This window comes from Amycolatopsis sp. NPDC004079, from assembly GCF_040610415.1.
Classification (GTDB): domain Bacteria; phylum Actinomycetota; class Actinomycetes; order Mycobacteriales; family Pseudonocardiaceae; genus Amycolatopsis; species Amycolatopsis halotolerans.
Genome location: NZ_JBEXMH010000033.1, coordinates 56,580 through 100,000 on the forward strand (window position 1 = coordinate 56,580; position 43,421 = coordinate 100,000).

Below are 43,421 nucleotides of genomic sequence, written 5' to 3' on the forward strand. Positions count from 1 at the left end.
GATGCCGATGGGCAGGTTGATGTAGAAGGTCCAATGCCAATCGAGGCCCTGAGTGAGCGCGCCGCCAGCCACCATGCCGATCGACGCACCCGCGGCTTGGGTGAAGCTGTACACGCCGATCGCGCGTACGCGGGCGCGTGGCTCGGGATAGAGCGTCACGATCATGCCCAAGACGACGGCTGACGTCAGAGCACCGCCGACGCCTTGGACAAACCGCGCGACCACCAGCGTGGTGGCGTTCGGCGAAAGGCCGGCGGCCAGCGACGCGGCGGTGAAAACGACGAGGCCGACGAGGAACACCCGCCGCCGTCCGACCAGGTCGCCCAGGCGTCCCGACAGCAGGAGCAGGCCGCCGAACGCGACGAGGTAGGCGTTGACCACCCAGGCGAGCCCGGGCGCGCTGAACCCGAGGTCGGTCTGGATCACCGGCAGGGCGACCGCGACGATCGAGCTGTCGAGCACCACCATCAGCGAGGCGGCCGACAGCACGGCGAGCGCCGCGCCGCGATGCCGAGCGGTTTCGGGCATGACAAAGTCCTCCATAACCGGCACAGGGGAGAGTTTCCGCTGGTCACAGCCAGGGCATCTCTTGTTACAGTGCCCATCATGTGTGACCATGGGGAAGTGCGGAAGGAGGCACTTTCATGTCCCAGGGGAACATCGCTGTGACCGACGAGGCCACGGACTTCGACCCGGCGAAATTCGCGGTGTGCACGGTGATGGAGGTCGTGAACCGGATCAGCGGGAAGTGGGTGATCGGCATCCTGCTGGAGGCGACGCGCGGCCCGGTGCGGTTCACCGAACTCGAACGCTCGGTGCAGGGGATCAGCCGCCGCATGCTCACGCTCACCCTGCGAAACCTGGAACGCGACGGCCTGCTGACGCGCACGGTCTACCCGATGGTGCCGCCGCGCGTCGAGTACGAGGCGACCGAGATGGCCCGCGAACTGTACGACTCGCTGTCCGGCCTGGTCGATTGGGCGGAGCGGCACCGCGAGGCGATCGCGGTTTCACGGCAGGGCTACGACGGCCGCACTGCTTGCTGACATGGAAAGGCGCCGCAGCCGCGCGCACGGGGGACGCGCACGGCTGCGGCGCCGAAACAGTCCGCGCCCGGAGGGAAGGGGCCCGGGCCCGGACTGGGTCTCAGACGTTCGCCGGGACCGGTTCGGCCGGCTCGGCAGGCTTGTCGTCGAGCAGGGTGGCTTCGTCGAACGGCGCCTGGCCGGTGAACACCTGCTGCGAGCGTTCCCGGTCGAACTCCTTCATCCACGATCCGATGAGGACGGTCGCGACCGCGTTGCCGGCGAAGTTCGTCAGCGCGCGGGCCTCGGACATGAACCGGTCGATGCCGAGGATGAAGCCGACGCCGTCGACGAGTTCCGGCCGGTGCGACTGCAGGCCGCTGGCCAGGGTCGCGATGCCGGCGCCGCTGACGCCCGCCGCGCCCTTCGAGGCGATGATCATGAACAGCAGCAACGTGATCTGCTCGCCGAGCGCGAGCGGCTGGTCCTGCGCGGTGGCGATGAACAGCGTCGCCATCGTCAGGTAGATCGCGGTGCCGTCGAGGTTGAACGAGTACCCGGTGGGCACCGTGATGCCGACGACCGGCTTGCTGACCCCGAGGTGCTCCATCTTCGCGATCAGCCGCGGCAGCGCGGATTCCGAAGAGGACGTCGAGAGGATCAGCAGGAATTCGCGGCCGAGATAGCGCAGCAGGCTGAAGATGTTGACCCGCGCGCCGAGCCACAGCACCGCGCCGAGGACGCCGAACACGAACACCAGGCACGTCAGGTAGAAGCCGAGCATGATCACCAGCAGGCTGCGCAGCGCGCCCCAGCCGGTCGCGCCGACCACCGCGGCGATCGCGCCGAACGCGCCCACCGGGGCGGCCCACATGATCATCGACAGGATGCGGAACACGAGCCGCTGGATGTGCTCGATGCCGCGCAGGATCGGCTCGCCGCGCTTGCCGAGCTTCTGCAGCGCGAACCCGGCCAGCAGCGCCACGAGCAGCGTCTGCAGCACCTGGCCCTCGGTGAACGCGGACACGAAGGTCTTCGGGATGATCCCGAGCAGGAAGTCGACCCCGCCCTCGCCCTTGGCCTGCTGGTGCACCTTCGACACGTCGGCCGGGTTGAGGTGCAGGCCGCTGCCCGGGTGCAGCAGGTTGCCGACGACGAGCCCGATCGCGAGCGCGAACGTCGACATCACGATGAAGTAGACCAGCGCCGTGATGCCGACCTTGCCGACCTTCGCCGCCTTGGCGACCGAGCCGATGCCCAGCACGATGGTGCAGAAGATGATCGGCGAGATCATCATCTTGATCAGGTTGACGAAGCCGGTGCCCAGCGGGGCGAGGCTCTTGCCGACGGACGGCCAGAGCAGGCCGACCGCGACGCCGAGCACTACGGCGGCGATCACGGCCAGGTACAGATAACGGGTGCGGTCGCGCTTGGGCGCGACTGCCTCGGGGGTCGGTGTAGGCACCGTTGCCTCCAGCTCGGTGGGGGGAACGCGGGTCACTATGCGGGGCGGATATGACCGGCGTCACCGTTGTGTTCATTGAGTTCGCGGCGGAAGTGTCCGGTGTGGACTTCCCGGCAGCGGCGCCGGAGTGCTGCCGGACCCGTGCGTGTGCTGGTATGAGCGGGTGCCCCCGACACCTCGGATCCGGACGAGCCGCTGGAGCCTGGCCCGTCAGCTGCTGGTGCTGCAGCTGGCGATCCTGCTCGTGCTCGTCTCCGGCGGCATCACTATCGCCTATCTCGACGCCCGGCGCACGACGACCGACCGGGCCGGGGAGCAGTCGCTCGCGGTGGCCCGTTCGATCGCCGACGCGCCGGACGTCGCGCGGGCAACGGCCACCGCCGACCCGACCGCGGAGCTGCAGCCGTACGCGCAGCGGGTGCTCGCGGACACGCGCGTGGACTTCGTGACGATCATGTCGCCGCAGGGAATCCGTTACACGCACCCGAATCCGGCGTTGATCGGCCAGCGGTTCCTCGGGCACATCGAAGCGGCGCAACAGGGCGGTGTGGTGTCCGAGACGTACACCGGTTCGCTCGGCCCGTCGGTGCGCGTGGTGGTGCCGGTGTTCGACGCGAACCATCGCGTGGTCGCGCTCGTCGCGGTGGGCATCACGATCGCGGCGATCTCGGCGGAGGTGCAGGAGCGCGTCTGGCCGCTGCTCGGCGTCGCGGCGGCTGTCTTGCTAGTGGGCGCCTGCGGGGGCTGGCTGGTGAGCGCGCGGCTGAAGCGGCAGACGCGCGGCATCGCGCCGGCTGAGCTGAGCAATCTCTTCGAATACCACGAAGCGGTGCTGCATTCGGTCCGCGAGGGCGTGCTGCTGGTCGACCGCGACGGCCGGGTCGGGCTGTGCAACGACGGCGCCCGCACGCTCCTCGGGCTGAGCGGCGACCCGGTTGGGCAGCCGCTCGCGGACCTGGGGTTGTCGCCCGAGCTGACGGCCGCGTTCACCGCGCCGGAGAACCGCACCGAGGAACTGCATCTGACCGACTCGCGGGTGCTGGTCGTGAGCACCACGCTCGTCAGTTCCGGCGGTCGCGCGCAGGGCACCGTCGTGATCCTGCGCGACCACACCGAACTTCAGACGCTCACCGGCGAGCTCACCACCGCGCGCAGCCTCGCCGAAGCGTTGCGGTCGCAGGCGCACGAGGCCGCGAACCGGCTGCACACGGTGGTGTCGCTGGTGGAACTCGGCCGTCCCGAGGACGCCGTCGAATTCGCGACCGCCGAACTCGCGCTCGCGCAGGAACTCACCGACCGCGTGATGACCGCGGTCGCCGAACCGGTGCTGGCCGCGTTGCTGCTCGGCAAGGCCGCGGAGGCGAGCGAACGCGGCGTGGAGTTCACTATCACGCCGGACACGATGATCGACGACCTCGGCCCCGGCGTCGCCGGACGGGACCTGGTGACGATCCTCGGCAACCTGATCGACAACGGAATCGACGCGGTGGTGCGGGAATCCGGCGCGCGCCCGGCGGTGGTGGTCACCGCACGGTCCGAAGAGGACGGTCTGCTGCTGCGCGTCGCGGACAACGGCCCGGGCGTGCCGGAGGACGCGGTGGGGGAGATGTTCCGCCGGGGCTGGTCGACGAAGGCGGGCGACGAGCACGGTCTCGGGCTGGCGCTGGTGGTGCAGGCGGTCCGGCGCTACGGCGGCGCCATCGACGTCGGACGGGACGGCGGCGCGGTGTTCACCGTACGGTTGCCGAGGCAGGAGGTGTCCTCGTGATCCGGGTGCTGGTGGTGGAAGACGAGCCGGTGGCGGCCGAGGCGCACCGGCTGTACGTCGAGCGGCTGTCCGGGTTCGCGGTCGCCGGGGTGGTGCATTCCGGCGGCGAGGCGCTGCGGTTCTGCGAACGCGAGCCCGTCGACCTGGTCCTGCTGGACTTCTACCTGCCGGACACGCACGGCCTCGCGGTCTGCCGTTCGCTGCGCGCGGCGGGGCTGCCGATCGACGTCATCGCGGTGACGTCCGCGCGCGACCTCGCGCTGGTCAAGGCGGCGGTTTCGGTCGGGGTCGTGCAGTACCTGCTGAAGCCGTTCACCTTCGCCTCGCTGCGGGACAAGCTGGAGCGCTACGCGTCGTTCCGCGAGGCGTCCGGCGAGGTCACCGGGCAGGCGGAGATCGACCGCGCGCTCGGCACGCTGCGCACCACCGAGTCCGCGCCGCTGCCGAAGGGCATGAGCGCGGAGACGCTGGACGCGATCACCGACGCACTGGCCGGGGCTGGCGAAGGGCTTTCCGCCGGTGGCGCGGCGAGCGCGATCGGGGCGTCGCGGGTGACTGCGCGGCGGTATCTGGAGTACTTGGCGGACAACGGGCTGGCGCAGCGCGAACCGCGATACGGGCAGGTCGGGCGGCCGGAAGTCTGGTACCGGTTGAAGCCTGGCTGAGCGCTGACCGGCCCCGTCAGCGCTTCGTGCGCAGCCGGTAAGCGGACTCCCCGAAAGTGTGGACATCGAAGTTCACCACTCAAGGGGAGCAAGAAATGACGAAGAAGATCGCACTGGTCACCGGCGGCAGCAAGGGCATCGGCCGGGCCATCGCGACCAGGCTGGCGAACGACGGTGCGCTGGTCGCCGTGCACTACGGCAGCGACGAAGCGGCGGCCAAGGAGACTGTCGCGGCGATTGAAGCAAACGGCGGGCAGGCGTTCGCGGTGCAGGCGACGCTGGGCGTCGAAGGGGACGCGGGGACGCTGTTCGACCGGCTCGCGGCGGAACTGCGCGAACGCACCGGCGAGGTCGCGCTCGACATCCTGGTCAACAACGCGGCGACCGGCGCCGGTTCGATCACCACGGCGACGCCGGAAGACTTCGACCGGGTGTTCGCGGTGAACGTCAAGGCACCGTTTTTCTTGGTGCAGCGCCTGTTGCCGGTGCTGCGGGACGGCGGCCGGATCGTCAACATCTCGTCGGCGGACACGCGCATCGCGCTGCCGTTCGAGCTGGCTTACAGCATGACGAAGGGCGCGCTCGACATCTTCACCCGCAGCCTGGCGCAGGAAATCGGCGAGCGGGGGATCACGGTGAACGGTGTCGCTCCCGGCCCGACGCCGACCGACCGCACCGCGCACATGTTCGCCGATGAGCGGATGCGCGCGGGCATGGCAGGGGCGTCCGCGCTGCGGCGGGTCGCCGACCCGGCCGACATCGCCGACATCGTGGCGTTCCTGGCCTCGGCGGACGCGCGGTGGGTCACCGGGCAGGTCGTCGACGCGACCGGCGGGACGTTCCTCGGCCCGGTCGTCGGCTAGTTGAGGGCTTGCGCGACATAGGTCATACTTGGCTGATGCGCGTAACGCACGCCCTGGTGCAGCTCGCCGCCGCACTCATGGCCGCCCCCGACGACCGGCACTGGGGCTACCGGCTGTCGCGGGCGTCCGGGGTCCGTTCCGGCGCGATGTACCCCCGGCTGACCCAGATGCTGGCCGAGGGCTGGCTGGAAGACGGGTGGGAGCCGGCCGGGGAGACCGGCGGCCGCCCGCCGCGCCGGTACTACACGGTGACCGGCAAGGGAAAGGCCGAGCTGGGCGCGCTGCTCGAGCGGGCCGCCGCCGACGAAAGGTTCCGCGGCGCCCGGCTCGGGTGGGCCTGATGGACGAGCTGGCGGGTCACCTCGCGACCTGGGGAGCCGGCACGCTGTTCCTGACCGCCCTGGTGTTCGGGTTCTTCCCGGTGTTCGCGGTGAACCTGCTGGCCAGGGTCTATCCGAAGGGACATCCGCGGCGGGCCGAGCTGGTCGCGGAACTGCACGACGTGCCGCGCCGGGAGCGGTTGATCTGGGTTGCCGAGCAGCTCGCCACGGTGTTGTTCGACGGCGTGCCGGAGCGGGTGCGGGCCCGGCGGCGCGACGCTTCCGTCGAACGGGAGCGCCGTGAGTTCCAGGAACTGACGCCGGTCGAGCAGATGGAACGGCTGCGGACCCTGATCGCGAGGCTCCGCAGTTTCGGCAGCGACGACCTGATGTCGGAGGAGATCCTCTGCCGCGACTCCCGGGCCCTCGCGGGGGAGAGCGTCCAGGTCCACGTGCGAGCCCACCGTCGGCCGGGCTTCGAACCGCCGCCGGACTGGCCGAAGATCGGCACGGTCGCCGCGAGATCGTGGTACCGGCCCGCCTACAGTCCCCGGCTGCTGCACCGCGCCCCGCGCCCGGCCGGTCTGCTGAAACCGGGCGGCTCGACCTGAAACCGGCCGAGCCGCCCGGGGTTCAGCGCGGCCGGCCCGGCGCGTCCGGCCGGGTCTGCCACGGGTGCGGTCCGTCGAGGGGGCGGTACTCCACGCCGAGCGCGTCCAGCCGCGGCAGGTGGTGCTCCCGCAGCCGGGACAGGAATTCCGCGTAGTCGCGCGGGCCGCTGCTCCACGCGACCTCGGCGAACGCCGACAGCCGCGGGAACGCCGCGTAATCCGTCCGCCGCACGGTGTCCAGGTGCTCGGACCACAGCTGCGCCTGGACCCCGCGCACGCGCGGCCCGGATTCGGGCTCGAAACCGTAGAAATGCTCGAGATCCTGCAGGTAGCCGACCGGGATCGGTTCGTCCGGGTGGTCGCTTTGCCGGTGGTCGAGGTACACGCCGTCCTCGGGGCAGAGCACTGCTTCGTGCCCGCCCTTCAACGCCAGCGAAGCCCGTTCGCGGTCCTGCCACACGCCGATCACCATCGTCGGCAGGTCGCCGCCTTCGAGGACCTCGTCCCAGCCCATCGGGGTACGGCCGCGGGCGACGAGATGGTCCGCGATCGCCCGGACGAACCGGTGGTGCGCCTCGGTCACGCCGGGCACCTCGTCGCCGCCGAGCGCGATCACTGGGGACGGGAAGATGTCCAGCACGTGGTCGAAGACCGCGCGGAAGAAGTCCAGAGTGGACTCCGAAGGATCCAGCAGCGAGGTGCTGATGCCCCAGGAAGTCCAGACCTCCCAAGGGGCATCGGCGGCCGGGCCGAGTTCCGGGTACGCCGTGATGGCGGCTCGGGCGTGTCCGGGAATGTCCACTTCGGGCACTATGGTGACGGCCCGGGCGGCGGCGTACGCGACGATCTCGCGCAGATCGTCCACTGTGTAGTAACCGCCGTGCGGGCGGCCGTCGCGTTCGGGGCCGTCATGCCTGCCGACCATCGACGATTTCCGCCAGCCGCCGACGGACGTGAGCCGGGGGAATTCCGGCGTCTCGATCCGCCAGCCCTGGTCGTCGGTGAGGTGCAGGTTCAGCACGTTCATCTTGTGCGCGGCCAGCAGGTCGACGAACCGCAGCACCTCGGCCTTCGTCCGGAAGTGCCGCGAGACGTCGTAAAGACAGCCGCGCCAGGCGAATCGCGGATGGTCGGTGATTGTCCCGCACGGCAGCTCAACCGGTCCATTGTGGATCGAAGCGGCACGGAACGCATCCGGACCGGCCAGCTGGCGCAGGGTCTGACGGCCGTAGAACTCGCCCGCGGCGTCGGCCGCGTCGAGCGTGACGCCGTCCGGCGTGATCGTGAGCTGGTAGCCCTCGGCGGGCAGATCCGTCGCGGTCCGCACGTTCAACGGCGCGGGCCACGGGCAGGTGCCGGACGCCGCTGCCGCGGACACCGGGCGGGGGAGGAGAGTGTCGAAACCGGACATGGTCATCCCTTCACGGCCCCGGCCGTCCCGCCGACGAGCCTCCGTTGCACCAGCACGAAAAACACCAGCACAGGGATCGTCATCAGGGTGGACGAGGCCATCACGGCGCCCCAGTCGGTGTCCTCCGGTTTGAAGAACACCAGGATCGCCTGCGGCAGAGTCTGGTTTTCGGTCTTGGAGATGATGAACGTCTTGGCGAACAGGAAGTCGTTCCACGCGTGGATGAACGCGAGCACGCTCACCGCTACGAGCCCGGGGGCGACGAGCGGGAACAGGATCTGCCAGGTGAACCGCATCCGCGACGCACCGTCCAAAGTGGCCGCTTCCTCGAGTTCGGCGGGCACCGCGGCGACGAACCCGCGCAGCATCCAGATCGCGAACGGCAGGCTGAACGCCAGGTGCACCAGCACGAGCGAGCCCAGTTCGTTGAGCCCGAACGCCGGCACGGCGCCGCCGACCGAGCGCATCAGGAAGAACAGCGGGATGGTCAGCGCTTCCACCGGGACCATTTGCGCGACCAGGATCATCACCAGCAGCATTCCGCGGCCGCGGAACCGGAATCGCGTCAGTGCCACTGCCGAAAGGAACGACAGCACCAGCGACAGCAGCACCACGACCACCGCGACGGCGAGGCTGTTGAGGAAGAACCGGCCGAATCCGGAAACCGTGAGCACGCGCCGGAAACTGTCCAGCGAAGGCGCGAACGTCCACGGTTTCGGATGCGCCGACTGAATTTCGCCCGCCGGTTTGAAGGCCGACAGCACCATCCAGTAGAGCGGGAACGCGACGATCCCGGCGATCACCACGGTCACGATTTCGGCGACGAGCCGCGCGGGGCGGCGCACTTTCACAGCCATGCGGCACTCCGGCGCTGGGACCGGACGTAGAGCCCGGTGATCGACAGCAGCAGCAAGGTCATCACGACCCCGATCGCGGAGCCGAGCCCGTACTCCTGCCCGGCGAACGCCTGCTGGTAGGCGTAGACGTTCAGGATCAGGTTCCGCCCGGCGATGCCGCCGCCGTTGGTCATCACGTAGATCTGGGTGAACACCTTGAAGTCCCAGATGATCGACTGCACGGTCGCGATGGTGAGCAGCGGCCGGACCGCGGGCAGGATCACCGACCGCGTGGTGCGCCAGACCGACGCGCCGTCGAGCGCCGCCGCCTCCAGCGTCTCCTTCGGCACCCCGCTGATCCCGGCGTACATGGTGACCATGACGAACGGGAACGAGCACCAGATCACCTCGGCGGCGACCAGCCCGAACGTCCCGAAGGTGCCGAACGTCCAGGAATGGTGCTCCATCCCGGTGAACCCGATGCCCGAGAGCACCTCGTTGACCAGACCGAAATCGGTGTCGAAGAGGAACAGCCAGACGTACGAGCCGGCGATCGCCGGGGTCGCCCACGCGCCGAGCGCCGCCAGGAACAGCAGCGTGCGCGGGAACGCGCGGACCCGGCTCGCCAGCACGGCCAAAGCCGTGCCGACGACCAGGCTGCCGATCACGCACGCCGCGGCGAACCCGACCGTCTTGCCGAGCACCGTCCAGAACTGGACGTCGGCGAGCAGGGTGGCGTAGTTGTCGAGGCCGAGGAACACCAGCGGGGCCGCGCCCGCCGCCTGCGGCTGGCCGTAGTCGTAGAGCGAGATCACGACCAGCTGGTAAATCGGGTACACCAGCAGCGCGCCGAGGAGAATCCCGGCGGGCAGCAAGTACAGGAGGGCCGCGCGGCCGTCGCGGCGGACGGTCGCGGAACGGACTGCGGCCACGGGTCAGCCGAAGTTCTTGTTCATCGCCGCGGCGGCGTCGGCCAGCGCGGCGTTCGCGTCCTTGCCGCCGGTCGCGATCTGCTGCACGGCGGTGGGCAGCACGTTCTGGCTGTCGATCTTGGACCACGCAGGCGTGCTCGGCACGAACTTCGTGCCCGCGGTCAGGGTGTCCACAAAGGCCTTCAGCGTCGGGTCGCTGGCGGCGAGCTTCTTCTGGACCGACGCGAGGGTGGGCAGGTTGCCCATCGCCGCGTACATCTTCTCCTGGTACTTGATGCCTGCCAGCAGCTCGGCGAATTGCACCGCGAGACCGTGGCGCTGGCTCGCGCCGAACACGCCGAGCAGGTTGCCGCCGGCGAACGCGGGCGCGACCGAACCCGGGGTGGTGCCGGGCAGCGGCATGATCGCGTACTTTCCCTTCACCGAGCCCTTTTCGACGGCCTTGCGGTTGAAGTCGCCGCCGATCACCATGCCCGCCTTGCCGCCGGCGAACGCGGTGACGCTTTGCGTGCCGGTGAGGTTGGCGCAGGCCGACGGCGGGCAGATGTCGTCCTTGATCAGGTTCGCGTACGCGGTGACTCCGGCCTTGGCCTGCGCGGAGTCCACAGCGGACGTCCACTTGCCATTGTCCTGTTTGGCCAGCTCGCCGCCGTTGGCCCAGATGAACGGCAGCATGGCGTAGGTGTACTTGCCGCCGGTGGCGATGCCGTACAGATCCGGCTTCTTCTCGCGGATCTTGCGCGCGTCGTCGGTCAGCTCGGCCAGCGTCGTGGGCGGCTTGAGGCCGAGTTCGGCGAACACGTCGGTGCGGTAGTACAACGCGCGGATGCCGGTGTACCAAGGGATGCCGTAGATCTTGCCGTTCGCCTTCGCGGTGTCCACAACGGACGGAAGCAGATCTTTGCCGTCCGACCAGTTCGAGATGTCCTTGGTGAGGTCGGACAACGCGCCGGTCTGCGCGTAGCTGGAGACGTCGGTGTTGCCGAATTCGGCGACGTCTGGGGCGTTGGACGGGTCGTTGAACGCGCCGGAGAACTTGTCCGCGCGGCCTTCGACCGGAACCCACTGCACGTCGACCTTCACACCGGCGTGGTTGGCCTCGAACTCGGTGATCGCTTCCTTGACCGCGGCCTCCTTCGGCGCGCGGTTCGCTTCGTCGAACAGCCAGACCCGGAGCGTGCCGTCGGTTTGGTTTCCGCCGGAGGCGGCCGGGCCGGATTGGGTGGGCGCACACGCGGCGAGCAACGCCAGCGTGGCGACAGCGGGCAGGACAGAGCGCAGCTTCATCGGTGACTCCTGTCGCGGGGACCGGTCGGAGACCGGGAAAGACGGGGCTGTGCGGCGTGACAGCCCCGGTTTTTCTCAGACGAAGAAGACAGAGTTGACGTTCGGCACCGCGAGCGAGCCCGCCGACTTGCCGGGAAGGCCGGTAGCCGGGTCGCGCGGCAGCCAGGTGACCGTGCCGGAACGCTGGTTCGAGACGTAGAACCACTTCTCGTCCGGGTCCAGCGCGAGGTGCCGCGGCCAGTTGCCGCCGGAGGCCGCCGAGGAGACCAGGGTGAGCCCGGCTCCGCCGTCGGCGACGGTGAACGTGGCGACAGTGTTGGGGCCGCGCACGGTGGCGTAGACGAACTTCCCGTCGCGCGACACAGTGATCTCGCCGGGGAACAGTTCGCCGGTGCTGCCCGGCGGAACCGCGGGCACCACGACGATCGGCTTGAACGTGCCGGTGGCGGAATCCCAGCTGGCGACGGTGATTTCCGGCCGCAGTTCCTGGGCGACGTAAGCGAATTTGCCGTTCGGGTGGAACGCGAGGTGTCGCGGTCCGGCACCGGCGGGAAGCGTGATCTGCTTGTGCAGCTTCAGCTTTCCCTTGCCGGTGTCGAACGAGTAGACGTACACCGAGTCGGTGCCGAGATCGACCGCCAGCACCCACTTGCCGGACGGGTCAGTGACCACCTGGTGCGCGTGCGGCTCTTTGCCCTGGTGCTGCTGCAGGTCGGTGGCCGCGCCGAGCTTGCCGTCGGACTTGATCGGCAGCACGACGACGCTGCCGGAGTCGTAATTGGCGGCCAGCACGTACTTCTGGCTCGGGTGCACCGAAAGGTGCGTGGGCGAGCCACCCTTCGAGGACGTCGACCCGAGCAGCTTCGGCCGGGTCGGGTCGGAGATGTCCAGCGCGGACACTGTGCCGGTCTCCGCGCCCTCGTTTTCGTTGGTGACGTACAGGATCCGGCCGTCGCGAGTGCGGTCGAACCAGGAGACGTCGGTCAGCTTCGGAACGGTGCGCACCTGCGTGAGCGCGGGGCTTCCCGCCGCTCGCTGGGTGACGTCGAGCCCGTGGCCCGCCGGTGCGCTGTTGGTGTAGCTGCCGACGTACACCGTCGTGGCCGCGCGCGGCCGGGCCGCTGCCGTGGCGAGCTGTGCGCCCACCACGGCGGCGGCCCCGGCCGCGCCGACCGCTCCGACGAACGTGCGACGGGAAATCTCGGTCATCGAATACCCCCGGAACATGTGCCGATGTGGTTCAGACCAATGCCATCACCAATGCTGCCACACCGAAACCGCTCAAGGAAAGGACTGTTTCCAAAGCCGTCCAGGTTTTCAGGGTTTGCGTCACGGTCAGCCCGAAGTAGCGGGACACGATCCAGAATCCGCCGTCGTTCACGTGCGAGGCGATGATCGACCCGGCCGAGATCGCGACCACCACGAGCGCCAATTGTGCTTGCGAATAATGCAGATCCATCACCGTCGGCGCGACAATGCCGCTCGTCGTCACGATCGCGACCGTCGCGGACCCCTGGGCGATGCGCATGCCGCAGCTGATGATGTACGCCGCCAGCAGCACCGGAAGCCCAGCGTCGCCAAGGGATCCGGCCACCGCTTTTCCGATTCCGGTGGCGGACAACACCGCGCCGAAGAACGAACCCGCGCCGACCACAAGAAGAATCATCGCGACCGGGCGCAAGGCGTTGGCGGAAAGCTGGGCCAGATCCGCGCCGCTCATCCCGCGGCGGCGGCCGAGCAGCCACGACGCGAGCAGCGTCGCGATGGTCAGCGCGATGGCCGGCGTGCCGAGGAACGCCGCGATACCTGCGCCGGTGGACCCCTTGGGCAGCAGGATGCTGCCGAACGTGCCGAGGAGGATCAGCACCAGCGGCACTGCGATGATCCCGCCGACCAGCTTGAGCGACGGCGCGGGGCCGTCCTGCTCGCCCTCTTCCCCGGCGAGCTTCGCGAAGTCCTCGGCCAGCGGCACGTCGACGCGCTTGCCGATCCACGTCGAGTACAGGATGCCGCCGATGAACCACGCCGGGATGCCGCAGACCGCGCCCATCAGGATCAGCCAGCCGAGATCGACGTGCAGCAGCCCGGCCGCCGCGACCGGCCCCGGGTGCGGCGGGATGAAGGCGTGCGTGATGGAAAGCCCGGCCAGCAACGGCATCGCGTACAGCACGATCGACCGGCCGCCCTGCTTCGCCGCCGCGTAGACCAGCGGCGCGAGCACGAAAATGCCGATGTCGAAGAACACCGGGATGCCGAAGATCAGCCCGGAAAGACCCATGGCGAGCGGAGCGCGTTTCTCGCCGAACGCCCGCAGCAACGCCGAGGTGAGCACGCGCGCGCCGCCGGATTTCTCCAGGATCGAACCGAGCAGCGTGCCCAGCCCGATGATCGCCGCGATGTGCCCGAGAATGCTGCCGAAGCCCTTCTCCAGCAGCGAATCCGAGGTTTTCTGGGCGGTGCCGACCAGGGTGCCGACCGGCACGCCCGCGGCCAGCGCGGTGAGCAGGCCCACCACGATCAAGGCGATGAACGGTTCGACCTTGACCTTGATGATGAGGAAGAGCAGCACCGCGATGGACACCGCGGCCAGCGTGAGCAGACCGGCCGTGCTGGTCTGCAGCCAGTGAATCATCGTCGACTCCCGGGATGGCGAAGGGAATGCCCGGCGAGCGCGCCGGTGGGGGTTCCGTCTTCGAGGGCGGCGACGCCGTTGACGAAGACGTGGTGCAGGCCCGCGGCGGGTTGCCGCGGATTGTCGAACGTCGCGGTGTCGGCGACCGTGTCCGGGTCGAACAGCACCAGATCGGCTGCGTGACCGGGACGCACGAGGCCCCGGTCGGACAGCCCCAGCCGCCGTGCCGCGCGTCCGGTGAGGTGCGCGACGCAGTCGGCCAGCTCGAGAACGCCCAGTTCGCGGACGTAGCGCGCGAGGTACCGCGGGAAGGTGCCCCACGCGCGGGGATGCGGCCGCGCGCCGACCAGCAGGCCGTCCGAGCCGCCGGTGTGCGTGCGGTGCCGCATGATGGCTTGCACGTTTTCCTCGTGCCCCACGTGCATGAGGCAGGACGTGCCGAGCTTTTCGTCGATCAGCGTGTCGAAGTACAGCTCTGCCGGGGATGTTCCGGCAGCGCGGGCGGAAGCGAGGACGCTGTGCCCCACCAACACGGCATTTTCCTCGCGGCGGACGCCGTTGATTTCGATGGCGTCCCAGTCGATCGGCACGCCGTGCGCACCGTCCGAACCGGACTCTTCGATCTCCGCCCGGATCCGTTCGCGAGTGTCCGGATCGGACAGTCGGGCGAGCGTCGGTTCGAGGCCGCCTTCGGTGGACCAGCTCGGCAGCAGCGCCGATAGATAGGTCGCGCCGGGCAGGTACGGGTACGTGTCGAGGGTGATGTCGCAGCCGTCGTCGAGCGCATTGTCCAGCAACCGCAGCAGATCCGGCGCTTTGCCCTTGTTGACGGAGAAGTTCATCGTCGCGTGCGCGAGGTGCAGCGGACAGCCGGAGCGGCGGGAGACGTCGACCATCTCCGCGAACGCCTCCAGCGCGCCCGCGCCGTAGCTGCGGTGGTGCGGGCTGTAGTAACCGCCGCGCTCGCCGACCACGCGGCACAGCTCGACCAGTTCCTCGGTGGTCGCATACATCCCGGGCGTGTAGGTCAACCCGGACGACAGCCCGAACGCGCCTTCCGCCAGCCCGGTCGCGACGAGTTCCCGCATCCGCGCCAGCTCGGCGTCCGTGGCGGGCCGGTCTTCCCAGCCGACCACGAGCATCCGCACCGTGCCCTGCGGGACCAGGTACGCGGCGTTCGTCGCGATGCCCCGGTCCAGCCGGTCGAGGTACTCGCCGACCGAGCGCCAGTTCCAGTCGAACCCGGCCGGGTCGTCGTTCCACCCGGCCAGCTGTTGGCGGAGGGAAGCAAGCACCTCGTCGTTGACCGGGGCGTACGAGAGCCCGTCCTGGCCCAGCACCTCGGTGGTCACGCCCTGGCTGATCTTCGCCAGATGATCCGGGTTGGCGAGCACCTGCAGGTCGGAATGCGAGTGCATGTCGATGAAGCCGGGGGAGAGGACCAGCCCGGTCGCGTCGAGCACGCGCGGTGCGGTGAGTTCTCCCGGCGCGGCGACGTCGGCGATGCGGTCGCCGGTGATGCCGACGTCGCGGATTTCCAGCGGGGCCCCGGTTCCGTCGGCGACTCGGGCGCCGCGGATCACGAGATCCATCAGAACCACGTCCGGACGAAGTCGACCACCGTCTCGCCGTCGCTGTCGACGACCGGCAGCAACGACCACTTGTCGAACGTCGTGCACGGATGCGACAAACCGAGCCGGATCCAGTCGCCGACCTCGACCGGCGACCCTTCCGGCAGTTCGAGGAACGCGTGCTGGTCGTTGAGCTTAGGAACGGTGTGCCCGGTCAGCTCGGTGACCACGCCGTCCTTGCGCAGCAGCTGCGGCTCCGGCATGCCTTCGTCGTACGGCAGGTCGCGCTTGCCCGCGGTGAGCAGTGCCAGCTCCGGCGTCGGCTTCGACGTCACCTGCGCCCACGCGTGCAGCGCCGGACGGAAGCTGTCGACACCGGAGATACGCGGGTGCTGGCCGAGCGGCGAGATCTCGCGGTAGAAGCCGTCGTCGTGCGTGAGGTACGCGCCGCTGCGCAGGATCGGGACGACTTCGAGACCGTCCGGCCACGGCTTGGTCAGCTCGTCCACGACGCGGTCGAAGTACGCGCTGCCGCCCGCGGTGACGTACACCGGACCGTCGGCGAGCAAACCCTTCTCCGCGAACGTGACCGTCGCGTCACGCAGGCTGTCCACATAGGAACTGATCTTCGCCAGCGCCGCTTCGTCCGTGTGGTGCGAAAGCGCGCCCTCGTAACCACCGGTGCCCCGCAAGCGCAGAACCGGGCTCTTCGCCGCCGCCTCAGCGACCGCCAGCGCAGTCGCCGCGTCACGGACCCCGGTGCGGCCTCCTTCGCCGCCCAGCTCAACCAAGACGTCGACGGGCCGCTCGGCACCGGCGAGCGCTTCGGTCATCAGCTCGACGCTGCGGACCGAGTCGACCCAGCAGACGAACTCGAAGTCCGGGTCCGCCGTCAGCTCGCCGGCCAGCCAGCGCAGCGCGGACGGGTCCACGAGCTGGTTCGCCAGCAGGATCCGCGACACGCCGAACGCGCGGTAGATCCGCACGTGCCCGGCGTTCGCTGCGGTGATGCCCCACGAGCCGTGCTCCAGCTGCCGCGCGAAGAGCTCGGGAGCCATCGTCGTCTTGCCGTGCGGCGCGAGCGCGATGCCGCGTTCGGCGCACCAGCGGGCCATGGTGGCGAGGTTGTGTTCCATCGCGTTCGCGTCGAGCACCACGAACGGACCGAAGAAGCCGTCGTCGAAGAGCTTGGCGCGGCGGGCCGCGGCTTCGTCGAGAGTGAGCCCGGACAGGGCCGGGGGGAGCGCGCGGAAGCGCCAGTCGATCCGTTCGCCGCGCCCGGCTCGGACGGCGGCGGTGAGAGCGGCGTTGCTGTTCATTCAGGACCTCGGTTGCGTATCTTGCAACGGACGTTGCGCAAAATGCGTTGCATAGGTGTAGCATCCGGGTCGCCACAGGTCAACGGGGAAGGGACGTCAGTGACCAGCAGTCCGACTGGGTCGCCCGAAGTGCTCTGCATCGGCGAGTCGATGGCGTTGTTCGTGCCCGCCGAACCCGGCCCGCCGGACGAGGTGCGCACCTGGCTGCGCACCATCGGCGGCGCGGAGTCGAACGTCGCGTGCCACCTGCCCGCCCTCGGCGTGCCGAGCGGATGGGTCAGCGCGGTCGGCGACGACCCGTTCGGCCGCGCGCTCGTCCGCGAGATCGCTTCGGCGGGCGTGGACGTGCGCGGCGTCGTAGTCGACCCGACCCGTCCGACCGGGCTGTACGTGAAGGAAAGCGGCGCGGGCGGCAGTCCGGTCCGCTACTACCGCTCGGGTTCCGCCGCGTCCGGCATGGGCCCGGAACTGGTGTCCCGGCTGGACTTCTCCGGCGTTCGCGTGCTGCACCTCTCCGGGATCACGCCTGCGCTTTCGGACAGCTGCCTCGCGCTCGTCCGCGCGCTGCTCGACCGTCCGCGCGGCGACCTGCTCGTGTCGTTCGACGTCAACCACCGGCCCGCGCTGTGGACCGGACGCGACCAGTCCGTGCTCGCCGAACTGGCGGGGAAGGCCGATCTGGTGCTGACCGGCGACGACGAGGCGGAACGCGTGTGGGGCACCGGCGATCCGGTACAGCTGCGCGCCCTTCTGCCCGGTCCGCGCACGCTCGTGGTCAAACACGGGGAACGCGGCGCGACGCTCGTCGAGGGCTCGGCCGAACCGCTGTTCTCGCCCGCGCTTCGGGTTGATGTCGTCGAGCCGGTCGGTGCCGGAGACGCCTTTGCCGCCGGATTCCTGGCCGCGACTCTGCGCGGCGCCGATCCGCTGACGAGGCTTCGGCGTGGTCACCTGCAAGCCGCGGCGACGCTGTTGACCCAAGACGACGTCGGCGTACCGCTGGCCGAGGCCGTCGTGCTGCAGTTGGTGCAGGCGGACGCCGACAGCTGGAGTTCCGTCCGGCTCACCGGAGAGGGAGTGGTGGCCACGTGAGCCAAAGTCTCGACCGCGCGCTGACGCTGCTGGGCGGTCTCGCCCGCGGCGGCAAGACGCTCGACGAGTTGGCCGAAGAGATCGGCGTGCACAAGACGACGGTGCTGCGGCTCCTGCGCACGCTCGAATCGCACCATTTCGTGCGGCGCGAAGGAGCCCGTCACTATCGCCTCGGCAGCGCGCTTTTCGACCTCGCCAACCAGGCGCTCGAGGACCGCGACGTCCGGCGCAGTTCGCACGAAGCACTCGCCGAGCTGAACCTGCGTACCGGGCACACTGTGCACCTGGCGTCCTATGAGGACGGCGAGGTGGTGTACATCGACAAATTCGAGGGACACCACGCGGTCCGGATGTACTCGCGGGTCGGCAAACGCGCGCCGCTGCACTGCACCGCGGTCGGCAAGGTGCTCGTCGCTGCGATGCCGCGGGCGAAACGCGAGGAGATCGCCCGCGCGATCGACTACGTCGTGCTCACCGCCAACACCATCAAGACACCCGAGGCGTACTTGGCCGAACTGGACCAGGTCGCTGAGCGCGGGTACGCGGTGGACAATGCCGAGCACGAGGACTTCATCCACTGCGTTTCCGCGCCGGTGCGCGGCGCGGGCGGCGAAGTGCTCGCCGCGGCGTCGATGTCGGTGCCGAAGGTGCTGCTGGACTACGACGGGCTGCTGGCGCTCGTGCCCGAGCTGCTGGCCGCCACGGAGAAAGCTTCCGTCCACAGTGGATGGACGGGGAACGGAAAGGGGCAATGATGGGCAAGACGGCGATCACCAGCGAGAACGCGCCGAAGCCGCCGGCGAACTTCTCGCAGGCCGTCCGCAAGGGGAACATCCTGCAGGTCGCCGGCGCGGTCGCGTTCGACCCGGCCACGAACGAGATCGTCGGCGACGACGTCGTGAGCCAGACCCGGCAGGTGTTCAAGAACCTGACCGCGCTGCTCGAAGAGGCGGGCTCGAGCTTCGCGGACGCGGTGATGGTGCGCGTGTACCTCACCGACACCAGCCACTTCGCCGCGTTCAACGAGGTCTACAACGAGCTGATCGGCGAGGCCCCGCACGCGGCTCGCACCACGGTGTACGTCGGGCTGCCCGCCGGGCTCCTGGTTGAGATCGACGTGCTCGCCGTCCTCGACTGACGCTGTTTTCTCGTGAGCGGCGGCACCGAGTCGCCGCTCACGAGAGCTTCAGCCGAGCACGCTCGTGTACGCGTTGATCGCGGGCTGCCCGCCTAGGTGCGCGTACAGCACGTTCGAATCCTTCGCGATCTCCCCAGTGCGCACGAGATCAATCAGCCCGGCCATCGACTTCCCCTCGTACACCGGGTCGGTGATCATGCCTTCCATCCGCGCGGCAGTCCGGATCGCCTCAAGCGTCCGCTCGTCCGGAATCCCGTAGACCCCCGCGTGGTAACGCTCGTCGAGGATCACGTCTTCGACCGGCCCGGCCTCGATCAGCTCCGCCGTGCTCTTCGCGATCCGGCCGATCTGCTCGCGCGTCTCCTCGGGCTTCGCCGACGCGTCGATCCCCAAGACCCGCCGCGGCTTCCCGCTCACCGCCGCTCCGGCCATCATCCCCGCCTGCGTGCTGCCGGTGACCGAGCAGACCACGACGGTGTCGAAGAAAACGCCGAGTTCGCGTTCCTGCTCTTCCAATTCCAGCACCCAGTTCGCGAACCCGAGCCCGCCGAGCTGATGATCCGACGCCCCGGCCGGGATCGCGTACGGCGTGCCGCCGTTCGCTTCGACCTCTGCCAGCGCCTGCTCCCAGCTCTCCTTGAAGCCGATGCCGAACCCGGCGTCGACGAGCCGGACGTCCGCGCCGAGGACCCGCGACAGCTGGATGTTGCCGACCTTGTCGTGCAGCGGATCGGCCCAGTCGACCCAGCTTTCCTGCACCAGCACGGCTTTCATCCCGGCCCGCGCCGCCGCGGCCGCGACTTGGCGCGTGTGGTTCGACTGGACGCCGCCGATCGAGACGAGCGTGTCCGCGCCCTTGGCGAGCGCGTCGGCGACGAGGTACTCGAGCTTGCGCGTCTTGTTGCCGCCGTAGGCGAGGCCGGAGTTGAGGTCCTCGCGCTTGGCCCAGACGGTCGCGCCGCCGAGGCGTTCGGTGAGCCGGTCCAGCCGGTGCACCGGCGAAGGCCCGATCAGCAACGGGAAACGGGGGAAATCAGCCAGGCTCACGCGTCCTCCAGGAGGGCTTCGAGATCGGTCCAAATCGTGGAAGTGAGGTGCGCGGCGGTTTTTTCGTCGCCGCTTTCCAGCGCGGCGATGAGCTCCTCGTGCCGGTCGACCGACCGATGCGCGGGCAGCGAGCTGAACCGCGCGTATTCGAGCCGGCGCAACAACGGCGTGTACCGGTCGAGCGTCGCCGCGACCGCCCGGTTGCCGCACGCCCGCACGGGGATGTCGTGCAGTTCGTCGTCCGCTTCGATCGCCTTGCCGACGTCTCCCTCGGCGACGGCTTCGCGGAACCGGTCATTGGCCTCGCGCATTTCCGCGATCTGCCGCTGGCCGAGCCGGGGAAGCGCCTCGCGCACGGCCAGCTCGTGCAACGCCCGGACGAGCCGCACCGCGTCGCGAACGTCGCCAGCGTCGAACTCGGCGACCCTCGTGTAACTCTGCGGCTTCGACACGACCAGCCGGTCCTCGGCCAGCCGCACCAGCGCCTGCCGGACCGGGGCGCGGGACAGCCCGAGCTCTTCGGCGAGGTCGGCGTCGCGCAGGGGAGTGCCCGGCGGGAGGCTGCCGTCGATGATGGCGTGCCGGATGCGCTCGTACGCCTCGTCGCGCAGCAGCGGACGGGGGACCTTGGGGAGTGCACTCACATCTAACATGTTAGATGTCGGAGGCTGCTGGAGGCAATGCCTCGGCGCCCGCCCGCTGGAGATGGCGAGGACCTCGCTGTGAGCTGATGCTTCAGGGCAGGGGTTGCGGTCCCGCGTCTAAGCGCATGCATCGGTGCCGCCTGCAGGAAATGTGGAGGACCTCGCCGTGAGCCGCCACTTCAGGGTTGGGTCGCGCAGTCCCTGCTCCCGCGCCGCCCATCGGAAATCGGGAGGACCCGGCTGCGAGCCGCCGCTTCGGGGTCGCGGTCCTGTTCCCGCGCCGCACGTTCTGCGCCGCCCATCGGAAATGACGAGGCCTGGCCGAGAGCCGCCGCTTCAAAGGATGCGTCGCGGAGTTCTGCACCCACACGGCATGCCTTGGCATCCCCGCCGGAAATGACGAGGACCCGCCCCGGCGATCGCGGAGCGGGTCCTTCATTCCTGGAACGCGGAGCCTCAGTAAACCGGCCCGGTGTACTTCTCGCCCGGCCCCTGGCCCGGCGGATCCGGCACGACCGACGCCTCGCGGAACGCCTTCTGCAGCGACTGCAGCCCGTCGCGAAGGGGCCCGGCGTGCAGGCCGAGGTACTCGGCGGAGGCGGTGACGAGCCCGGCGAGCGCGGTGATGAGGCGGCGCGCCTCGTCGAGGTCGCGGTGCGGAGAGTTCTCCGGGTCGGCGTCGGCGAGGCCGAGGCGTTCGGCTCCCGCGGACAGCAGCATCACCGCGGCGCGGCTGATCACCTCGACGCTCGGGATCTCCTCGAGCCCGCGGTCGTCGGGGGAATACGGGGGCGGTGGTGAAGGTTGTTCAGGCACGTCTGGTACCCTTCCACGTGCGACCAGCTCCCGAGCGATCGGGGGCGGCAAGTGGAGCCCCGCTCCCACCCGCGTCACCGACTCAGGTGTCCGGGTCCGGTCTCGCCGAAGTGGTGCATGCCGTTCAGGCAGCGTACCGCCGAGGCGAAGCGTTCGGCCCTCCGGCCGGGCGCGATCGGAGACAGAGCGGGCCCCGTGCACCGGCAGCAGCCGGAGGCGGGGCCTGAGTCATGTGGGCACCAGGTCGAAACGAGAAAACACAACTCGGACCAAGGAGGCCCCATCAGCTCCGAGACACGCATCAACGACCGCATCCGGGTGCCGGAAGTCCGGCTCGTCGGCCCTAACGGCGAGCAGGTCGGCATTGTCCGGATCGAAGATGCGCTGCGGCTTGCGCAGGAGGCGGACCTCGACCTCGTCGAGGTGGCCCCGCAGGCCCGCCCGCCCGTGGCCAAGCTCATGGACTTCGGCAAGTTCAAGTACGAGAGCGCGCAGAAAGCCCGCGACTCGCGACGCAACCAGCATCTGACCGTCATCAAGGAACAGAAGCTGCGGCCGAAGATCGACCAGCACGACTACGAGACCAAGAAGGGTCACGTGTCGCGGTTCCTGGCGGCGGGCAACAAGGTCAAGGTCACGATCATGTTCCGCGGTCGCGAGCAGTCCCGGCCGGAGCTCGGCTTCCGGCTCCTGCAGAAGCTCGCCGACGACGTCACCGAGCTCGGCTTCGTGGAATCGTCGCCGAAGCAGGACGGACGCAACATGATCATGGTGCTGGCCCCGCACAAGAACGTGAAGCCGAAGGCGGCGAAAGCCGAATCGGCCGAATCGGCTCCCGAGGCGTAGCGCCCCAGCGCCGACCAGCACAGTCAGCGGCACACCGGGTCATCCGGTGTGCCGCCGCACGGAAGAGGACAACAAGCATGCCGAAGATGAAGACGCACAAGGGCACGTCGAAGCGCGTCCGCGTGACCGGTTCGGGCAAGCTGCGCCGCCAGAAGGCCGGCCGCCGCCACCTGATGGAGAAGAAGTCCAACCGCCTCACCCGCCGTCTCGAGGGCACGACCGAGGTCGCCCAGAGCGACGTCGGCCGCGTGAAGCGCCTGCTCGGCCGCTGAGGCCCGCACCCTTTCCCGACCACCCCGGGGTCCTCGCACCCCCCGAATTCGACAGGATGGACCAGTGGCACGCGTCAAGCGGGCGGTCAACGCCCAGAAGAAGCGTCGCGCGACTCTCGAACTGGCCAGCGGTTACCGCGGCCAGCGTTCGCGGCTGTACCGCAAGGCCAAGGAGCAGACGCTCCACTCGCTCAACTACGCCTACCGCGACCGCCGTGCGCGCAAGGGTGACTTCCGCCAGCTGTGGATCACCCGCATCAACGCGGCCGCTCGCGCCAACGGCGTCACCTACAACCGGTTCATCCAGGGCCTGAAGGCCGCCGGTGTCGAGGTGGACCGCAAGATCCTCGCGGACCTCGCCGTCAACGACGCCGCCGCCTTCACCGCGCTCGCCGAGCTCGCCAAGGCGAACGTCACGACCGGCGAAGCGAAGTCGGCCTGACCGGCAGCATTTTCCGGCCCGGGGCGGATCCGTTCACCGAACGGACCCCCCGGGTCGTTGCCGCGCGCAAGCTGACCCGGCGCGCGGAACGAGAGAAGACCGGCCGCTTCCTGGCCGAAGGGGCCAACGCCGTCACCTCGGCGCTTTCCCACGGCACGGTGCACGAACTCTTCGTCACCGAACGCGCCGCCGCCGCCCACCCTTCCTTGGTGGAGGCCGCCCCCCGCGTTTCGCCGATCACCGACCGCGCGGCCGCGAGCCTGTCGGAAACCGTTACCCCGCAGGGAATCATCGCAGTCTGCTCGCTGGTCGACCGTCCACTCGAGACAGTCCTGGCCTCGGCCCGGCTGGTAGTGGTCTTAGTAGACGTCGCCGAACCCGGCAACGCGGGCACCGTGATCCGCGTAGCCGACGCTGCCGGTGCCGACGCGGTCGTCCTGGCTGGCGACACCGTCGACCCGCACAACGGCAAAAGCGTCCGCGCCGCCGCCGGTTCCACGTTCCACGTCCCGCTGGCGCGCGCCCGCGACATCCCGTCGGTGCTGGCGGCCCTGCGCTCAGCCGGTCTCCGGACCCTTGCCGCGCATGGCTACGCCTCGACCTCGCTGGAGACTGTCCGCTTCGGAGACCCGGTGGCCTGGATCTTCGGCAACGAAGCACACGGCCTGCCCGAGGAGGTTTTGTCCTCTGTGGACGAAGCAGTCCGAATCCCGTTGTACGGCAAGGCGGAAAGCCTGAACCTGGCGACCGCCGCCGCAGTCTGCGTCTACACGGCAGCGATGGCCGCGCACCGCTGACCATGGCGGATCTCCGGCACGTCTACTGGATCGGCGGCGCCCCCGGCGCGGGCAAATCGACGACCGCCCGCCGCCTCGCCACCCGCTACGGCTGGCACCACTACGCGACCGACGACACGATGCGAGCCCACACCGCCCGCACGACGCCTGCTTCGGCTCCGATGCTGCACGCCTTCCAGGCCATGGACATGGACGAACGCTGGGTCCGCCGTTCTCCGGACGTCATGCTGGAGACGTTCCACTGGTTCCGCGGCGAGGGCTTCGGGCTGATTGTCGAAGACCTCCTCCGCCTGCCACCAGAACCCTGCGTTGTCGTCGACGGCCTCCGCCTGCTGCCGCACCTGGTGAAGCCGTTGCTGGACGTCGTGGACCAGGCCGTGTGGCTGTTGCCGACGCCGGATTTCCGCCACGCGGCGATCGAAGGCCGGAGCACACCGGGGGAGGGTTTCGTCTGCCGGACCAGCGACCCGGCCCGGGCGGCCCGCAACCTCGCCGAACGGGATCGGATGTTCACGAGCCGCCTCCGGGAGGAGACGGGGCGTCTTGGGTTGCGGGCGATCGAGGTCGACACCGCGACTTCGGAAGACGACCTGCTCCATCAGGTGACGACCGCCTTCCGCCTCTGACCCACCGCTGCCTTCGCCGGGTCCCGCCGCGGGCTCAGACTTGCTTGGCGCATGATCGTTTCCTTGCGCCGCCAGAACTGCCACCGGGATGGTGTCGCGGCAACCCGTCACCCGCCACGATGCGGAAATCAGCAGCCGCACGCTGAGACGCCCGATGCCGAGCGCGTCGCAGTCACCTCCACGTTTCCTGTCGGCTTGTCGGGCTCCTGTCGCACTCATGCCGGGTACCCGACCGGGTCGCCAGCCTCCTTCGCCCGCTGCCACCATCCGAACCGCAGTTCCCCGCCTCGATCCCGCGCCTCTCTCCTGGCCCCAAGACTTCGCCCCGCCAAGCTCGACAGCTCCGCCGTCGGAAGCCTGTCCCGCTGCCGCCCCGGGCGAGTGTCCGCGCCAAGCACGGCAGCTCCGCGGCCCTTAACGCGTCCCGCTGCTTTCCCACGCGGATGCCCGCGCCAAGCACGGCAGCTCCGCGGTCCTCAACGCGTGCCGCTGCTTTCCCTCGCGGGTGTCGGTGCCAAGCACGGCAACTCCGTCGTCCCAAGTCCGTCCCGCTGCCGCCGGAGCGGGCGTCCGAAGCAAGCCGGTCGAGGGGCGGTTCTCACCTGATCCGCTGACGTCCGTTCGGGTCCTCGGCGACGGTCGGTCGTGATCACGGGGCGGATCCGGCGCGGCGGCTCCGGAAGCGGAGGGTGAGCGGCCGGGCCCGGCGCCCGATCCCCTAGACTGAGCTGCCCGATGTGCACGTGCGGCGGCATGCCCGCGTGCCGCCGACAACACCAGTCCCAGTGGACGCCGAGGAGTCATGTCCGGAGCCACAGAACAGCCGGTCGACGTGCTCGCACCGGAGACCCTGCGCGCGGCGATCAAGGCGGCCGAGGACGCCTTCGCCGGCGCGGCCGACCTGGACGCGCTCGCCGCCGTCAAACCGGCCCATCTCGGGGACCAGTCTCCGGTGCTGCTGGCGCGCCGGGAGATCGCCGCGCTGCCGAAGCAGGAGAAAGCCGACGCGGGCAAGCGCGTCAACGAGGCCCGGCAGGCGGTGCAGTCCGCGTTCGACGCGCGCCGCGCCGCGCTGCAGGCCGAGCGCGACGAGCGCGTGCTTCGCGAGGAGGCCGTCGACGTCACGCTGCCGTGGGACCAGGTCCCGCGCGGAGCCCGGCACCCGATCAGCACGCTGTCCGAGCGCATCGCCGACGTCTTCGTCGCCATGGGCTACGAGGTCGCCGAAGGGCCTGAGCTCGAGGCCGAGTGGTTCAACTTCGACGCGCTGAACTTCGGCAAGGACCACCCGGCGCGCCAGCTGCAGGACACGTTCTACGTCGGCGAGGAAGGCTCCGGCCTGGTGCTGCGCACGCACACCTCGCCGGTGCAGGCCCGCAGCCTGCTGCACCGCGACCTGCCGGTCTACGTCGTGTGCCCGGGCCGCACCTACCGCACCGACGAGCTCGACTCCACCCACACGCCGGTGTTCACCCAGGTCGAAGGCCTCGCCGTCGACAAGGGCCTCACCATGGCGCACCTCAAGGGCACGCTCGACTCGTTCGCCCGCGCGATGTTCGGCGAGAGCTCCAAGACGCGGCTGCGCCCGCACTTCTTCCCGTTCACCGAGCCGTCGGCGGAGGTCGACGTCTGGTTCGAGGAGAAGAAGGGCGGCCCCGGCTGGGTCGAATGGGGCGGCTGCGGCATGGTCAACCCGAACGTCCTGCGCGCGTGCGGCGTCGACTCCGACGTCTACTCCGGCTTCGCGTTCGGCATGGGCATCGAGCGGACGCTGCAGTTCCGCAACGGCATCCCGGACATGCGCGACATGGTCGAAGGCGACGTCCGGTTCACCCTTCCCTTCGGAACGGAGGCGTAGTGCGAGTTCCGGTGAGCTGGCTGACCGAGCATCTCGAAGTGGATGCCGACGTCACGCCGCAGGACCTGGCCGACGCCTTCGTGCGGATCGGGATCGAGGTCGACGAGCTGAGCGAGCTCGGCCCGGTGACCGGCCCGCTCGTGGTCGGCCGCGTCGCGGAGATCGAGGAGCTGACCGGCTTCAAGAAGCCGGTGCGGTTCTGCCGCGTCGAGGTCGGCGAGGAGCCCGACCCCGAGCCCGACGACGCGGAACTGTCCGAAGAGGACGAAGACGAGGACGACGCCCCGTTCGAGAACGAGGGCCCGCACGGCATCAAGACGCGCGGCATCGTCTGCGGCGCGAGCAACTTCGCCGAGGGCGACCTCGTCGTGGTCGCGCTGCCGGGCGCGGTCCTGCCGGGCGATTTCGCGATCGCCGCGCGCAAGACCTACGGCAAGGTCAGCGACGGCATGATCTGCTCGGCGGCCGAACTCGGCCTCGGCGACGACCACAGCGGCATCCTCGTGCTCCCGCCGGGCACGGCGGGCCCGGGCGACGACGCGAAGGACCTGCTCGGCCTCGACGACACCGTCATCGAGGTCACGCCGACCCCGGACCGCGGCTACGCGCTGTCGATCCGCGGCCTGGCGCGCGAGCTGTCGAACGCGCTCGACGTGCCCTTCGGCGACCCGGCGATGCTCGACAACTTCCCGGAGGCCGAGGGCGAGGCCTGGCCGGTCCGGGTCGAGGACCCCGAGGGCTGCCCGCGGTTCGTGCTGCGCCGCGTCACCGGACTCGACGCGACCGCGCCGACGCCGTGGCGGATCCGCCGCAGGCTGATGCTGGCCGGCATCCGGTCCATCTCGCTCGCGGTCGACGTCACCAACTACGTGATGCTCGAGCTGGGCCACCCGCTGCACGCGTTCGCGACCGGCTCCATCCAGGGCGACCTGGTGGTGCGCCGCGCGAAGGCGGGGGAGAAGCTCACCACGCTCGACGACGTGGAGCGCACGCTCGACGCGGACGACATCGTGATCGCCGACGACAGCGGCGTCATCTCCCTGGCCGGCACGATGGGCGGCGCCAGCACGGAGATCACGCCGGAGAGCACCGACGTGCTTCTCGAGGCGGCGCACTGGAACCCGGCGTCGATCAGCCGCACCGCACGACGGCACAAGCTGTTCTCCGAGGCGGCGAAGCGTTTCGAGCGCTACACCGACCCGGCGCTGTGCGCGGCCGCGGTGGAGCTCGCCGCGCGGCTGCTGCGCCAGTACGGCGAAGGCGCGATCCGCCCGGGCCGCACCGACGTCGGCGGCGTCGCCCCGCACGCCCCGGTGACCATGCCGATCAACCTCCCCGACCAGATCGCCGGCGTGCGCTACGAACGCGGCGTCACCGTGCGGCGGCTGGGCCAGATCGGCTGCAAGGTCCAGCTCAGCACGAGCGACCAAGGAGTCGGCCTCGTCACCGCGACCCCGCCGAGCTGGCGCGGCGACCTCGTGCAGCCGGCCGACCTCGTCGAGGAGGTCCTGCGGCTCGAGGGCTACGACAGCATCCCGTCGGTCCTGCCGGCCGCGCCCGCGGGCCGCGGTCTCACCGACGCCCAGCGCCGCCGCCGCGCGGTGTCCGGCGCGCTCGCCGAGGCGGGTTACGTCGAGGTGCGCCCGTTCCCGTTCATCGGCGACGCGGTGTGGGACGCCTTCGGCCTGCCCGAGGACGACATCCGCCGCAGCACCGTGCGCGTGCGGAACCCGCTCGAAGCCGACCACGACCGGATGGCGACCACCCTCTTGCCGGGTCTGCTGGAGACGTTGCAGCGCAACGTTTCCCGCGGCCTGAAGGACGTGTCGCTGTTCCACGTCGGCCAGGTCGTGCTGCCGAAGCCGAACCAGCTCAAGGTCCCGGACCTCGGCGTCGAGCACCGCCCGAGCGACGAGGACCTCGCCGTGCTGGAGGCCGCCGTGCCCCCGCAGCCGGTGCACGTCGCCGTCGTCCTCAGCGGCCAGCGCCCGCGCGCCGGCTGGTGGGGCAAGGGCGACCAGGCAGGCTGGGCCGACGCCGTGCAGGCCGCGCGCCTGGTGGCGGAGGCCTCCGGCGTGGAGCTCACCGTGCAGGCCGCGGATCTCCTGCCGTGGCACCCGGGCCGCTGCGCCCAGCTGCGCGTGGGCGACTGGCCGGTCGGCCACGCGGGCGAACTGCACCCGAAGGTGGTCGAGGCCCTCGGCCTGCCGCCGCGCACCGTCGCCATGGAACTCGACCTGGACGCGATCCCGCTGCCCGACTCCCGTCCGGCGCCCAGCATCTCGGCCTACCCGCCGGTGCTGCTGGACGTCGCCCTGGTCGCCGGCACGGACGTCCCGTCCGCCGATCTCGCCGAAGTGCTCCGCGAAGGAGCCGGCGAACTGCTCGAGGAGATCACCCTCTTCGACGTCTACACCGGCGAGCAGCTCGGCGAAGGCAAGCGTTCCCTGGCGTACAAGCTCCGCTTTCGCGCCGCGGACCGCACCCTCACCGTCGACGAGGCCACCAAGTCTCGCGACGCCGCGGTCGCCGCTGCCGGCGAGCGCTTCGGAGCGACGCTCCGCGCCTGACCTGACGCTCTCCCCGCCCCGCGCTCCGGCCGCCCAGCCGGTCAGCCGGGGCGGGGAGCGCTGGTGTCATGGCATCCCTCCTTTTCTTTTCCTGCTGGCGGTTCACTTCAGCCGAGGTGCTTCATCGCCTCCCGCGCGGACAGCGGGGACAGCCCCGGGTGCGCCCGGACAAACGCGCGGACCCACTCCGGTTCGGCGCGGGCGTGATCCCGCAGCGCCCAGCCGATTCCCTTGCGCAGAAAGAAATCCCGGTCGCCGAGGTTCGCCTCGATCGCGTCGGCGAGCAGCCCTTGGTCCACCTCGTCCTTCGCGCTGACCTGACAGATCACCGCCGTTCGCCGGCGCCAGCGATCAGCGTCTGTCATCCAGCGGCGCAGAACCGGCGTGACCACGGTCCGGTGCTCGCGCAGGATCGGCCCGATCCGGCGGATCGCGACCTCGTCGACGTAGTCCCACCACGCCCCGGTGACGATCAACTCCTCGTACATCTCCAGCAGTTCCGGGTCCTGCCACTGTCGATAAGCGCGATGCCCGGAAAGATCGATTGCCGCGTACCGCTCCTCGCGGTACTCCGCCTCCCGCCACAACGCGAGCACGGTCTCCGCGAACGTCACTCGATCGGGCAGAACATGCTCGGCGAGAAGCGCCTTCATGAGCTTCCCGCGTGGTGGTTTCGGCACTCCGCGAAACGGCATCGCGGACTTCATGTACGCCTGCATTTCCGGTGCCTTGACCGGGTCGGCCAGCTCGGCGAGCCCGGTTCGCACCGCGGTGATCAACGCTTCGCCCGCACTCATCGAGGGTCACCTCCGTCGGATCGGATCCCGACGATCGGGGGACAGCGCGGCTCGTGTCGGGAAACGAGATTCTGCCGCGCAGCCGGTAGCTTCGACGAGCCCGGGTTGCCGTCGTACGCAAAGGACCACTGTGAGGAAAATCGTCACCGCGCTGGCCGCCGCCGCTGTCGCGGCCGGAACGCTGGCTGTCGCACCCGCCGCCACCGCGGTGCAGCCCGAGGAGTCGGGCTACGCGCCGCCGCCGATCAAGTGGGGACCGTGTTCCGCCCCCGGCCTCGCGAAGGCGGGTGCCGAATGCGGATTCCTGGTGGCGCCCATGGATTACGCCCAGCCGTCGGGCGAGACGGTGCAGATCGCCGTCTCCCGGGTGAAGCACAAGAGCTCGAAGTACCAGGGCGTGATGCTGGTGAACCCGGGCGGTCCGGGCGGTTCCGGGCTCGGCCTCTCGGTGCTCGGCCGGAACGTGCCCAAGCACGCCGGCGACAGCTACGACTGGATCGGCTTCGACCCTCGCGGCGTCGGCTCCAGCAAACCGGCTCTCACGTGCGACGGGAACTACTTCGCGCCCGCCCGCCCGGCTTACGTGCCGAACACGCCGCAGCTGGAGAGCACCTGGCGTGCCCGCACGAAGGGCTACGCCGAGGACTGCGCGAAGAACGGCCCGCTGCTCCAGCACATCAAGACCACCGATGTCGCGCAGGACATGGAAAGCCTCCGGAAGGCGCTGGGCGAGAAGCAGATCAACTACTACGGCTTCTCCTACGGCACCTATCTCGGGCAGGTGTACAGCACGCTGCACCCGGACCGCATGCGTCGGATGGTGCTCGACGGGAACGTCGATCCGCGCAAGGTTTGGTACGACGCCAACCTCGACCAGGACGTCGCCTTCGACCGCAACATCAAGATCTACTTCGGCTGGCTCGCGAAGTACGACAACGTCTATCACCTCGGCAAGACCGGTTCGGCGGTCGAGCAGCTCTGGTACGCGCAGCAGCGCAAGCTCGACCGGAACCCGGCGGGCGGCGTGATCGGCGGCGACGAGTGGCTCGACGTCTTCCTGCAGGCCGGTTACTACGTGTTCGGCTGGGAGGACATGGCCAAGGCGTTCGACGGCTGGGTGCACCGCGGCGACTGGCAGGCGCTGAAAGCGTTGTACGAGAAGTCGAACGCGCCCGGCGACGACAACGGATACGCGGTGTACAGCGCGGTGCAGTGCACCGATGCGCAGTGGCTGCGGGACTGGGACCGCTGGCGCCGCGACGCCTGGGCCACCCAGAACCGCGCGCCGTTCGAGACCTGGAGCAACACCTGGTACAACGCGAGCTGCCTGAACTGGCCCGCGAAGGCGGGCAAGCCGGTGGACATCGACGGGTCGAAAGCGAGCGGCGCGCTGTTGATCAGCGAGGAACTCGACGCGGCCACGCCGTACTCGGGCAGCCTCGAAGTGCGCAAGCGCTACCCGCGTTCGAGCCTCGTCAGCGCGCCCGGCGGGACGACGCACGCCGGATCGCTCTCCGGAGTGTCGTGCGTGGACGACCGGGTCGCCGACTATCTCGCCACCGGGGCGCTGCCGAAGCGCGTCCGTGACGACCGTTCGGATGTCCAGTGCGCCGCGGTGCCGCAGCCGGTTCCGTCTCCGGTCGCCACCGGCGCGCAGCAGAAGGCTGATGCCGTGACGAAGGCGGCGGCGGAGGAGAAGCAGAGCCTGCTTTCCGGTTTGCTGCGTTTCTGAGCCGTTCTCCCCGGTGCCCCGGTCTGGTCTGCCAGACCGGGGCACTGTTCTTTTCCGCTGGTCCACCGATCCCCCTCGGTCGTTTTCGTGGTCGCCAGGGACGCTACGGCGGGGGTCTGACAATTTCGGTCCGCAGTCACCCGATCGCGTTAAGTGATCGAAAATTGTCGGGGGTCGCCGATACCTTCGCCGCCATGACGATCATTCAGGAGCACCGGACCGAAGTCCGGTCAGGAGATATCCAGTACCAGGTCGCCGTCGTCACCCGCACCGAGGACGGCGAGCCGGAGCGAGTCACCGTCACTGTCGGCGGAGAACGGCCGGACGGCGAACCCGTCGTCGAGGGCAGACTCGAGCTCGACGTGACGTCCGTGGCGACCGTCGCGGAGCTGCTCGACACAAGCCTGCGCACCTTCGCGGGCGGCGGCTCGCGGCGAAGATCGCGCGGACGTCCGGCGCAGCAGGGCAGACCGTGGACCGACGAGATGGACGCGGATTTGGAAGCCCGCTGGCTCGCGGGCGACTCGGTGACCGAGCTGGCACGGCATTTCGCGCGGACGCCAGGAGGGATTCGGGCGCGCCTGCCGCGGGTGGGCTGCGATCCGGAGCATCCGGGGAATCATCTGCCGACGCCGCCGAGTCTCCGCGAAGCGGAGGAGGGAGCGGACTGACGAACGCCCGCCGGGTTCGCATCCCGAGGCGGGCCCGGCGTGGCGTTGCCTGCGCGCCGGAGCGGCGGCTTGGCATTGAGCCGACGGGCGGGGCGATGGCTAGCCTGTGCGGCTCGGCGGCTGGGCGACCATCGGCTCGTGGCCGGGTGGCCGGGTGGCCGGGTGGCCGGGTGGCCGGGTGGCCGGGTGGCCGGGTGGGTTGGGTGTCGAGCGCCTGCGTGGCCCCGGTTGGCTGGTGCGGCTCGGCGACTGGGCGACCATCGGCTCGGGTGGCCGGGGGCTGGGCGGCCGGATGGATTGGGCGCCGAACGGCCTGCGTGGCCCAGGCTGGCTGGCCGACTGCCTGATCGAGCGGCTGGGTGGGTTAGGCCCGCAAGAGCCGGGCTCGGACGGATGCCTGCGCGCTGGCCGGATGGCTTGGCGGCGGGAGGTTCGGCTGGCCGAACGAACCCCCGTGCAGCCGAACGACCCCGCATCGTCGAGCGGTTCCGCGCGTCGCCGGATAGTCCGGCGACGCCGGGTGGCTCGGATGGTCAGGTGAACCGGGTGGCTGGTGAGCTGTAGCTAGATGGCTCCAGTGGTCGGTGACGCGTGCCGGGTTGGCCCGGACAACCGTATGAGCCGCGGCTGGACGGCTCCGGTTGTCGGTGGCGCGTGCCAGGTCGGCCCGGACACCCGTGTGATCTGTGGCTGGTGGGCTCGGGCAGTCGGCAAGGTGTGGCTGGTTGTCCCGGGGAGTCAGGTGACCTGTGGCTGCGCGATCCAGCGGCCACTGACTATGGAGGGAGGAACGGGAGGAATCTGCAGAAGTCCCGAGGAGGGACCGGCCAGGGTGAGGAAACCCTCTTTGTTTGAGCTTGCACGCTCGTGCATAATCATTCGTATGACGGTGAAGATCGCGGTAGCCGGGGCCAGCGGGTACGCGGGCGGCGAACTGCTGCGCCTGCTCCTGACCCATCCCGAGGTCGAGATCGGCGCTCTCACGGCGGCGAGCAGTGCGGGGACGACGCTGGGCACGCACCAGCCGCACCTTGTTCCGCTTGCTGGGCGCGTGCTGCTCGAGACGAACGCGGAGACGCTCGCGGGCCATGACGTCGTGTTCCTGGCTCTGCCGCACGGCCACTCGGCCGAGATCGCGGCTCAGCTTGGGCCGGACGTGCTCGTGGTCGACCTTGGGGCCGATCATCGGCTCGCGGACGCGGCGGACTGGCAACGGTGGTACTCCGGTGAGCACGCGGGGCAGTGGCCATACGGGATGCCCGAACTTCCCGGTGCGCGCGAGAAGCTCGTGGGTACCAAGCGGATCGCGGTTCCCGGCTGCTTCCCGACTGGCGGGTCGTTGGCGCTGGCGCCTGCGTTGGCGGCGGGGCTGGTCGAGCCCGCGGTCACCGTGGTGTCGGTGACGGGGACGTCGGGTGCGGGCAAGAGCCTCCGGCCGAATCTGCTCGGGTCTGAGGTCATGGGCAACGCGAGCGCGTACGGCGTCGCTGGGGCGCATCGGCATACGCCGGAGTTCGTGCAGAACCTCTCCGGTGCGGCGGGCAAGCCGGTGACTGTTTCCTTCACGCCGGTGCTCGCGCCGATGCCGCGCGGCATTCTCACGACGGCGAGTGCTCAGCTCCTCGGAGACGTCGACGAGGCCGCGGTGCGCGCGGTGTACGAGAAGGCTTATGGCGCGGAGCCGTTCGTCCAGATCCTGCGTGAGGGAACCTGGCCGACGACCGCGGCGACGGTCGGGTCGAACAACGTCCAGCTCCAGTTCGGGATCGACGCCGACGCGGGCAGGCTGGTCGTCGTCACGTCGATCGACAACCTCACCAAGGGCACCGCGGGCGGTGCCGTCCAATCGATGAACCTGGCGCTCGGTTTCCCCGAGGCCACCGGACTTTCCACCGTGGGAGTGGCACCGTGACCGTCACCGGACCAAAAGGGTTCCGCGCCGCCGGCGTGGCCGCCGGGATCAAAGCCTCCGGCGCGCTCGACTTCACGCTGGTCGTCAACGACGGCCCGCTCGACGTCGCGGCGGGGGTGTTCACCCGCAACGTGATCAAGGCCGCGCCCGTGCTGTGGTCGCAGGAAGTGCTGAAGCAGCAGAAGCTGAAGGCCGTCGTTTTGAACTCCGGCGGGGCGAACGCGGCCACCGGGCCGGGCGGGTTTCAGGACACGCACGCCACGGCGGAGAAGGTCGCCGAAGTGCTGGGTGCGGGGGCGATCGAGGTCGCGGTGTGTTCCACGGGACTGATCGGCGAGCGGCTGCCGATGCCTGCGGTTCTGTCCGGTGTGGACAGTGCGGTCAAGGCACTGGACACCAGCCCGGAGGCGGCCCTGAATGCCGCGACGGGCGTCATGACCACCGACTCCAAGCCGAAGCAGGCGTTCGCCCAGCACGAATCCGGGTGGAGCGTCGGAGGGTTCGCCAAGGGCGCGGGGATGCTCGCGCCGAATCTGGCGACGATGCTGTCGGTGCTGACCACGGATGCCGTGGCGGACAAGGAAACTCTCGACCGTGCGTTGCGCGCCGCCACGCACATCACGTTCGATCGGCTGGACGTCGACGGCGGCACGTCGACCAACGACACGGTGCTCGTGCTCGCGTCGGGTGCCAGCGGCGTCGAGCCGTCTGAAGCCGAGTTGACCGAGTTGCTCACCAAGGTCAGCCATGACCTGGTGCTGCAGCTGCGGGCCGATTCCGAAGGCGCCACCAAGGATGTCGACGTCACGGTGAAGGGCGCCGCGTCCGAGGACGACGCGATTGTCGTGGCCCGGACGATCGCCGAGGACAACCTGGTCAAGACCGCGTTGTTCGGGTCCGATCCCAACTGGGGCCGGATCGCGATGGCGCTTGGCCGCGCACCGGCACGGATCGACCCGGAGACGGTGTCGATCGCCATCAACGGCGTCACCTTGTTCGCGGGCGGCACGACGGCTGAGGACCGGTCGGCGGCCGACCTGTCCGGGCGGGCCATCGACGTGGTTGTGGATCTTGGCGTCGGCTCGGACGAGGCCACGATTTACACCACGGACCTTTCGCACGCGTACGTCGAAGAGAACAGCGCGTACTCGTCATGACGGATACCGGAAGGCTCGTCTCCGCCGACGAACGGCTCGCCAGCGCGGCCGAGAAGGCCGGCGTGCTGATCGAAGCGCTGCCGTGGCTGCAGCGGTTCCACGGCGCGACCGTCGTCGTCAAGTACGGCGGCAACGCGATGATCGACGACCAGCTGAAGGCCGCCTTCGCTGAGGACATGGTGTTCCTGCGGCTGGCCGGTCTGCACCCGGTGGTCGTGCACGGCGGCGGCCCGCAGATCAGCGCGATGCTGTCCCGGCTCGGCGTGCCGGGGGAGTTCAAGGGCGGGCTGCGCGTCACCACGCCGGAGACCATGGACATCGTGCGGATGGTGCTGGTCGGGCAGGTCAGCCGCGAGCTGGTCGGCCTGATCAACGCGCATGGGCCTTACGCGGTCGGCATTTCCGGCGAGGACGCACGGCTGTTCACCGCCGAGCGCAAACAGGCCACTGTGGACGGTGAGCAGGTGGACATCGGCCTCGTCGGCGAGGTCGCCGAGGTGAACCCGGACGCGGTGCTCGACATCGTGAACGCCGGCCGCATCCCGGTCGTGTCCACAGTCGCCCCGGACGTCGACGGCGTGGTGCACAACGTCAACGCCGACACCGCCGCGGGCGCGCTCGCCGCGGCGCTCGGCGCGGAGAAGCTCGTCGTGCTCACCGACGTCGAAGGCCTTTACGCCAACTGGCCGGACCGGTCGTCGCTGATCGACCGGATCGCCGTCGACCGTCTCGAGCGCATGCTGCCCGGCCTGGCCAGCGGCATGATCCCGAAGATGGAGGCGTGCGTGCGCGCGGTGCGCGGCGGCGTGCGCGGCGCGCACGTCATCGACGGCAGGCTCGCCCATTCGGTGCTGCTCGAGGTCTTCACCTCGCGCGGCGTCGGGACCATGGTGCTGCCCGAGGCAGCGGCATCCGGAACGGAGAACGCGTGACTACCCTCAAGTCCAATGCGGACGGCCAGCAGCACTGGCAGTCGGCGGTCATGGACAACTACGGCACCCCCGGCCTGACCCTGGTGCGCGGCGAAGGCGCGCGCGTGTGGGACGCGGACGGCTCCGAGTACGTCGACCTAGTCGGCGGCATCGCGGTGAACGCGCTCGGCCACGCCCACCCCGAGGTGGTGCGCGCGGTCACCGAGCAGATCTCGAAGCTGGGGCACACGTCGAACCTGTACGTGAACCCGGTCGCGGTCGAACTCGCCGAAACCCTTCTCGACGTCGCGGGCCTGAACGGGCAAGGCAAAGTCCTGTTCGTCAACTCCGGCGCGGAGGCCAACGAGGCCGCGCTGAAGATCACCCGGCTCACCGGCCGCAGCAAGGTCGTCGCGGCCGAGGGCGCGTTCCACGGCCGCACCATGGGCGCGCTGTCGCTGACCGGGCAGCCGTCGAAGCGAGAGGCGTTCGAGCCGCTGGTCCCGGGCGTCACGCATGTTCCGTACGGCGACGTCGAAGCGTTGCGGGCCGCTGTCGACGGCGAGACCGCGGCTGTGTTTTTGGAGCCGGTGCTTGGCGAAGCCGGAGTGATTCCCGCTCCGGACGGTTACTTGCAGGACGCGCGCGAGATCACCAAGGCCGCCGGGGCGCTGCTCGTGCTCGACGAGGTGCAGACCGGGATCGGGCGGCTCGGCACCTGGTTCGGCTTCCAGCAGGCCGGGATCGTGCCGGACGTGATCACGCTCGCGAAGGGTCTCGGCGGCGGGCTTCCGCTCGGCGCGGTGATCGGCGTCGGCGCGGCGGGCGACCTGCTCAAGCCGGGCCAGCACGGCACGACCTTCGGCGGCAACCCGGTGTGCTGCGCGGCCGGGCTGGCCGTGCTGCGCACTATCGTCCGGGACGACCTGCTCGACCACGTTTCGGCGCTGGGCAAGGACATCGCGGCCGGCGTCGAGGCGCTCGGCCACCCGCTGGTCTCGGGGGTTCGCGGTGCGGGGCTGCTGCTCGGCATCGGCCTGCGGGAACCGGTTTCCGCGGCCGTCGCGAAGGCCGCCCAAGACGCGGGCTACCTCGTCAACCCGGTCGCCCCGGACACCGTCCGGCTCGCCCCGCCGCTCGTGCTCGACGAGCAGCAGGCGCACGGCTTCCTCTCCGCGCTCCCGGGCGCGCTCGACTCCACCACCACGAAGGAATCCGACTGATGCCCCGCCACTTCCTCCGCGACGACGACGTCACCCCCGCCGAGCAGACCGCTCTGCTCGACCTGGCCGACCAGCTGAAGGCCGACCCGCTCGGCACGAAGGCGCTCGCCGGCCGCACGGTGGCCGCGATCTTCGAGAAGAACTCCACCCGCACCCGGTTCTCGTTCGAGGTCGGCATCAGCCAGCTCGGCGGGCACCCGGTGATCGTCGACGGCCGTTCGATGCAGCTCGGCCGCGAGGAGACCATCGAGGACACCTCGCGCGTGCTGTCCCGCTACGTCGACGCCGTCGTGTGGCGCACCTTCGCGCAGAAGCGCATCGACTCGATGGCGTCGGTCGCGTCGATCCCGATCGTCAACGCGCTCACCGACGAGTTCCACCCGTGCCAGGTGCTCACGGACCTGATGACCATCCGCGAGCGCAAGGGCAAGCTCGCCGGGCTCACGCTCACCTACCTCGGCGACGGCGCCAACAACATGGCGCATTCGCTGCTGCTCGGCGGAACCACGGCCGGGATGAACGTGCGCGTCGTGTCGCCGGAGGGTTTCCAGCCTGACCAGCAGGTGATGCTGGACGCCAAGCAGCACGGCGAAGAAACCGGCGGCAGCGCGACCGTCTTCACCGACGCGCGCGAGGCCGTCGAGGGGTCGGACGTGCTGGTCACGGACACGTGGACGTCGATGGGGCAGGAGAACGACGGCCTCGACCGGGTCGGCCCGTTCCGTGCCCTGCAGGTGAACGCCGAGCTGCTGAAGCTCGCCGCCGACGAGGCGATGGTGCTGCACTGCCTGCCCGCGCACCGCGGCTGGGAGATCACCGACGAGGTGCTCGACGGCCCGGCCAGCGCGGTCTGGGACGAGGCGGAGAACCGGCTGCACGCGCAGAAAGCCCTGCTGGTCTGGCTGTTCGGGCAGAACGGCCGATGACCAGCAGCCGGGTCGGGCGCCAGGCGCGGATCACCGAACTGGTGTCCACGATGGCCATCCGCAGCCAGACGGAGCTGGCGCGGCTGCTGGCCGCCGAGGGAATCGACGTCACGCAGGCGACGCTGTCGCGCGACCTCGACGAACTCGGCGCGGTCAAGCTGCGCGGCGCCGACTCGGGCGCGCCGGTCTACGTCATCCCCGAGGACGGCAGCCCCGTCCGCGGCGTACAGGGCGGCACCTCGCGACTGTCCCGGTTGCTCGCTGAACTGCTGGTGTCCGCGGATTTCTCCGGCAACCTCGCGGTGTTGCGCACGCCTCCGGGCGCGGCGCAGTTCCTCGCGAGCGCGATCGACCGGGCCGCGCTGGAAGAGGTCGTCGGGTCGATCGCGGGCGACGACACGGTCGCAGTGATCGCGCGCGAACCGCTCACCGGACGCGACCTTGCCGAACGCTTCACCGCGCTCGCGCAGGGTTCGGCGGAAGGGGACGAGCCGTGACCCGGCGGGTCGTGCTCGCCTGTCCGGGCGGGCGCGGCTCCTCATCCGCGCTGAAACTCCTTGCGGGACAAAGCGAAGTGGTCGCCGTCGCCGTGGATTTCGGTGCGGGCGACGTGGATCTGTGTGCGCTCCGGCGGCAGGCGATGGCCGACGGAGCCGCCGAAGTCGTGGTCGCGGACGTCCGCGAGGACTTCGCGAACGGCTACTGTTTGCTTGCGCTGCAAGCGAATGCGCTGATCGTTGACCGGCATCCGCTGGTCCTGGCCCGGCCGCTGCTGGCGAGCCAGCTCGTGGCGACCGCGCGGGACCGGAACGCGTCGGCTGTCGCACACGGTGGCGGCGACGCGTTGTCCAGCATGATCGCGACACTCGCGCCAGACCTGGAGATCGTCGAACTTGGCGTCCGGGGTCGGCACGAGCTGTCGACGAGCCGGACCTTGTGGGGCCGGGCCGCGGACGATGGCTACCGCTGCACCGAGGACGCCGTGGCGAACCTCGGCGCGCCGGACGAGGTCGTCGTCACCTTCGATGAGGGCGTACCGGTCGCGGTCGACGGCGAGACGGTCAGCGTGGCCGAGGCGGTTCAGCGGCTCGGCCACCGGGCCGGAGCGCACGGGATCGGCCGATTCGAGCTGGCGGACAGCTACGACGCGCCGGGCGCGGCGGTGCTGATCACCGCGCATCAGGAGCTGGAATCAGTCACCCTGGACCGCGATCTGGCGAGGTTCAAACGCGGCGTCGACCGCCGGTGGGCCGAGCTGGTCCACGACGGATTGTGGTTCTCGCCGCTGCGCGAGCCGCTGGACGCGTTCGTCCGGCGGGCGCAGGAGCGCGTGTCGGGCGAGGTGCGGCTGGTGCTGCACGCGGGCCGCGCGACCGTCGCCGACCTCCCCGGGAGGCGGCTTCGCCCGGTCGGACGGCGGTACCGTCCGGGCACCGGGCACACTCCGCTGGGGAGCACCCAGCATCCGAGCACCCAGGCGTCCTGAGACGCCGGACGAGAGAGGCAGAACGTGAGCGGGAAAGACCAGCCGGTGCAGCTGTGGGGCGGCCGGTTCGCCAGCGGGCCGGCCGAGGCGATGGCGGCGCTGAGCGCCTCGACCCACTTCGACTGGCGCCTCGCGCCCTACGACATCGCCGGGTCGCGCGCGCACGCCCGCGTGCTGAGCAAGGCGGGTTTGCTCACCGAAGCGGAACTGGCCGGGATGCTGGACGCGCTCGACACGCTGGCCCAGGACGTCGAGTCCGGCGCGTTCACGCCGACGATCGCCGACGAGGACGTCCACACCGCTCTCGAACGCGGTCTGCTCGAACGCGCCGGCACCGAGCTGGGCGGCAAGCTGCGGGCAGGCCGTTCCCGCAACGACCAGGTCGCGACGCTGTTCCGGATGTGGCTGCGCGACGCCGCGCGCCGGGTGGTCGCGGGCACGCTCGACGTGATCGACGCACTGGTGTCGCAGGCGTCCCGGCACCCGGACGCGATCCTGCCCGGCCGCACCCACCTGCAGCACGCGCAGCCGGTTCTCCTTGCGCACCACCTGATGGCCCACGGCCAGTCGCTGCTGCGCGACGTCTCCCGCCTGCGCGACTGGGACGCGCGCACCGCCGAATCGCCGTACGGCTCGGGCGCGCTCGCCGGTTCGTCCCTCGGCCTCGACCCGGAAGCCGTGGCCGCCGAGCTGGGCTTCGACACCAGTGTGGAGAACTCGATCGACGGCACCGCCTCGCGCGATTTCGTCGCCGAGTTCGCGTTCGCTGTCGCGATGCTTTCGGTGAACCTGTCGCGGATCGCCGAAGAGGTGATCATCTGGAACACCGCCGAATTCGGCTACGTCACGCTGGACGACGCGTGGGCCACCGGCAGTTCGATCATGCCGCAGAAGAAGAACCCGGACGTCGCGGAGCTGACCCGCGGCAAGGCGGGACGGCTGATCGGCAACCTCACCGGCCTGCTCGCCACGCTCAAGGCGCAGCCGCTCGCGTACAACCGCGACCTGCAGGAGGACAAGGAACCGGTCTTCGACTCCGTCGAACAGCTGGAACTGCTCTTCCCGGCGATCGCGGGGATGCTCGGCACGCTGACCTTCCACACCGACCGGCTCGCCGAACTGGCTCCGGCCGGGTTCACGCTGGCTACCGACATCGCCGAATGGCTGGTCCGCCAGGGCGTGCCGTTCCGCGTCGCGCACGAGGCGGCGGGGGAGAGCGTGCGGGTCGCCGAGGCGCGCGGGGCCGGGCTCGACGAGCTGACGGACGAGGAGTTCCAAGCCATCAACCCGGCGCTCACCCCGGCAGTGCGCGAAGTGCTCACCGTCGAAGGCTCGGTGCGTTCGCGCGACGCGCGCGGCGGCACCGCGCCGGATCGCGTTGCCGAGCAACGGGAACGCCTGGTCGAGCGGGTGGCCGCGCATCGGCAGTGGCTGAAGTGATCTGTCGTCAGGCCGCTGGCTAGGCTGGCGGCCTGACGAGGGGAGTGCGTGTGGACCGGTTGTTCCGGCGCGAAGAACTGGCACTGGACCCGGTCGACCTGGCTCGGCTGCTGCTCGGTGCCGTCCTCGAGGCTGACGGGCCCGACGGCCGGGTCGGGGTGCGGCTCGTCGAGGTCGAGGCCTATCGCGGGCTCGACGATCCCGCTTCGCATTGCTACCGCGGGAAAACCCCGCGCAACGCCGTGATGTGGGGCCCGGCCGGTCACCTCTACGTGTATTTCGTCTACGGCATGCACTTCTGCGCGAACGTCGTCGGCACCGAGGACGGACAGCCCGGCGCGGTGCTGCTGCGCGCGGGCGAGGTCGTCGAGGGCGCGGACATCGTGCGCAAGCGGCGGCCGAACGCGCGCGGCAACGGCGAACTCGCCAAGGGCCCGGCCATCCTCACCTCCGTGCTGAGCCTCGCCCGGGAGCAGAACGGCGTCGACCTCACCGACCCCGAATCGCCGGTGCGGCTGCGCGTCGGCGAGCGCGTGCCCGCGGAGAACGTGCGCACCGGCCCGCGCGTCGGCGTCGCGATGGCGATGGAGACGCCGTGGCGGTTCTGGGTCGACGGCTCACCAGCCGTCTCGACCTACCGCCGCGGCGGCAAACGCCGGCAGGTGCGACCCGCGGGTTAACGGTTTGACCTGGTGGGGGATCATCTACAGGTGTGAGTGAGCACATCCTTGACGAGTTGTCCTGGCGCGGCCTGATCGCGCAATCCACCGACATCGACGCCCTGCGCCGAGAACTCGACCACGGCCCGCTCACGCTCTATTGCGGCTTCGACCCGACCGCGCCCAGCCTGCACGCCGGCAACCTCGTCCCGCTGCTGATGCTCAAGCGGTTCCAGCGCGCCGGGCACCGGCCGATCGTGCTGGCCGGCGGCGCCACCGGGATGATCGGCGACCCCCGCGACAACGGGGAGCGCACGCTGAACACCCTGGACGTCGTCGCCGACTGGGCCGGGCGGATCCGCGGGCAGCTGGAGCGGTTCGTGGACTTCGACGATTCGCCGACCGGCGCGATCGTGGAGAACAACCTCGACTGGACTTCGAAGCAGAACACGCTGGAGTTCCTGCGGGACGTCGGCAAGCACTTCTCGGTGAACGTGATGCTGAACCGGGAGACGGTCAAGCGCCGGCTCGAGGGCGACGGCATGTCCTACACCGAGTTCAGCTACCTGCTGCTGCAGTCCCAGGACTACCTGGAGCTGTACCGCAAGCACGGCTGCAAGCTGCAGGTCGGCGGCTCGGACCAGTGGGGCAACCTCGTCGGCGGCGTGGACTTGATCCGCCGCGTCGAGGGCGGCACCGCGCACGCGCTGACCGCGCCGCTGGTCACCGACGCCGAGGGACGCAAGTTCGGCAAGTCCACCGGCGGCGGCAACGTGTGGCTCGACCCGGAGCTGACCTCGCCCTACGCCTGGTACCAGTACTTCGTGAACGTCGGCGACGCTGACGTGCTCCGCTACCTGCGCCTGTTCACCTTCCTCGACCAGGAGGAGATCGACGCGCTGGCCAAGGACACCGAGGAGCGTCCGCACCTGCGTGCCGCGCAGAAGAAGCTGGCCGAGGAGTTCACGAACCTGGTGCACGGCGAGCACCAGACGCGCCAGGTCATCGCGGCGAGCCAGGCGCTGTTCGGCCGCGGCGAGCTGACCGAGCTGGACGCCCCGACGCTCGACGCGGCGATGGCCGAGGTCCCGAACGGCAAGGTAGAGCCCGCGGGCGACGCGACGATCGTCGACCTGCTGATCGCCGGGGGACTGGTGGACAGCAAGGGCGCGGCGCGACGGACCGTGAAGGAAGGCGGCGCGTACGTGAACAACGTGAAGATCGCCGACGAGGAGTGGAAGCCCTCGGCTTCCGACGCGCTTCACGGCCGCTGGCTCGTGGTCCGCAAGGGCAAGCGCACCGTCGCCGGCGTCCGCGTCGGGGGCTGATCTCCGCCCGGGGCCCGAAACAGGGGGCCTGACCTGCGGGAACGCGGTTAAGGTACCCCCCTGTTTCGGGCCTCTGGAGGGCGTGTAAAGTTCTCCAAGTCGCCAGGGAAACCGGGTGGCCGCCGGGACACGAACCAAGCTCTCGCCTCTAGGGTGATTGAGTGGGTGTCCCACCAAAAACTGCTAGGAATGACCGCTTCGGTCAGGCTCGCCCTCACGGGGGTTCGGGTTTGGTTCGGGGTGTGTTGCTTGAGAACTCAACAGTGTGCTAGTGAACTAAGCCAGTAGAGCTTATATGAAACCCCCTCGTCGGGGTTTCCTTTGAG

The 43,421-nt window shown here is 69.9% G+C and carries 42 protein-coding genes (1 of these 42 only partly in view); 28 read left to right on the top strand and 14 right to left on the bottom strand.

The window, feature by feature from the left end:
- A protein-coding gene (locus tag ABZX37_RS29345) for an MFS transporter (RefSeq protein ID WP_354744917.1) crosses the window boundary here: on the bottom strand, positions 1-528 show its start. 912 nt of this gene lie to the left of the window's left edge; only the first 528 of its 1,440 coding nucleotides appear in the window; it begins with the start codon at positions 526-528; its stop codon lies off the left edge, out of view.
- 116 nt (positions 529-644) lie between these two features.
- Between ABZX37_RS29345 and ABZX37_RS29350 the strand changes: the two genes are divergently transcribed.
- Positions 645-1,046 (top strand): helix-turn-helix domain-containing protein, encoded by a 402-nt coding sequence (locus ABZX37_RS29350; protein WP_354744919.1) that lies wholly within the window; start codon positions 645-647, stop codon positions 1,044-1,046.
- A gap of 100 nt (positions 1,047-1,146) precedes the next feature.
- Here ABZX37_RS29350 and ABZX37_RS29355 read toward each other — a convergent pair whose 3' ends face one another.
- Positions 1,147-2,490, bottom strand: coding sequence for a cation:dicarboxylase symporter family transporter (locus ABZX37_RS29355; protein WP_354744921.1), 1,344 nt, complete (start codon positions 2,488-2,490; stop codon positions 1,147-1,149).
- Between the two features lie 163 nt (positions 2,491-2,653).
- Between ABZX37_RS29355 and ABZX37_RS29360 the strand changes: the two genes are divergently transcribed.
- From ABZX37_RS29360 to ABZX37_RS29380, 5 genes are all read left to right on the top strand, one after another.
- The gene (locus ABZX37_RS29360; protein WP_354744923.1) at positions 2,654-4,258 is read left to right on the top strand and encodes a sensor histidine kinase; all 1,605 of its coding nucleotides are present in this window, start codon (positions 2,654-2,656) and stop codon (positions 4,256-4,258) included.
- On the top strand, positions 4,255-4,923 hold the full coding sequence (locus tag ABZX37_RS29365) for a response regulator (protein ID WP_354744925.1): 669 nt from the start codon (positions 4,255-4,257) through the stop codon (positions 4,921-4,923). The genes ABZX37_RS29360 and ABZX37_RS29365 overlap by 4 nt, the downstream gene beginning before the upstream one ends.
- Positions 4,924-5,018: 95 nt before the next feature.
- Complete coding sequence (locus ABZX37_RS29370) at positions 5,019-5,786, top strand: SDR family oxidoreductase (RefSeq protein ID WP_354744927.1); 768 nt, start codon at positions 5,019-5,021, stop codon at positions 5,784-5,786.
- 35 nt (positions 5,787-5,821) lie between these two features.
- The gene (locus ABZX37_RS29375; protein ID WP_354744929.1) at positions 5,822-6,127 is read left to right on the top strand and encodes a PadR family transcriptional regulator; all 306 of its coding nucleotides are present in this window, start codon (positions 5,822-5,824) and stop codon (positions 6,125-6,127) included.
- Positions 6,127-6,717: a hypothetical protein gene (locus ABZX37_RS29380; RefSeq protein WP_354744931.1), complete on the top strand. Its 591-nt coding sequence runs from the start codon at positions 6,127-6,129 to the stop codon at positions 6,715-6,717. The genes ABZX37_RS29375 and ABZX37_RS29380 overlap by 1 nt, the downstream gene beginning before the upstream one ends.
- Before the next feature lie 22 nt (positions 6,718-6,739).
- Here ABZX37_RS29380 and ABZX37_RS29385 read toward each other — a convergent pair whose 3' ends face one another.
- The 8 genes from ABZX37_RS29385 to ABZX37_RS29420 all read right to left on the bottom strand — a co-directional run bounded on the left by ABZX37_RS29385 (position 6,740) and on the right by ABZX37_RS29420 (position 16,705).
- The gene (locus ABZX37_RS29385) at positions 6,740-8,128 is read right to left on the bottom strand and encodes a beta-N-acetylhexosaminidase (protein WP_354744933.1); all 1,389 of its coding nucleotides are present in this window, start codon (positions 8,126-8,128) and stop codon (positions 6,740-6,742) included.
- A gap of 2 nt (positions 8,129-8,130) precedes the next feature.
- On the bottom strand, positions 8,131-8,985 hold the full coding sequence (locus ABZX37_RS29390) for a carbohydrate ABC transporter permease (protein WP_344286532.1): 855 nt from the start codon (positions 8,983-8,985) through the stop codon (positions 8,131-8,133).
- A complete protein-coding gene (locus ABZX37_RS29395) occupies positions 8,976-9,896 on the bottom strand; it encodes a sugar ABC transporter permease (RefSeq protein WP_354744934.1) in 921 nt (306 codons plus the stop codon). The genes ABZX37_RS29390 and ABZX37_RS29395 overlap by 10 nt, the downstream gene beginning before the upstream one ends.
- Positions 9,897-9,899: 3 nt before the next feature.
- Positions 9,900-11,183, bottom strand: coding sequence for an extracellular solute-binding protein (locus ABZX37_RS29400; protein WP_354744935.1), 1,284 nt, complete (start codon positions 11,181-11,183; stop codon positions 9,900-9,902).
- Between the two features lie 75 nt (positions 11,184-11,258).
- Entirely contained in the window at positions 11,259-12,392 is a 1,134-nt protein-coding gene (locus tag ABZX37_RS29405; protein ID WP_354744937.1) for a lactonase family protein, read from the bottom strand.
- Between the two features lie 31 nt (positions 12,393-12,423).
- The gene (locus tag ABZX37_RS29410) at positions 12,424-13,815 is read right to left on the bottom strand and encodes a gluconate:H+ symporter (protein ID WP_354744939.1); all 1,392 of its coding nucleotides are present in this window, start codon (positions 13,813-13,815) and stop codon (positions 12,424-12,426) included.
- Positions 13,812-15,407: a D-aminoacylase gene (locus tag ABZX37_RS29415; RefSeq protein WP_354744941.1), complete on the bottom strand. Its 1,596-nt coding sequence runs from the start codon at positions 15,405-15,407 to the stop codon at positions 13,812-13,814. Before ABZX37_RS29415 ends, ABZX37_RS29410 begins: the two co-directional genes overlap by 4 nt.
- Complete coding sequence (locus ABZX37_RS29420; RefSeq protein ID WP_354744943.1) at positions 15,407-16,705, bottom strand: amino acid deaminase; 1,299 nt, start codon at positions 16,703-16,705, stop codon at positions 15,407-15,409. Before ABZX37_RS29420 ends, ABZX37_RS29415 begins: the two co-directional genes overlap by 1 nt.
- Positions 16,706-16,804: 99 nt before the next feature.
- On the opposite strand from ABZX37_RS29420, the gene ABZX37_RS29425 reads away from it, so the two are divergent.
- Genes ABZX37_RS29425 through ABZX37_RS29435 form a run of 3 tightly spaced genes read left to right on the top strand, consistent with a single transcriptional unit; the run spans position 16,805 to position 18,935 of the window.
- Positions 16,805-17,797 (top strand): sugar kinase, encoded by a 993-nt coding sequence (locus tag ABZX37_RS29425; protein ID WP_354744945.1) that lies wholly within the window; start codon positions 16,805-16,807, stop codon positions 17,795-17,797.
- Positions 17,794-18,552 carry an IclR family transcriptional regulator gene (locus ABZX37_RS29430; RefSeq protein WP_354744948.1) on the top strand — a complete coding sequence of 253 codons (759 nt, stop codon included), beginning with the start codon at positions 17,794-17,796 and terminating at the stop codon, positions 18,550-18,552. The genes ABZX37_RS29425 and ABZX37_RS29430 overlap by 4 nt, the downstream gene beginning before the upstream one ends.
- Complete coding sequence (locus tag ABZX37_RS29435) at positions 18,552-18,935, top strand: RidA family protein (RefSeq protein ID WP_116204166.1); 384 nt, start codon at positions 18,552-18,554, stop codon at positions 18,933-18,935. The genes ABZX37_RS29430 and ABZX37_RS29435 overlap by 1 nt, the downstream gene beginning before the upstream one ends.
- Before the next feature lie 48 nt (positions 18,936-18,983).
- Here ABZX37_RS29435 and ABZX37_RS29440 read toward each other — a convergent pair whose 3' ends face one another.
- The 3 genes from ABZX37_RS29440 to ABZX37_RS29450 form a co-directional block, all read right to left on the bottom strand.
- Entirely contained in the window at positions 18,984-19,982 is a 999-nt protein-coding gene (locus tag ABZX37_RS29440; RefSeq protein WP_354744950.1) for a 1-aminocyclopropane-1-carboxylate deaminase, read from the bottom strand.
- Positions 19,979-20,626, bottom strand: coding sequence for a GntR family transcriptional regulator (locus tag ABZX37_RS29445; RefSeq protein WP_354744952.1), 648 nt, complete (start codon positions 20,624-20,626; stop codon positions 19,979-19,981). The genes ABZX37_RS29440 and ABZX37_RS29445 overlap by 4 nt, the downstream gene beginning before the upstream one ends.
- 456 nt (positions 20,627-21,082) lie before the next feature.
- Positions 21,083-21,442: a DUF1844 domain-containing protein gene (locus ABZX37_RS29450; protein WP_037818165.1), complete on the bottom strand. Its 360-nt coding sequence runs from the start codon at positions 21,440-21,442 to the stop codon at positions 21,083-21,085.
- A gap of 282 nt (positions 21,443-21,724) precedes the next feature.
- Between ABZX37_RS29450 and infC the strand changes: the two genes are divergently transcribed.
- From infC to pheT, 7 genes are all read left to right on the top strand, one after another.
- Complete coding sequence (infC, locus tag ABZX37_RS29455) at positions 21,725-22,288, top strand: translation initiation factor IF-3 (protein WP_200864208.1); 564 nt, start codon at positions 21,725-21,727, stop codon at positions 22,286-22,288.
- A 77-nt stretch (positions 22,289-22,365) separates the two neighbouring features.
- Positions 22,366-22,560: a 50S ribosomal protein L35 gene (rpmI, locus tag ABZX37_RS29460; protein WP_344286555.1), complete on the top strand. Its 195-nt coding sequence runs from the start codon at positions 22,366-22,368 to the stop codon at positions 22,558-22,560.
- Between the two features lie 64 nt (positions 22,561-22,624).
- Positions 22,625-23,002: a 50S ribosomal protein L20 gene (gene rplT / locus ABZX37_RS29465; RefSeq protein ID WP_009079612.1), complete on the top strand. Its 378-nt coding sequence runs from the start codon at positions 22,625-22,627 to the stop codon at positions 23,000-23,002.
- Between the two features lie 71 nt (positions 23,003-23,073).
- A complete protein-coding gene (locus tag ABZX37_RS29470; protein WP_354744990.1) occupies positions 23,074-23,799 on the top strand; it encodes an RNA methyltransferase in 726 nt (241 codons plus the stop codon).
- A gap of 2 nt (positions 23,800-23,801) precedes the next feature.
- A complete protein-coding gene (locus tag ABZX37_RS29475; protein WP_354744956.1) occupies positions 23,802-24,425 on the top strand; it encodes a nucleoside monophosphate kinase in 624 nt (207 codons plus the stop codon).
- A gap of 802 nt (positions 24,426-25,227) precedes the next feature.
- Positions 25,228-26,283 (top strand): phenylalanine--tRNA ligase subunit alpha, encoded by a 1,056-nt coding sequence (pheS, locus tag ABZX37_RS29480; RefSeq protein WP_354744958.1) that lies wholly within the window; start codon positions 25,228-25,230, stop codon positions 26,281-26,283.
- Positions 26,283-28,853, top strand: a complete 2,571-nt coding sequence (gene pheT / locus ABZX37_RS29485) for a phenylalanine--tRNA ligase subunit beta (protein ID WP_354744960.1) — start codon at positions 26,283-26,285, stop codon at positions 28,851-28,853. Before pheS ends, pheT begins: the two co-directional genes overlap by 1 nt.
- 107 nt (positions 28,854-28,960) lie before the next feature.
- Here the strand turns inward: pheT and ABZX37_RS29490 are convergent, their stop codons facing one another.
- Complete coding sequence (locus ABZX37_RS29490) at positions 28,961-29,650, bottom strand: DNA alkylation repair protein (protein WP_354744962.1); 690 nt, start codon at positions 29,648-29,650, stop codon at positions 28,961-28,963.
- Positions 29,651-29,780: 130 nt separating this feature from the next.
- On the opposite strand from ABZX37_RS29490, the gene ABZX37_RS29495 reads away from it, so the two are divergent.
- The 12 genes from ABZX37_RS29495 to tyrS all read left to right on the top strand — a co-directional run bounded on the left by ABZX37_RS29495 (position 29,781) and on the right by tyrS (position 43,095).
- Positions 29,781-31,382, top strand: a complete 1,602-nt coding sequence (locus ABZX37_RS29495) for an alpha/beta hydrolase (protein ID WP_354744964.1) — start codon at positions 29,781-29,783, stop codon at positions 31,380-31,382.
- Between the two features lie 194 nt (positions 31,383-31,576).
- Entirely contained in the window at positions 31,577-32,053 is a 477-nt protein-coding gene (locus ABZX37_RS29500; RefSeq protein ID WP_116204173.1) for a helix-turn-helix domain containing protein, read from the top strand.
- Between the two features lie 883 nt (positions 32,054-32,936).
- Positions 32,937-33,965 (top strand): N-acetyl-gamma-glutamyl-phosphate reductase, encoded by a 1,029-nt coding sequence (gene argC, locus ABZX37_RS29505; RefSeq protein ID WP_354744966.1) that lies wholly within the window; start codon positions 32,937-32,939, stop codon positions 33,963-33,965.
- Positions 33,962-35,122, top strand: coding sequence for a bifunctional glutamate N-acetyltransferase/amino-acid acetyltransferase ArgJ (gene argJ, locus ABZX37_RS29510; protein WP_354744968.1), 1,161 nt, complete (start codon positions 33,962-33,964; stop codon positions 35,120-35,122). Before argC ends, argJ begins: the two co-directional genes overlap by 4 nt.
- Positions 35,119-36,054 carry an acetylglutamate kinase gene (argB, locus tag ABZX37_RS29515; protein WP_354744970.1) on the top strand — a complete coding sequence of 312 codons (936 nt, stop codon included), beginning with the start codon at positions 35,119-35,121 and terminating at the stop codon, positions 36,052-36,054. Before argJ ends, argB begins: the two co-directional genes overlap by 4 nt.
- Positions 36,051-37,256 carry an acetylornithine transaminase gene (locus tag ABZX37_RS29520; RefSeq protein WP_354744972.1) on the top strand — a complete coding sequence of 402 codons (1,206 nt, stop codon included), beginning with the start codon at positions 36,051-36,053 and terminating at the stop codon, positions 37,254-37,256. The genes argB and ABZX37_RS29520 overlap by 4 nt, the downstream gene beginning before the upstream one ends.
- Positions 37,256-38,182: an ornithine carbamoyltransferase gene (gene argF / locus ABZX37_RS29525; RefSeq protein ID WP_354744974.1), complete on the top strand. Its 927-nt coding sequence runs from the start codon at positions 37,256-37,258 to the stop codon at positions 38,180-38,182. Before ABZX37_RS29520 ends, argF begins: the two co-directional genes overlap by 1 nt.
- Positions 38,179-38,679 (top strand): arginine repressor, encoded by a 501-nt coding sequence (locus ABZX37_RS29530; RefSeq protein ID WP_344286579.1) that lies wholly within the window; start codon positions 38,179-38,181, stop codon positions 38,677-38,679. Before argF ends, ABZX37_RS29530 begins: the two co-directional genes overlap by 4 nt.
- Positions 38,676-39,668, top strand: a complete 993-nt coding sequence (locus ABZX37_RS29535; RefSeq protein ID WP_354744976.1) for an argininosuccinate synthase domain-containing protein — start codon at positions 38,676-38,678, stop codon at positions 39,666-39,668. Before ABZX37_RS29530 ends, ABZX37_RS29535 begins: the two co-directional genes overlap by 4 nt.
- Before the next feature lie 24 nt (positions 39,669-39,692).
- Complete coding sequence (gene argH, locus ABZX37_RS29540) at positions 39,693-41,108, top strand: argininosuccinate lyase (protein ID WP_354744978.1); 1,416 nt, start codon at positions 39,693-39,695, stop codon at positions 41,106-41,108.
- A gap of 44 nt (positions 41,109-41,152) precedes the next feature.
- Complete coding sequence (locus tag ABZX37_RS29545; protein ID WP_354744980.1) at positions 41,153-41,788, top strand: DNA-3-methyladenine glycosylase; 636 nt, start codon at positions 41,153-41,155, stop codon at positions 41,786-41,788.
- A 32-nt stretch (positions 41,789-41,820) separates the two neighbouring features.
- On the top strand, positions 41,821-43,095 hold the full coding sequence (gene tyrS / locus ABZX37_RS29550; protein ID WP_354744981.1) for a tyrosine--tRNA ligase: 1,275 nt from the start codon (positions 41,821-41,823) through the stop codon (positions 43,093-43,095).
- Positions 43,096-43,421: the final 326 nt, after the last annotated feature.

Excerpts from the sequence above, each read along its gene's own strand:
- ABZX37_RS29350 (WP_354744919.1), top strand. The coding sequence starts at position 645 with ATGTCCCAGGGGAACATCGCTGTGACCGACGAGGCCACGGACTTCGAC.
- ABZX37_RS29370 (WP_354744927.1), top strand. The coding sequence starts at position 5,019 with ATGACGAAGAAGATCGCACTGGTCACCGGCGGCAGCAAGGGCATCGGC.
- ABZX37_RS29375 (WP_354744929.1), top strand. The coding sequence starts at position 5,822 with ATGCGCGTAACGCACGCCCTGGTGCAGCTCGCCGCCGCACTCATGGCC.
- ABZX37_RS29380 (WP_354744931.1), top strand. The coding sequence starts at position 6,127 with ATGGACGAGCTGGCGGGTCACCTCGCGACCTGGGGAGCCGGCACGCTG.
- ABZX37_RS29385 (WP_354744933.1), bottom strand. The coding sequence starts at position 8,128 with ATGTCCGGTTTCGACACTCTCCTCCCCCGCCCGGTGTCCGCGGCAGCG.
- ABZX37_RS29390 (WP_344286532.1), bottom strand. The coding sequence starts at position 8,985 with ATGGCTGTGAAAGTGCGCCGCCCCGCGCGGCTCGTCGCCGAAATCGTG.
- ABZX37_RS29400 (WP_354744935.1), bottom strand. The coding sequence starts at position 11,183 with ATGAAGCTGCGCTCTGTCCTGCCCGCTGTCGCCACGCTGGCGTTGCTC.
- ABZX37_RS29405 (WP_354744937.1), bottom strand. The coding sequence starts at position 12,392 with ATGACCGAGATTTCCCGTCGCACGTTCGTCGGAGCGGTCGGCGCGGCC.
- ABZX37_RS29410 (WP_354744939.1), bottom strand. The coding sequence starts at position 13,815 with ATGATTCACTGGCTGCAGACCAGCACGGCCGGTCTGCTCACGCTGGCC.
- ABZX37_RS29415 (WP_354744941.1), bottom strand. The coding sequence starts at position 15,407 with ATGGATCTCGTGATCCGCGGCGCCCGAGTCGCCGACGGAACCGGGGCC.
- ABZX37_RS29420 (WP_354744943.1), bottom strand. The coding sequence starts at position 16,705 with ATGAACAGCAACGCCGCTCTCACCGCCGCCGTCCGAGCCGGGCGCGGC.
- ABZX37_RS29435 (WP_116204166.1), top strand. The coding sequence starts at position 18,552 with ATGGGCAAGACGGCGATCACCAGCGAGAACGCGCCGAAGCCGCCGGCG.
- rpmI (WP_344286555.1), top strand. The coding sequence starts at position 22,366 with ATGCCGAAGATGAAGACGCACAAGGGCACGTCGAAGCGCGTCCGCGTG.
- ABZX37_RS29475 (WP_354744956.1), top strand. The coding sequence starts at position 23,802 with ATGGCGGATCTCCGGCACGTCTACTGGATCGGCGGCGCCCCCGGCGCG.
- pheS (WP_354744958.1), top strand. The coding sequence starts at position 25,228 with ATGTCCGGAGCCACAGAACAGCCGGTCGACGTGCTCGCACCGGAGACC.
- ABZX37_RS29490 (WP_354744962.1), bottom strand. The coding sequence starts at position 29,650 with ATGAGTGCGGGCGAAGCGTTGATCACCGCGGTGCGAACCGGGCTCGCC.
- ABZX37_RS29500 (WP_116204173.1), top strand. The coding sequence starts at position 31,577 with ATGACGATCATTCAGGAGCACCGGACCGAAGTCCGGTCAGGAGATATC.
- argC (WP_354744966.1), top strand. The coding sequence starts at position 32,937 with ATGACGGTGAAGATCGCGGTAGCCGGGGCCAGCGGGTACGCGGGCGGC.
- argB (WP_354744970.1), top strand. The coding sequence starts at position 35,119 with ATGACGGATACCGGAAGGCTCGTCTCCGCCGACGAACGGCTCGCCAGC.
- argF (WP_354744974.1), top strand. The coding sequence starts at position 37,256 with ATGCCCCGCCACTTCCTCCGCGACGACGACGTCACCCCCGCCGAGCAG.
- ABZX37_RS29530 (WP_344286579.1), top strand. The coding sequence starts at position 38,179 with ATGACCAGCAGCCGGGTCGGGCGCCAGGCGCGGATCACCGAACTGGTG.